This is a genomic window from Arthrobacter sp. Leaf141 (assembly GCF_001424565.1).
Taxonomy (GTDB): Bacteria; Actinomycetota; Actinomycetes; order Actinomycetales; family Micrococcaceae; genus Arthrobacter.
Window position 1 is genome coordinate 352 of the sequence record NZ_LMOL01000006.1, and the last position, 42885, is coordinate 43236.

Consider the following 42885-nt stretch of genomic DNA (forward strand, 5'->3'; position numbering starts at 1 on the left):
CAGTCTCTTCCGGATCACGATCAGGCAGCTGGTTAGTCAACCCGCTGAGGATATGGGAGGTATCTTCTCCTGCAGCCACGTCCAACCTCTCTTTGCGCGCATGAACGGCGCACTCAGGCCAGGCAGGGTGACTGCCCGGCGTACATACGCCGTGTGCGACGTATTCGGTTACAACAGCCCGGTCATGTGTGCCGGGCAGGGTCCTAGAGCTCCTATCCCTGCTGCGGAGTTACACGGTTGTTGTCCGGCAGGCATAGATGTCACCAGCCACTCTAGCCCTGACCGTAACCCGATGCGTAGCCGCGCCCTGGGCACCCCGGTTGTATTTCGCCGTCATACTGGTTGTGTGACTAAAAGCCGCTGCGAAGCGGGGTGAAGGTCCCCGATGTGACGCAGAATATGTGCCGCGACGGGGCCGGCAGCTTGAAGAGCAGGCACAAAGGGTGTTGGCTTGGAGTAATGGAAATCACTATGCAGACTGCATACATGAGGCATTGGAGGTACACGTGAGCGAGGCCGACGCCGCCACTTCGGTAAATGTGGCGGAAAAATTGGGTTTCAAGACTGGGGATCTGATTCAGGAGTTCGGTTACGACGACGACGTCGATTTCGACTTACGTGACGATATCGAGGACCTCACGGGGTCTGAGCTGCTGGATGAAGACGATCACGAAGTTGCTGACGCCGTCATCTTTTGGTGGCGTGCTGGCGATGGCGATCTTGTCGACAGCCTGATGGACTCGTTGACCACGCTGAGCGAAACCGGAGTTGTCTGGGTCCTGACGCCAAAGTCGGGCCGGGACGGGTACGCCTCACCGGCAGATATCCAGGAAGCCGCCCCCACTGCAGGTCTGCACGTCACCACGTCAGCCGGCGTTTCCAAGGACTGGAGCGCCACCCGGCTGGTGAGCAGGAAAAACAAGTGAGCATTGCGCTGGCCCCCACCGCTGAAGTTCCTGCGGTGGGCAGCACAGCGCCGCCCTTTGAGCTGGTCAATCAGTTCGGCGAGCCCGTCCTGTTGCAGGATTACCGGGGCCGGACTGTGGTGCTGGTGTTTTATCCTTTCGCGTTCTCGGGCATCTGCACCGCGGAGCTTGGTGACCTCCGGGACAATGCAGCCGCCTTCGAGGCGGCCGGGGCCGCCGTGCTGGCGGTGTCCGCGGACAGCAAGTTCAGCCTGCGCGCTTACGCCGAGCAGGAGGGTTTCGGCTTTGACCTGCTCTCGGATTTCTGGCCGCACGGCGCAGTCGCCAGCGCTTACGGCGTTTTCGACCCTGCCAGCGGCATGGCCCGCCGGGGAACGTTTATCATCGACCCCGGCGGAACCATCCGGTACTCGGTGCTGAATCCCAGGGGCGTGGCGCGGGACGTGGGCGCCTACCTCGCGGCCCTGGCCACGCTGGCCGGGTCCTGACATGGCAGAACCACGGCCCCGGATCGGACTGACCGGGTTTGCCAGCAGGCCGCCCGTCCCCAATGCCGGCCCGTCGGCGTCGGATCTTCCGGGCCTTGAGACTGCCTCCGGTCTACTGGCGGGACTGCGTCTTGCCGTTCTCACCGGCGCCGGCCTCAGCACTGACTCGGGCATCCCGGATTATCGGGGCCCGGACTCGGCACCACGCAAGCCCATGACGTATCAGGAATTCACCAAGGATGCGGCAAACCGCCGGCGCTACTGGGCCCGGAACCATATCGGCTGGTCGCACCTGCGCCATGCCGACCCCAACGAGGGGCACTTCGCCCTTGCCAGGATGGAGCAGCGGGGACTCCTCACCGGCCTTATCACCCAGAACGTGGACCGGCTGCATGAAGATGCCGGCAGCACCAACGTCGTGGACCTGCATGGCCGGTACGACCGCGTGGTCTGCCTCGACTGCCACCGGAACTACTCCCGCCAGCTCCTGGCCGGGATGCTGACGGAGCTGAACCCGGACTTCCTGGCCCAGGCACTCGCCGCCGATGTGGTGGAAATCGCGCCTGACGCCGACGCAACAGTCGAGGACGACGCGCTCATCAGCACCTTTGTGGTGGCCGTATGCCCTGCTTGCGGGGGAGTGCTGAAACCCGACTTTGTGTACTTCGGCGAAAACGTGCCGAAAGACAGGGTGGAGCGTTCCTACGCCATGGTGGACGACGCCGAAGCCCTGGTGGTGGCGGGCTCGTCGTTAACTGTCATGAGCGGCCTGCGCTTCGTCCGGCACGCTGCCAAGGACGGCAAGCCCGTCGTCATCATCAACAGGGGCGCCACGCGCGGCGACGACAAAGCCACCCTCAAGCTCGAGTCGGGAGTCAGCGAATCGCTGACCTGGCTGGAGAGCGAACTTCCCACCCCCTGACCCCGCGGAACGCGGAACCCCTTCCGATTCGCGTTGCTGCCGGGGGTGGGGTAGAGTCTATGTTCGTTGGTCAGGGCGGCGCCGCCGCCCGGAGCATCGTTTGGGTCTTTAGCTCAGCTGGTAGAGCGCCACGTTTACACCGTGGATGTCATCGGTTCGATCCCGGTAGGACCCACCAAAGAAAACCCCGTAGTTGCAGCCTGATTGGCTGTAAATGCGGGGTTTTCCCGTTTTCCCGGTGTGCGGCCGGGGACGCCCCTAGGCTGTGTTCGCCGCCGGGGGACGTACCAGGAACCGTTCGATGGTCTGGAAGATGACGTAGTCGGGTCGTACGTCGCGGATGTAGTCAAGGTCCAGCGCGTTCTCCCACTTCATGTGGTATTCCCTGAACAGCCGCGAGAACCACCAGCCCAGGCGGGTGGGGCTTTCCACTCCGCCGAAGAAGGAATTGCCAAAAACGACCACTTTCTTATCCGATACCGGGGCACTGTTCTGCCAGATGTTATGGGACCCCACAAAGTGGCCCGGTGAATACGAATAGACGTTGGTGATCTCCTGCTCGCCCAAAGCGTCGGGCGCAGGACGGTATTGCTTGTCCCACAGCGGGACGTCGAAGAACTTGGCTGACAGGTCCCCGTCCCGGTACGTGGTTTCGGTCAGGCCGACCCCGTCAAGCCAGCGGGGGTCGCAGCCCGGGAGCCGCTCCAGCATTGCCCGTGTCATGGCCAGGGAACCGGCGGGGGAGCAATGCGTATCGTTCCGCTGCCAGGCCCCTATTTCGTTGTCCCAACCATCAAACATGCCGAGGAAATTCAGGTAGCCCGGCTTTCCTGCCATGAGTTCATCCACCCGGTTGTACAGCGGTGTGGGCCCGCTGATGGGGAGGGGCGCCAGGTGGCGGAGGGCGGTCAGTTTCTCGGGAATCATGACCTGCAGGAAAGGGATTCCCAGTTCCGCCAGGGCTTTTGCGTTGGAGTCAAGGGCCGCTTCCCACCGCTGGGCCTTCTCCTCCATGGCTGCCTTCGCCGCATCGGTGGCGGGTTCGCGGTACTGGTCGCGGAGGGCGTTGCTTCCGCCCGTCAGGAAGAGGTGCCCGTCGCGGCCCAGCTGGGCTGTGTCGTTGCCGGAGCGCATGCCCACCGGGAAGCCCAGGTAGGACAGGTCGCCGGACTTGCCCGCAGCGGCGCTTTCCCGGGCATACTTGGCCAGGCCGGACTCCTTGACCTGCAAGGCGTCCAGGATCACTTCACGGGTCCCGCTGGAATTGGCCGAAGCGGTGGTGACGAAGTCGGCCATCATCTGATGATAAGCGCGACCACCCAGCTGGACCGGGCTGCGGACGCCGTCAACGACGGCCGCCACATGGTGCGACTTCGCCAGCAGGTGATGGCTTTCGGCCGGCTCATCCAGGCTCAGCGTGAACACCCGGTTCGGCACACCCAGGGAGGCCACAACATCGGCTCTTTCGTGGCCAAACACTGCGGCGCCGGAGACCTCTCCGTTGCGGTCAAAATGCAGGGCGGGTGGTTGCCCGCTGGGGTCCACCTGGATCCACCCGGTCAGCGTGAGCTTATCCGGGGAGATGGAATCGACGTAGCCTTGGAGCATTTTCCCTCTTTACTTTCCCTGCAGCGGACCGGTCGATTCTTCCACACCGGCCGTGCCCGGCGCCTGCCGGGCCATGATGTCGGTGCCCTGCCCTAAGTTGCAGGAATGGAACACGTGATAGTGCACACGGGCAAGGATGGACGGCCCACGGCGGTGCTCAGCGGCGGCAGGGAATGGACGGTGGGTGCCGAACCTGTCAGATGGTTTGAGCGGGTGAACTGGTGGGAGCTCAACCGCAGGATGCCCAAGGGCGGCAGCCGGATCGATGTGGAGGTCCTGCAGGTCCAGGTCAGGCTGGGCCGCAATGCAGGTTCGGCGTTGACCACCATGCTGCTGCAGCGGGACGGACTCGGCGGTGGGTGGCGGCTGCGGGAGTCGGTGGCGGACGCCGCCTGAGCGGCCGAAAGCGGGGTCCTGGTGACGGGCCGCACCCGGGTCCGGGCATTGGAAACCCTCCACCGCGACTATTGGGGGATGCCGCGGTGGAGGGCCTGTGATGAATATACCGTGAACTTCAGGAAACACGAAGTTGACACGGTGTCCGACACGCAGGTGTCCCGTGGAAGCGTCTGGTCAGCCGGCAACCCACGGCCACGGCAAACCGTCCAGCCATTATGATGGTTACTGTTCAGCGGAATGAACAGTAGGACACGGTAGCTTCCGACGCCCCATCAAAGGAGAATCATGGCCGATTCCCGCACCGCCCGCCCGTCAGACGGACTTGGGAGCTCTTCCCCGGCGCCGGCAGTAACCCGGGCGGCGGCCGTCCTGGATGCCCTGGCCGCCTCAGCCACGGGGCGGTTGACCCTGAGTGACCTGGCCCGCGAGCTCGGGATCCCCAAGTCGTCCACGTCCAACCTGTTGCTGGCGCTTGAGGAGGCCCGGTTGATCAGCAGGCAGGGGGCGGAGTTCACTTTGGGGCGCAAGCTGGTGGAACTCGGCGCCGCTTACCTGAGCCGGCTGGATGAAGTCCAGGAGTTCTACCGCTATTGCGAGCAGGCCGCCACGCTGTCAGGTGAGACCGTGCGGATCGCCATGCTGGACGGTACAAACGTGATCTACCTGGCCCGTTATGAAGGCCACCCTGCCGTGCGGCTGACGTCTAACATCGGCGACCGGATGCCGGTGTCGCTGTGCGCCGTGGGGAAGGCCCTGATTGCCCGGCTCCACGACCATGACATCGATGACCTCTTCGCCGACGATGCAGACCTTCCCGTCCTCACGCCGAAATCCCTCCGGACCGGCGCCGAGCTGAAGGCCCAGTTGCTGGAAATCCGGGAACAGGGCTACGCCTTTGAAGATGAGGAATCCACCACGGGCGTGGTGTGCCTGGCCGTCGCCGTTCCCACGCGCGGCGCCCACGGGCCGAGCCTTGGCCTGTCTGTGACTGCTCTTAAGGCCACCTATACGCCCGAACAGGGCGCCCGGATGGTGAAGGAGCTCCGCGAGCTGGCCCACTCGCTGGGCAATCCCATGGGATAGCGGTGTATTTTCCTACACCCCTTGCTCATTGTTCAGCTTGATGTACTCTGTTCAATATAGTGATCAGCACAACAGGTGTGATCACTGACCCACCAGGCCAACGGAGGCCTGGAGTGTTGTGAGGGAGTTCTTGTGACAACTCGTACTAATGCACCACAGGCCGGCAGGGACGACGCCGTCGTTGACCCTGACCAGCTGCGCCGGGCAACATTGGCCAGCTCCGTGGGCTCCGCCCTGGAGTACTACGACTTCTACATCTACGGGCTGGCGTCGGCGCTGATCTTCGGCCCGTTGTTCTTCTCCCCGCTGGGGGAGAGCGGAGCCGTCATCGCCTCCTTCGCGACGTATGGTGTGGGCTTCGCGGCCCGGCCCTTCGGCGGCGTGGTCTTCGGCTATATCGGAGACAGGTTCGGCAGGAAGATGGTCCTGATTCTGACCATCGGCCTGATGGGTATGGCCAGCTTCGCCATCGGCCTGCTGCCGACGTTCGAACAGGCAGGGATGCTGGGCGCGGTCCTCCTTGTGGTGCTGCGTATCGTCCAGGGCCTTGGCGCCGGCGCCGAGCAGGCGGGCGCCACCACCTTGATCTCCGAAGTCGCGCCGCGCCGCCGTCGTGGATTCTTCGCTTCCCTGCCCTTCGTGGGTATCCAGATGGGTACGCTGCTGGGCGCCGGCACCTTTGCGCTGATGGCCCTTGCCGACAAGGAAGTGCTGCAGGGATGGTTGTGGCGGGTGCCGTTCCTGGCCAGTTTCCTCCTCATTGTTGTGGCTGTTTTCATCCGGCTCCGGCTGAAGGAAACCCCGGTGTTCCAGGAACTGGAGAAGCACAAAGCCGTGGTGAAAAACCCGGTGGGGCAGATCTGGAAGCATTCCAAAAAGAACGTCCTGGTGGGCATCGGGCTGCGCATGGGCGAGAACGGCAACTCCTCCATCTATTCGGCGCTTTTGGTCTCTTTCATCAGCATGCCGGCCGGCGTTTTCGCCGGCGACAAGTTCATCGGCCCTACCGGCCTGCTGATCGCCGCAGGCTTTGCGGCCGTTATGGTGGTGGTCTTCGGCGGTTTGTCGGACAAGTACGGCCGGGTCCCGGTCTACCGTTATGGCGCACTGTTCCAGGCCGTCATCGCACTGCCTGCCTTCTACCTCGTCACCCTGGGCAGTGTCACCCTGGTCTGGGTGGTTATGGTGGTGGGCATCGCCCTGGGTGTGCAGTCCATGCTGGGCCCGCAATGCGCCCTGCTGCCCGAACTGTTCGGCTCCCAGCATCGCTTCACCGGCGTGGCCTTGAGCCGCGAACTCTCCGCTGTCCTGGCCGGCGGCTTCGCTCCAATGATCGGTGTGGCACTGCTTGCGGCCACCAACCACTCCTGGCTGGTGCCCGCCATCTACTCCCTGGTGCTGGCATCGATCTCCTTCGCCACCACGTTTTTCACACCGGAAACCAATGGCCGCGACCTCGTCCTGGTGGAAGACGCACACTAGGACTGCAACGAAGAACGCCCGGCCCGCATCACTGCGGGCCGGGCGTTTTGTATATCGGGGGGAGTGCCGGTCAGTAGAAATGCACGGGATCAACCAGGTGCGGCAGCTCGCCGCCGGCCAGGAAGATGCCGAGGTTGGCGGAGAAGCGCTCCGCGATCAGCCGGTTTTCGGCGGCACTCAGCGCGGAAGTATGCGGGGAGACCATCACCCGGGGATGGTCCCACAGCGGGCTTTCCTGCGGCAGGGGCTCCACAGCGAAGACGTCCAGGCAGGCGTAGGAGACCTGGCCGTTGTCCAGGGCCTCGAGCAGGGCATCCTCATCCACCACCGTGCCGCGGCCCACGTTGATGAAGACCGTTCCCGGCTTCATCGCAGCGAAAATCTCCCGGCTGAAGAGGCGCTCCGTGTACGGCGTGCCCGGCAGGGTGTTGACCACGGCGTCCGCGGTGGCGAGAAGCCCGGCCAGCCCGTCGTTGCCTGCTACCTCGTCGATTCCTTCCAGCGGCTCAACGGTCCTCTTGGTCCCGCTGACCTTCATCCCCAAGGCGCGGGCCACACGTGCGGTTTCCAGGCCGATTTCGCCGAGCCCGGTGATGACCAGCCGCGAGCCGCTGACCAGCCTGGTGGGTGTCCGCAGTTCCGGCCACATCCGGTTCGACTGGTCCACCGCCAGCTCTGCGGAGCGCTTGAAGCCGTTCAGGATGCCCAGTGCGGCGAACTCCGCCAGCGGCAGGGCGTGGACGCCGGCGGAGGTGGTTACCTTGAACTTCTGCAGGCTTTCCAGGTCAAGGCCGGATGCCTTGACCGCTCCGCCGGCCCCTGCGGCCATGGCCTGGACCCATTGCAGGTGCGGGTTCTGCCGGGCCACTTGGGCCAGCCCGGCAGGGCTTTCGTTCGGCAGGCCGTAAAGGACCTGCGCCTGGTTGATCATGGCCCAGTAGCGCTCCTCCTGTTCGGGAGTGCGCCGGAAGTCCGGGTCGCCTGCGTGATCGGCCGGGAAGCGTTCCGGCGGCAGGAGGTCCGGCTGGTACAGGACGGTGACGGATGGGTGGGCGGCGCGGATGCTTTCAACCAGCTCAGCCTCGAGCGGTACGGCAATGGCCACAGTAGGCGAAGTTGTCATACTGTTCATCATACTGAATGGAGGCTAGGATATTGAACAGTTTCGCACGATTTTGGCACAACGATGTGAGGTCACCAGCATGCAGGACAACAACGTAGGCTTCGTGGGGCTGGGCCTGATGGGCCTGCCCATGGCGTCAAGCCTGGTACGCGGGGGCTGGCAGGTGACGGGATGGAACAGATCCCCGGGCCCGGTAGCGGAGCTCTGCAACCTGGGCGCCGCCGGGGCCGGGTCGGTCGCCGGCCTACGGGATCTGCCGGTGATCATTTTTATGCTTCCGGACCTTTCCCACATCGAGGACGCCGCGGCCGGCCTGCTGGCCGCCTGGCAGGCAAAGCCGCCGGAACCAGGCACCGTGCTGGTGGTCATGAGCAGCGTTTCGCCACAGCGGGTCAGGGACTTCGGCCGCCGGGTGGAAACGGCCAGCGCCGGCAACGCCGCGGTAGTGGACGCGCCGGTCAGCGGCGGCACGGCCGGCGCCACGGACGGGACCCTGGCCATCATGGCCGGCGGCACTGTTGACGACGTCGCCCGCATCACGCCCGTCCTCGCCGGCATGGGTACCACCGTCCGGCACCTCGGCGGACTCGGCTCGGGATCCTTGGCCAAGGCCTGCAACCAGCTCATCGTGGGAACCACGACGGCGGCGCTCGCCGAAGCTGCCGAACTCGCCGAGCGCTCCGGCATCGACGCCGGCGCACTTTTTGAGGTCCTGGCCGGTGGCCTGGCGGGAAGCCGGGTCCTGGACATCATGGGACCACGCCTGGTGGCCAAGGACTACCGGGTCACCGGACCCGCGAAGTTCATGCACAAGGACCTCACCTTTGTAGTGGAGTCTGCCCGGGTGGCCGGTGCGGCGGTCCCCCTGGCGGCGGCCGCCGTCGACCTCTATGCGGAACTCAAAACCCAGGGACTGGGTGACCAGGACCTGACGGTGGTCCGGCAGGCCATCTCACACCTCAGCGATCAGGCAGCCGCGCACGCGGCGGAAGGAAGCGTCACAGCATGAACGGACTTTTTGACCTCACAGGCCGGGTGGCGCTCGTCACCGGCTCCAGCCGCGGGATCGGAAACGCCCTGGCGCGCGCCCTGGCCGGCGCCGGGGCCACGGTTGTCCTCAACGGGCTGGACCCGGACCGGCTTAAATCAGCCGAGACTGCCATGGCCGGCGATTTTGCCCCGGGCCGGATCCACAGCGTGGCCTTTGACGTCACCAGCGACACCGCTGCGGCGTCCGGCGTCGCCTGGATCGAGGAAAACGTGGGCCCGCTGGACATTCTGGTCAACAACGCCGGCATCCAGCACCGCGTCCCCATGCTGGAGCTCGACGTCGCCGACTGGGAAAAAGTCATCGCCACCGACCTCACCAGCGCGTTCCTGGTGGGCAGGGAGGCCGCCCGGCACATGATCCCGCGCGGACGGGGGAAGATCATCAACATCTGCTCCGTCCAGACGGACCTGGCCCGCCCCACAATCGCCCCCTATATCGCGGCCAAAGGCGGCCTGCGCAACCTGACCCGTGCCATGACCGCCGAATGGGCAGCCTCCGGGCTCCAGATCAATGGCATAGCACCCGGCTACATCCATACCGAGATGACCCAGAACCTGGTGGATGATCCGGAGTTCAACTCCTGGATCCTCGGCAGGACGCCCGCGCACCGCTGGGGCACCGTCCAGGACCTGGCCGGACCGGCCGTATGGCTTGCCTCCGCCGGCTCGGACTTTGTGAACGGGCAAACCATTTTCATCGACGGCGGAATGACGGTGGTGGTCTGATGGAAACGCTGAACCTGCCCACTTCGGGACCGGCCATGGTGGCCTACGCCGCCGGGGACCTGCGCATCGAGGACGTGCCGCTGGTCCCGCCTGCAGCGGACCAGGCGGTGGTACAGATCCGCTACGGCGGTATCTGCGGCTCCGACCTGCACTACTGGCAGCACGGCGCGGCGGGGGAGTCGATCCTTAAAGCTCCGATGGTCCTGGGCCACGAGATCGTTGGGGTGGTGGCCCAGGCGGCCGCCGACGGTTCGGGTCCCGGCGTTGGGACGCCGGTGGCTGTCCATCCCGCCACCCCGGGCCCGGGCGCCGCCCGCTACCCGGCGGACCGGCCCAACCTGTCACCGGGCTGCACCTACCTTGGCAGCGCTGCACAGTACCCGCACACAGACGGCGCCTTCAGGCGCTACGCCACGCTTCCCTCCCGGATGCTCCGGGAGCTGCCGGCCGGCCTGGACCTGCGGACAGCGGCGCTGATCGAACCGGCCAGCGTGGCCTGGCATGCGGTGGCACGTGCCGGGGAGGTAGTGGGGAAGACCGCACTGGTGATCGGCTGCGGCCCCATCGGTGCGCTCGCCGTTGCCGTCCTCCGCCGGGCCGGGGCCGCCACGATCGTTGCCGTTGACGTGCATCCCAGGCCTTTGGAGATTGCCGCCGCCGTCGGTGCGGACAGGGTCCTGCAGGCAGGGGACACCGGAGCCATCACCGCTGTGGAAGCTGACGTGGTGATCGAATCCTCCGGCAGCCACCATGGGCTGGCTTCGGCCATCAAGGGTGCAGCCCGCGGCGGACGGGTGGTGATGGTGGGGCTTCTGCCCTCCGGTCCGCAGCCGGTGCACATCTCGCTGGCCATCACGCGGGAACTGGAACTGGTGGGCTCCTTCCGGTTCAACGACGAGATCACCGACGTCATCGGCGCCCTCGCCGATGGCAGCTTGCGGATAGGCCCGGTAATTACCCACGAATTCCCGCTGGAGCGGGGGCTCGAGGCCTTTGAGGTGGCCCGGAACTCCGCAGTGTCAGGGAAGGTCCTGCTGGATTTCGGACCGTAGCGGTCCCGGCGGGCCGTCAGCGATTGACGGGAATGAAGACCCTGGGCTGCTCGGTCCAGGTGTCCGCCATCCTTGTCATGGTCCGGCGCATGATCCGCTCCGAGCCCTCCCGGGCCGCCGCGCCATCGCCCCTCGCGATCGCCTCCGCGACATCCACATGCCACTGCAGCGCCGCCTCGTGCGGGTGGTCCGGCATCAGTCCGTGGACGGTCCTGCCCGTCAGCGTCTCGGCCACCTGGCCCATAAGGTTGGCGAACATCTCGTTGCCGGACCCGGAGAGCAGCAGCGAATGGAACGCAATGTCCAGCTCCAGGAACCGGGGCACGTCGCCGTTGTGGCCGGCGTCGCGCATGGCACGTGCCACCTGCACCAGTTCCAGCCGAAGCGGTGCCGGCGCGTTCGCGGCTGCCAGTTCGGCCGCGGCAGGCTCCACGGCCGACCGCAGTTCCGCCAGGGACCTCAACTGGGCGCCGCGGGCGTCGCTGGCCAGGCGCCAGCGGATCACCTGGGCATCAAAAGGGTTCCAGCGGCCCGCGGGAAGCACCCGGATGCCCACCCGCTTGGTGGTTTCCACCAAGCCGAGCGACTGCAGCACCCGGACCGCCTCCCGGATCACGGACCGGGAAACCTTGAGCTCCACCTCGAGCTGCTCAGCGAGCATCACGTGTCCGGCAGGCAGCTCACCGGAGATGATGCGGGTGCCAAGATTCTCGATGGCACGGTGGTGCAGGCTGCTGGTCATGGCCTCCAGCCTAGTGCGGTCTGCTCCGGCGGCAGGCTCCGGCCGGGACCGCCTGCGACACAATGGGTTCCATAACGTGGGCGTTACTTCCCTGTTACCGGATGAATATATATGCTTTATTACGACCCTTGGATCTGCGAACGCACTTCTGCATCCGGAAACCGGCCTTCGCATCCGTCGCACAGTACAAATTGGAGTTTTAGATGTCTGCACACATCGGTGTCACCGGCCTCGCGGTGATGGGCGCCAACCTCGCCCGCAACCTGGCCCGCAACGGCTTCACGGTGGCCCTGCACAACAGGTCCGTCGAAAAGACGGACGCGCTTCTGGCCAAGCACGGCACGGACGGCGAGTTCATCCGGACCGAAACCCTGCAGGAACTCGTCGATTCGCTGGAAAAGCCCCGCCGGGTCCTGATCATGGTGAAGGCCGGCAAGCCGGTTGACTCTGTCATCGAGCAGCTCGAACCGCTCCTGGAAGCAGGCGACATCATCATCGACGCCGGCAACTCGCACTACGAAGACACCCGCCGCCGCGAGGCTGCACTGGCCAAGAAGGACCTGCACTTTGTAGGCGTTGGCGTCTCCGGCGGCGAAGAAGGCGCCCTCAACGGCCCCTCCATCATGCCGGGCGGTTCCAAAGAGTCCTACAAGGCCCTGGGCCCGCTGCTGGAAAAAATCTCCGCCAAGGTCGATGGCGAGCCCTGCTGCGCCTGGGTCGGCACCGACGGCGCCGGCCACTTCGTCAAGATGGTCCACAACGGCATCGAGTACGCCGACATGCAGGTCATCGGCGAAGCCTTCGACCTGCTCCGCTCCGGTGCGGGCATCGAACCTGCCGAGCAGGCCAAAATCTTCACCGAGTGGAACAAGGGCGAACTGTCCTCCTTCCTGATCGAGATCTCCGCCGAGGTCCTGGGCCACGTGGACGCCAAGACCGGCAAGCCGTTCGTTGACGTTGTGGTGGACGCCGCAGGCCAGAAGGGCACCGGCCGTTGGACCGTCATCTCGGCCCTGGAACTCGGCTCGCCGGTCTCCGGCATCGCCGAGTCCGTGTTCGCCCGCGCACTGTCCTCGCAGGCCGGCCAGCGCAAGCTGGGCCAGGAACTGCTGGCAGGCCACGAGGCCAACGTCGAAATCCCGGAAACCTTTGTGGAGGATGTCCGCCAGGCGCTTTACGCCTCCAAGCTGGTTTCCTACGCCCAGGGCCTGGACATGCTGACCTCCGCCGCGAAGGAGTACAGCTGGGACCTCAAGCTGGACGAGATCGCTTCCCTGTGGCGGGCCGGCTGCATCATCCGCGCCGAGCTGCTCAAGGACATCACCAAGGCCTACGCCGCCGAGGACAAGCCCGCCAACCTGCTGTTCGCCCCCGCGTTCACCGAAGCGATCGCCGGTGCCCTGCCGGCATGGCGCCGCGTGGTGGCCACCGCGGTGCAGCTGGGCATTCCGGTCCCCGTGTTCTCCTCCTCGCTGGCCTACTACGACGGCCTGCGCCGCAAGCGTGTTGCAGCAGCCCTCATCCAGGGCCAGCGTGACCTCTTTGGCGCCCACACCTACGGCCGCGTCGACTCCGAAGGCACGTTCCACACCCTCTGGGGCGAGGACAAGTCCGAAATCGAAGCCGTGGACACACACTGACGTCCCCGCGCTGAAACACCAAGGGCCGGCAGTTCCGAAACGGAACTGCCGGCCCTTGGCCGTTAAAGTCCTGACCGGGTTGGGTCAGATCCGGTATTCGATGTCGTATTCGGCCGGGTCAACGGCAGGCTTGGTTTCAAGCTGCGCATCGCGGTGCCGCCACCGGCCGGGGATGCCGGTCACAATGGACTCAGGCGGAGCGTCCTTGACCACCACGGCATTGGCACCCACGGCACTGTCCCGGCCGATGGTGATGGGGCCCAGGATCTTGGCGCCGGCGCCGATGGTGACGCGGTCCCCAATGGTGGGGTGCCGCTTGATGCGTGCCAGCGAACGGCCGCCCAGCGTCACGCCGTGGTAAATCATCACGTCCTCGCCGATCTCGGCGGTTTCCCCGATGACCACGCCCATGCCGTGGTCAATGAAGAACCTGCGGCCCACTGTGGCACCCGGATGGATTTCAATGCCGGTCCAGGACCGTCCCAGCTGGGACAGCAGCCGCGCGGGGAACCGCAGGGAAGGGTTCTGCCACATGCGGTGGGTCAGCCGGTGGATCCAGATGGCATGCAGGCCGGAATAAGCGAAAAAGTTCTCGAAAGAACCCCGGGCCGCCGGGTCGTGGGACCGGGCGGCCTCGAGGTCTTCCTTCAGTCTTGCAAAAAAGCGCACAAAGTACTTTCTACAGGAAACGCTGTGGTGTTCGGCCTGATCAGCCGCGGATGTCGTCATAGAGGACGGTGGAGATGTAACGCTCGCCGAAATCGCACACGATCGCGACAATCAGCTTGCCGGCATTCTCCGGGCGCTTTGCCAGTTCCAGGGCACCCCACACAATGGCGCCGGAGGAGATGCCGCCCAGGATGCCCTCTTTGATGCCCAGCTCGCGGGCAACGCGGACGGAGTCCTCCAGCGTGGCGTCCAGTACCTCGTCATAGATGTTGGTGTCCAGGATTTCGGGGACGAAGTTGGCGCCGAGGCCCTGGATCTTGTGCGGGCCCGGGGCGCCGCCGTTGAGGATCGCGGAGTCCTTCGGCTCGACGGCGACGATCTGGATGCCGGGCTTGCGTTCCTTGAGGACCTGGCCCACGCCGGTTACGGTTCCACCGGTTCCCACGCCGGCAACAAAGATGTCCACCTTGCCGTCGGTGTCGGACCAGATTTCCTCGGCCGTGGTGGTGCGGTGGACTTCGGGGTTGGCCTCATTGGCGAACTGCTGGGCCCAGATGGAGTTCGGCGTGTTGGCAACGATCTCCTGGGCCTTCTCGACGGCGCCGCGCATGCCTTCGGAGCCCGGGGTCAGGACGATTTCCGCACCGTAGGCGCGCAGCATCACGCGGCGCTCGGTGGACATGGTTTCCGGCATCGTGAGGATGACCTTGTAGCCGCGGGCAGCGCCCACCATGGCCAGGGCAATGCCGGTGTTGCCCGACGTGCCTTCAACGATGGTGCCGCCGGGCTTCAGGGCACCTGACTTTTCGGCGGCGTTGACAATTGCCACACCGATGCGGTCCTTGACGCTGTTGGCAGGGTTGTAGAACTCCAGCTTGACGGCGACGGTGGCGTCGAGGCCCTCGCTGAGCCGGTTCAGCCTTACCAGCGGGGTTCCGCCAACCAGCTGCGTTACATCGTCATAGATCCGTGCCATGTGCAGATACGCCTATCTCTGAGTGTGAATACTGAGGTCAGCCTAACGAGGCCGCGTAATGCTGGCTAAGCGTTAAGCCATGCAGAGTAATATTTCCTGGCCTTCGCGAGCTTGGGGTTGATGATCACCTGGCAGTACCCCTGCTCGGGGTGTTTGCCGTAGTAGTCCTGGTGGTAATCCTCGGCCACGTGGAACCGGGGGAGCCGGCTGACCTCCGTGACGATCGGATGGGACCACAGGGCCTGGTTACGGTCAATGGCCTCTTCGAAGAGGATCTTTTCCTCCGTGGTCTCGTAGAACATTGACGAGCGGTACTGGGTGCCCACGTCGTAGCCCTGGCGGTTCAGGGTGGTGGGGTCGTGCAGCGCGAAGAACATGTCCAGGATGACTTCCGCCGGGATGATGTCCTCGTCGAAGGTCACCGCCACCACCTCCGCATGCCCCGTGGTGCCGTTGCACACGGAGTAGTAGTCCGGCCGGGGATCATGCCCGCCGGTATAGCCGGACACCACCGAGCTCACGCCCTTGGTTTTCTGGTAAACGGCGTCGAGGCACCAGAAACAGCCTCCGCCCAGAACAAAAGTTTTCATGTCCTCTTCAATGGTTGAGCGTGCCGGATGATTCCCGGCACAGCAAGGCGCGGCTGCCCGGGCACGCTCCCCGGGACCCGCGATGGGGTAAAACTAAGACTATGGAACCTGTGGACACCGACGTTACCGGCCCCGATAATCACGACGGCGGCACACCGCCCGGAGCCTCGGGTCCAGGGCCAGGGGCCGTCACCACACTGGCAGACCTGCTGCTCGCTGTCGAAGAGCTCTGGCCGGAGTCCCTCGCAGAGAACTGGGACGAGGTGGGCCTGGTGGCGGGGCGTCCGGGCGCACCTGTGTCCAAGGTCATGTTTGCCGTGGACCCCACCCTTGAGGTCATCGAGGAAGCCGTTTCCTGGGGCGCGGAACTCCTCATCACCCATCACCCGCTGCTGCTCAAGGGCGTCACGTCCGTGGCTGCCACCTCTGCCAAAGGCAGGGCCGTGCACCGCCTGATCGAATCAGGCACTGCACTGCTGACCGTGCACACCAACGGGGATTCCGCCGTCGGCGGTGTTTCCGATGTACTGGCCGATGCGCTGGGGCTTCAGGATGCGGTCCCGCTGACGGCAGCCGCCCACGGACTGCCGGAAGAAGGCATCGGCCGGGTAGGGGACCTTGCGGAGGCCGTCAGCCTGGGCGACTTCGCTGCCCGGGTGTTCGGTATCCTTCCGGCGGTGGCCGGCGGCGTCCGGGTGTCCGGCGACAAGGACGGCCTGGTACGCCGGGTCGCTGTCTGCGGCGGCGCGGGGGATTCGCTGTTTGACGAGGTCCGGGCCAGCCATGCGGACGTCTACGTCACCGCGGACCTGCGGCACCATCCTGCCTCGGAGGCCCGCGAGGCGGCTGTGAACGGCAGGCCTTACCTGGTGGACGTCTCGCATTTTGCCAGTGAATGGCTGTGGCTTCCGGCTGCTGCCACCGCGCTGGGCAACGTCCTCTCGGACCAGGGCCACGAGGTGCAGCTCAGGGTCAGTGGCACCAACAGTGACCCCTGGGACTTCATCCTGACTCCCGGCTAGGCCGGGCCCGCACACAACCCAGCACGCGCAGCGAGGCAGGGAAGCAGGGCAGGCGCTAGAGTCGTGGGAGCGCCAAATCGGTGCCCGGCCATGGGCCGGAAGGTTTTAGCGGAGGTAAAAGTGGCGAAGGCAGCACCGGCGGAACAGTTGAAGTTGCTTGAGCTGCAGGGTTTTGACGCCAAACTGACGTCGCTGGCCAACCGCCGCCGGACGCTTGAGACCGATCCCCGCATCAAGGACCTCGAAGCTGCACTGGCCGTTGCAAACGGCACCCTGGGCTCGGCGAAGGTTGCCGTCCACGATGCTGAAGCCGAGCTGAAGCGGGCTGAGGCCGACGTCGAACAGGTTGCCGGCCGCATCCAGCGGGACGAAGCGAAACTGAACAGCGGCACCGGCCTGTCCAAGGACCTGGTGGCCCTGCAGAAGGACATCGTCTCGCTCAACAAGCGGCGCTCGGACCTCGAGGACGTGGAACTGGAGGTCCTGGAACGGCTGGATACCCTGCGGGCAACGCAGGCCGGGCAGCAGGTTATCGTTGACGACATCCAGGGCTCCTTCGGCGGCATCCGCGCCGAGCTCGACGCGGCGCTGGCCGAAGTGGCTGCCGAAGCCACGGAGGTAAAAGCCAAGCGGGACGACTTCGCTGCGCTGCTGGAACCCGCACTCCTGGCGGTGTATGAAAAGACGCTGGCGAAGCGGGGCGTGGGCGCAGCCCGGCTGTTCCACGGCACCTCGGAGGCGTCCGGCATGAAGCTCAGCCCGGGCGACCTGGCCGAGATCAAGGCCGCCGCTGCCGATGACATTGTGTTCTGCCCGGACTCCGGGGCCATCCTGGTCCGCTCCGACGAGTGGAATACCGCGGCCCCCGCCAGCTGACCCCAACTAACTAGCAGTAGTTGTCGTTTTGGGGCGTCAAAACGACATCTACTGCGACCTAGTTGGGGAGGATGATGTTCAGCGCGTGCGGCTTGCGCACCGTGCCGGGAACCAACTCCGCGTCCCACCTTTCGCGGGCCGCTTTCAGCAGGGCCGCCGGCGTGGCGGGGGCGTTGCCGCGCCGCGCCAGCAGGTGCCGTGCCAGTTCCCCACGTGTGTGCTTGGCAAAATGGCTCACCACCTTGCGGACGCCGGCCACCTCGGTGAACACGTTGACGGCAACAGTACGGTCCGACGGCGGCGCCCACGCCGCTGCGTAGGTGCTGGACCGGCAGTCCACCAGCAGGTGGTCCGCCAGCTCCGGTGCGAGGGCGGCGCTCAGCTGCGGTTTCCAGAACGAGGCCAGCCGGCCGACGTCGGGCAGTGCAGTTCCCATGGACAAGCGGTAGGCGGGGACGCTGTCACCGAACCGGATCGCCCCCCACAACGCCGAAATCACCAGCACCGACTGGTCCGCCTTGCGCCGCTGCGCCGGGGTCAGGCTGCGGTAGCCGAGCGCGTCAAACAGAACCCCGGAATAAATCTGGTGGGCAGGGGCCGCCGGTTCCGCGTGCAACCGGGTGTTCCGGTCGACGTCGTCCTGCAGGGACGCCCCCACGCCAAGCAGGGCCAGGGCATCCTGGTGGGCGCTGACCGTTCCCAATGCCTCCAGGACGGTGGCCCGGTGGGTGTTCAGGGCCGGAAAACTGAGTGTGGACCAGTCGACTGCGGGGCCGCGGACGGCGGGGGTCTTGCCTTCGGAGGGGGGAAGCAGAATCAGCACCGTCCGATCCTACCGGCGCTCCAACGCGCGGCGGCGCCAGGTTCCGGCACCCGCACCGTTAGACTTGATGCGGATGGGACAGCCAGGCGGCCGCGCGTCACGCAAGTGGCTCGAGGAACGTCCGGGCTCCGCAGGGCAGGGTGGTGGGTAACGCCCACTCGGGGTAACCCGCAGGCCAGTGCCACAGAGAAAAGACCGCCTGCCTCAGCCGTCCTTGGACGGGGGAGTGCAGGTAAGGGTGAAACGGTGGTGTAAGAGACCACCAGCTTCCCGGGTGACCGGGAAGGCTAGGTAAACCCCACCCGGAGCAAGGCCAGACAGGACACGTTTGAGGGCTGCCCGCCCGAGTGTCCGGGTAGGCTGCTGGAGGGCGTCGGCAACGGCGTCCGTAGATGGATGGCCGTCGCTCCCTTACCGGTAACGGTTCGGGGGAACAGAACCCGGCGTATCGGCTGTCCCATCCACACCAGCCATAGACCCAGCAGGACCCGGGAACTCGGCCGGGACAGGTTGAACGTGGGCGCCCGGGACAGCATTTAGGATCTTCATATGGCCTCCTCGAACCCCTACTTGTCCTTTATGCGCCAGCGCTTCGTTAATCAGCAGAACCCCGTCGACCCTGTTCCATGGGAATTGGACGACAAAGACACCGCTTATAAGCACGTTAGTGCCGCGGGATATCGTGTGCCGAAGTACCTGACGGTCGGTAGCGCTGCCGAGGCCCTTGCCGCCGGTGAGAGCTTAGGCGATCGGTTCGTAGTCAAGCAGCCGAACCGCCATTCGACTAAGGGTGTGTACGTCCTCGAAACCATCGGCGGCGGAAAATATCTGGAATTGCTTAGCCTGCGAATTCTGACGGTGGACGACTTAAAAACGGACGGGCCTGAGCCTGACTATTGGTTGGCTGAGGAATGTATAGACTCAGGCATCGCCGGGAAGCCTTTACCAATGGACTACAAAATCTATTGCTTCCGGGGCAAAATAACCCACATCAGCCAGATCGACCGGAACGTATCGCCGCCGCGGCTCGCATTTTTCGATGGTGCGTTTCTTCCTCTCGAATTCGGAAAAGATTACACCCTTGACGAAAGCCGATGGGCTAGGGAAAGCCATCTGGTTCCACGCCACGCGGGCGCGATGCTGAAGATGGCAGCGGACTTGTCCGCCGGCCTCGACACACGGTTTGTTAAGGTCGACTGCTACGACGGTCCCGATGGGCCAGTCTTTGGTGAGTTTACTTTTGCATCCGGGGCAGACGACATAGGTATGGTGCGCTACAGCGATGAGATTCTGGCGAAGCTTGGCCGTGCTATCGACGGTGAAGAGGTGGGTGCCTTGTCCGGATTCGACATCGACATGCCAGGATTCCGGGCTGCCCTGGGCGGCGAGTCAACGCTGACAGCTCACCCGGCCCTCTATTCGAGAATGTCCGCCGGGGCCCTTCAAGCTGACAAGCGGTACTCACCGACCTTGGCAGCCAACCTCGCAGCCGGACGGACGCGCGCGGTCTTCGCACTCGGTGCCTATGTGATCGGCTGCCTTAACAACGACGAAAGTCGTGCTTTCGCAGTCCAAGACCTTGTCCGGCAAGGCTCGCAGCTCATCGTGGGCGGTGGGCGGTTGGCCGAATTCAGGGCCAGAGCACTCGCCTTCCACGATCACAGGGCCAGCGGTAACCCCTGGCACACGGCGCGCGCAGCCGAAGTCCGTCTGGCAGCCGGCACCCAGGAAGCGCTCGAAGTGCTGAAGGCTTTGGCTGCGGACGGCTACGCCCATGCCGAGCGGGTCGTGGCAAAATACGAAGCGAGCTTCAGCAAATAACCCAGTCAAGCTGCATTGGGACACCGGCAGTCAGGCAGTCGCACTTGACTGCCGGGCGTATGCGTGAACAGGCTTCCAGAACGTATCTAATCTGAGCACTTTGGCCGCCTGCAACTGTACGCTCCACATAGAGGCAACGCGGGCTCGACGGGCTCGAGTTGACCTGGTCCGATGCGTTGGGCATCCTGAAGCGTGCTTCCAATCTCTGACCTTCCGTCCGCTTCCGAACGTAAGGTTCCTTCCCCCGGCGGGCAGGCGGCTGCCCTGCTGGGGTTTCTTGGCCTGTCGATGGCAGCCTGGATCGTTGCATCAGTGCCCATCATCCTGAACTCCACCGGCTGGTTCGCCGCATCCGTCAAAGCCCCGTGGATGCCGCCGGGCTGGATGTTCAGGTCCATGTGGATCCTCCTGTACGCCGCCGTGGCGTTGGCGGCGTGGCTGGTATGGCGCCGGCAGGCACTTCGCGGCAGCACCCGGTGGTGGTACGCCGCACAGCTGCTGTTCAACGCCGCGTGGCCGCTGACGTTTTTTGGCCTGTATCCGTTGATCGGCACAGCGGCCCTCTGGGGTGCCCTGGTGGTCATTGCCGGCCTGGGTGTGTCCGTGGGATTCCTTGTGGTGCGCTTCGGCCCGGTCAGTGCCACCGCGGGGCTGCTAATGCTGCCTTATCTCTCGTGGGTCATCTATTCGTTCAGCCTGAACCTCTTTTCCGCCCTCCATAACTGAACGGCAGGTGTGAGTGATTTCACGGCGCCGGCGACTCAAACAGGCATCACGCCAAATTAGAATGGAACCGAACGCAGGGGTTCTTCCGCCGGAGCTCCGTTCTTAACCGGCGGTTTTTCTTTGCCAGCAATCCCGGCGCCCAGGGCCGAACCCTGCCGGCGCCACTGCCACTGGACATCATCAGGTGGCCTACAACCGCGCACGACGACGTACGCGGCTGAACCGAGGAAGGTATTTCTGTGAGCCAGACGTCAGATTCTTGTCTTGATACGTGGATGGGCCGGGAGGCCCTCGCCGAGGCCATGATCCCGGTGATTGGCCGGCTGTACCGCGACAACAACGTGGTCACCAGCATCCATGGCCGGAGCCTGATCAATAAGTCCACCATGAACATCCTCAAGGCGCACCGCTTCGCCCGCAGAATGAGCAAGGACGAATTGCTCCTGGAAGAGACAGCGCCGCTGCTCAATACCCTTGCCGGCCTGGAACTCGGCGCCGCAGCGATCGACATCGCGCGCCTGAACCAGAAGTTCAAGGAAGAAGGCGACGGCACCTCGCTCGAGGAATTCCTCCGCGCTGAACTTGCCGACGTTGTGGGCAAGCGCGGCGGCGATGACCGCACCAGCACCGATGTTGTGCTTTACGGCTTCGGCCGGATCGGCCGGCTCCTGGCCCGCCTCCTGATCGAAAAGGCCGGCGGCGGCCACGGCCTTCGCCTGCGCGCCATCGTGGTGCGCCGCGGCTCGGACAACGACCTCGCCAAGCGGGCCAGCCTGCTTCGCCGCGACTCGGTCCACGGCTCCTTCGAGGGCACCATCCGCATCGATGAGGTCGCCAACACCATCACGGCCAACGGCGTCCAGGTCCAGGTCATCTACTCGGACAACCCCGCCACCATCGACTACACCACCTACGGCATCCACAACGCCCTGGTTGTGGACAACACCGGCCGCTGGCGCGATGCCGAGGGCCTCTCGCAGCACCTGCAGAGCACCGGCGTGGCACGGGTCCTCCTGACCGCGCCGGGCAAGGGCGACCTGAAGAACATCGTCCACGGCATCAACCACACCACCATCGAGGACAGCGACCGGATCGTCACCGCCGCATCCTGCACCACCAACGCCATCACTCCGGTGCTGAAGGCCATCAACGACAAGTTCGGCGTCATCCACGGCCACGTGGAAACGGTGCACTCGTTCACCAACGACCAGAACCTGATCGACAACTTCCACAAGGGCGACCGGCGCGGCCGCTCGGCAGCGCTGAACATGGTCATCACCGAAACCGGCGCCGCCAAAGCCGTTGCCAAGGCACTGCCTGAACTCCTGGGCAAGCTCACCGGCAGTTCCATCCGCGTCCCCACGCCTGACGTGTCCCTGGCCATCCTGAACCTCACCCTGGAGAACGGGACCACCAAGGACGAGGTCAACAACTACCTCCGGGAAATGTCGCTGCACTCGGGCCTGCGCAAGCAGATCGACTACATCGACTCGCCCGAAGTTGTTTCCACCGACTTCGTGGGCTCCCGCCGCGCCGGCATCGTGGACGGCCTGGCCACCGTCTCCACCGACAAAAACCTGGTGCTATATGTCTGGTACGACAACGAATTCGGCTACAGCTGCCAGGTGGTCCGCGTGATGGAGGAGATGGCAGGGGTCAACCCGCCGTCCTTCCCCGCGAAGGAAAGCGCCGCTGCGCTGGCGGCCATCGCCGTCTGATCCGTCAAACGGTCAGCGGATTCCCGGCTGGTTCTCTGGAATCAGCCGGGAATCAGTACCACACTGGGGGAATGGAAAAAGAAAAGGCAATCCGGCACGAAACCACCCTCGAACACGCTCTCGACGTGGCACAGGACAACCACAAGGAAGCCATCCGGCTTTTGGAAGGGGCCCGTGCGGGCCACAAAACGGGCGACGTCGGTGCAGACCGGGTGCGCCAGCTTGAGGACCTGCTGGCCGTGGCCGAGGAGGACCTCCGCAGGGTGGTCCGGGAACAGTAACCGTCCCACCGAAGGGTCGAGTGGCCCTCCACACTGTGGATAACGGGGCAGCCCTGCTGCGGGTGCCCTAGGCTTTCCTGATGCTTGTCCCCACACCTACCGTCGTTGAGCCGTGAGCGTCAGCTGGGCCGCGTACCGGCGTGCCCGGCGCAGGTCACGGGCCGCGTGGGCCCTGCTCGCCGTTGCAGCCCTGGCCTTGCTTTCCGGACTGTTCTGGTTCTTCACTGCCGGGCAGTTTGCCGCAGCCGGCCCATCGTTGCCGGGTCCCACAGTTGCCCCGGTCTTCGAGCCGGGCTGGATGAAGCCGGTGGCTCCCGTCCACGCCGTGCCGGCCGGCGCAGCCGGCAACGTCCTCAACGGGCTGCCGGTAAAGGGCCGCGCAGGCAAGGGCGGATACAAGCGGGAAGCCTTTGGCGCGGCGTGGCTGGACATGGACCACAACGGGTGCGACACGCGCAACGACATCCTCCGCCGCGACCTGGCTGATGTCCGGTTCAGCGAGGGGTCACGCTGCAACGTCGCGGCCGGCCGGTTCACGGACCCGTACACGGCACGCGGCATAAATTTCAACCGGGGCCCTGACAGTAGCCAGGCCGTGCAGGTTGACCATGTGGTGGCCCTGGCGGATGCCTGGCAAAAGGGTGCCCAGCAGCTCAGCCCCGCACAGCGCACCGCCCTGGCCAACGATCCGCTGAACCTCATCGCTGTGGACGGCGCAGCGAACCAGGAAAAAGGCGCGGGCGACGCGGCCACCTGGCTGCCGCCGAACAAGTCAATCCGCTGTCATTACGTGGCCCGCCAGATTTCGGTGAAAGCCGCCTACGGCCTCTGGGTGACTGCTGCCGAAAAGGACGCCATGAACCGGGTGCTGGGCTCCTGCCCCGGACAGCAGGCCATCAGGGTCCCCTGATCCTGGCCGTTGCCCTGTGGGGTCAGTGCCCGAACGGGTCCGGGTCGACGCCGGGGAGCCACGTCAGCCCTGGAACGCCCCAGCCGTGCTTTTTCGCCTGCTTCATTGCCTTGCGGCCATAACGGTCCAGCAGGCGGTTGACGTACAGCTTGCCGTCGAGATGGTCGAATTCATGCTGGATGACCCGGGCAAACCAGCCGGTTGCCTCAAACTCGACCGGCTGGCCATATCCGTCGAAGGCTTCCACGCGCGCCCAGTCGGCGCGCTTGAGCGGATACTGCTCACCCGGGAAGGACAGGCAGCCCTCTTCCTCCTCATCCGGATCGGGGACTGCACCGGAGATCTTGGAGAGCGTCAGGACGGGATTGACCAGGGCTGCGGTGGCGGGAGCGCCGTCGTCGTTGGCGTATTTGTAGACGAAAAGCCGTTTACCCACACCCACCTGGGGTGCCGCCAGCCCCACGCCATTGGCGGCGTCGTTCGTTTCGAACATGTCGGCAATAAGGGTGCGGAGCGCGTCGTCGAACTCCTCCACTTCGGCTGCCCGGCGATGGAGTACGGGCTCTCCCCAGATGGTGATTGGCAGAACAGTCATCTTCAGCGGTCCTTCGACGTGCGGCCCCGGCCGGTTCGCCCGGGCAGGAAACAAACAAAGGAGGCCGCACCGGGTATCCGGTACGGCCTCCTTCTTGGAAGGTCCACGACCATCCTGTGCGGGTGAGCTACGGGGGTTGAACCCGCGACCTCCTGGACCACAACCAGGCGCTCTGCCAACTGAGCTAAGCCCACCATGTGCCCCGCAGGTTTACCGGCTGACCGGCTCCCTCGAAAGGCAACTCAAATAGCTTACCTGCTGTTCGGGGGTGCTTTCACCACTTTTGCTGTTTTTGGCAAAAAAACCGCAAAACGTGGCGGAAATTACGCCTCGTTGTGCTCCCCGGCGGTGAGCCGGCGGGCAATCGACTTGGCCGTGGCACTGTCAGGCCCCGGGGCGGGCACAAAAACGGCCTCCCGGTAGTAGCGGAGTTCGTCGATGGAGTCGATGATGTCACCGAGCGCCCGGTGGCCGCCTTTTTTGGCGGGGGACTGGAAGTACGCCCGGGCAAACCAGCGGCGGGACAGTTCCTTGATGGTGCTGACGTCAATGACCCGGTAGTGCAGGTGCTCCACAACGGCGGGCATGTCGCGGGACAGGAACACCCGGTCGGTTCCCACGGAGTTGCCGCCCAGCGGCGCTTTGCGGGGGTCCGGCACCCACTCGGAGATGTAGGCCATAACGGCGGCCTCGGCCTCGGCCATGGTCTTGCCCGCCGGGAGTTCCTTCAGGAGGCCCGACGTCGTATGCATGTCCCGGACAAAATCATTCATCTGGGCCAGGGCTGCGTCATCGGGTTTGATGACCACATCCACCCCGTCGCCAAGGATGTTCAGTTCTGAATCGGTGACCAGCGCGGCGACTTCGATCAGGGCATCGTTTTCGATATCCAGACCTGTCATTTCGCAGTCGATCCAGACGATTCGTTCGTTAGAAATAGGCACCGGACCAGCCTACCGTTTCACCTTCAACCCGGACGCCGGTGCTAGGATTTCGGGTACGCGGCCTGCACTGCTGCCGCAGTAACGCGCCCGGGACTGCCCGGCGCCGCGCCGGTCAGCCCAAGCGCGGACGCAACAGCGGACAGCAAAAGATTGGACGATCCTGAAGATGACGGCGCCTATGCCCGCGACGGGGGAGAAGGCGGCCGCCCCTGCCGGAGCGGCCGGCCCGGAGGTGGACAATCCCAGCTCCCCGATCCTTGCCGGCTTCGTCGGTTCGCTGTTTATGTTCATCGGCTCCCTGGGCGTCGGCTGGCTGGCCCCCGTCTCTGAGCTGCGCCGCGTCCCGCTGTTCATCTGGATGCGGGCCGAGGCCGTCGGCGTCGCGCTTTCCATTGTGCTGCTGGCCGTGGGCGGCATGCTGCTGGTCCGGGCCTGGCTGAGGCTGGGGCAGCGTGTGCGCGTCTGGGGTCCGCGGGCCCGCCGGGCGACGCTGACCGCGATCGGGGCCTGGAGCCTGCCCATGATGTTCAGCGTGCCGCTGTTCAGCCGGGACGTCTACGCCTATATCGGCCAGGGGCGGCTGATGGTGGAGGGCTTCAACCCCTACCGGAACGGGATCTCAGCCCTCTCCAACTATTTCCAGCTCGGGGCGGACAAGATGTGGACGGAGGCGCCCGTTCCCTACGGTCAACTGTTCCTCTGGATCGAACAGTTCGTGGTGTGGTCCACCAATGTCCATCCCGAAGCCAGCGTGATGCTGTTCCGGCTGGTGGCCCTGGCCGGCGTGGTGCTCTGCGTCATTTATGTCCCCAAGCTGGCCGAACTGCATGGTGTGAACCCCCACCGGGCGCTCTGGCTGACGGCCGCGAACCCGCTGTTCCTCACCAACTTCATCGCCAGCGTCCACAATGATTCACTGATGATCGGCCTGGCCCTGGCAGGCCTGTACTACGCGGCCACCCGGCGGGTGGTCCGCGGCATCGTCCTGGTGACCCTCTCCATCGCGGTCAAACCCATCACCATTGTGTTCCTGCCGTTCGTTGGCCTGCTCTGGGCCGGCCGGGACGCCGGCTGGCTGCGGAAGATCGGTTTCTGGGCGCTGACGGCCGGGCTCAGCCTGGCACTGCTGGTCCTCATGAGCCTTGTTAACGGCTTTGGCTTCGGCTGGATCAACGGGTTGTCCGCTCCCGGCAGCATCTCCATCTGGTATGCGCCGGTGGGGCTGATCGGCATGGTGGTGGGCTCCCTCGGCAGCGCTTTCGGGCTGGACGGCGCCCTGCTCTCGGCGGTGGTGGCCAACGCCGGCAAACTCCTGGCCGTAGGCATCGCTGGGTGGCTGATTCTCAAAGGGGACTACGACCGGTTGATGCGCCGGCTCACGCTGGCGTTCGCTGCCGTGGTGCTGCTCTCGCCGATCATCCAGTCCTGGTATGTGGTCTGGCTGATCCCGCTATTTGCCGTCACCGGGATCCGGAACGACTGGCAGGTCAAGGCCCTCTACTTTGTGGTGTCCTTCTTCATCATCTACGCCAACTCCGACCAGCTGGAAGTTTTCCCCTACCTGCAGACAGGCGATGTTGGCTTCGCCCTGCTCCTTGCGCGGGTGGCTGCCGCGGTCACCGGGGTCCTGTTTGCCCTGTACCTGGTCTTTTGGGACCCACGGACGCGCTCACTGTTCCGCAAGGCCGGCGATCCCGTGGTGGAACGCCCAGTCATCTGAGCCGCCAGGCATCAGGCCGGGCCGCCGGAAGGTCCTGGCAGCCGCCGCAACGCTTCACGGCGCGAGAGCTGGCTGAGGGAAGCTGAGTTCTCCGCCACGAAGCCCCGGACCCAGCCCGGCGCCGTCTTGCCGTATTCGCGCAGGGACCACCCGATGGCCTTGCGGATGAACAATTCCCCATCCGCCAGGTTCGGCACAATAACCTGGGCCAACAGCCGGGTGTCCGTGGCAGTCTTTGCCTTCAGCTGCGACAGAATGGCCGATCGCCGGATCCAGAAATCGGGGTCCGTGCTCCAGGCCAGAATCACCGCAGTCATCTCATCCCGATGGGCCTGCAGCAGTCCGCAGATCCTCCCGGCCACACCATCCACAAAGTCCCACCACGCGCCGGTGCGGATGATCTCCTCATAAACGGGAAGCATGTGCAGATCCCGGGCCACCATCCGGTTGCCCGCCAGGTCGATGGCAGCGTAGCGTTCCTCCCGCACGGTGGAGGTGCGCCACAGCTCCAGCACCGTGGCCCGAAGCTGATCCGCAGATTCAAAGGGCAGCCCTGCCGCGACGTCCCCTGCGATCCGGCGGACATCGGGAACGCGGACGCCCAGCGACGGGAGCTCCGACTTCATATAGGCCTGGGCGCCGGCAGCCCGCCCCGGGTCGGCATGGTCCGCCAGGGCCGATCGGATCGCCGAGATCAGTTCCCGATTGACGGGGTCCGGAATGTCCATGAGGCTACTGTAGCCAGCACCCGCCCCTTTTGCGGGCGGTGCCCGCCGGCAGGATCTGGGCTACGCTGTTTAGCGCTAACAATATTGTCGAACCGGAGGACGCATGACCGAAACCAGCATCGCCATGGGGCCCTACTCTGCGGTGGTCACTTCACGCGGGGGCGCCCTCCGGGAGCTGCAGCACAACGGCCGGGACCTGGTGGTGGGCTTCGGGGCCGGGGGCAGGATTCCCGACTACCGGGGCGTCATCTGCGCCCCGTGGCCCAACCGCCTGGCGGACGGCGCCTACGAGTACGCCGGCACGGCGTTCCAGGCTGTGATCAACGAACCGGAGCGCGGCGCAGCCCTGCATGGGCTTGCGACGGACCAGGTGTGGGACGTGCGCGAGACGACCAACTCCTCCGTCACCCTGGGCTGCACCGTCGAGGCGGGTCCGCACTACCCTGCGGACCTGGACCTGGAAGTCAGCTACACGCTGGCGGCCGACGGCCTGCACTGCTCCGTCCGGGCCGCCAACACCGGCGGGACGGCCGGGCCGTACGGCGTGTGCCCGCACCCCTACCTGGTGGCAGGGCCGGCGCCGCTGGACGAATGGACCCTGGAACTGCCAGCCTCCGAGTACCTTGCGGTGACGCCGGACAGGCTGCTGCCGGTGGGAATGAAGCAGGTGGCGGGCGGCAGCTTCGATTTCCGCGCAGAGCGCCGGCTCGGTCCGGTAAAAATCGACCACGCATTCACGGGCATCACCAGCGATGACTCGAAAACGGCGCGCGTCAGGGTGCACGATCCCTCCGGAACCGGGGTGGAGCTCGAATGGGGTGCAGAGTGGGCCTGGGTGCAGATCCACACCGCCGACAAACCCACCAAGCCGGACCGGCTGGGCCTCGCCGTGGAACCCATGACCTGCCCGCCGGATGCCTTCAACTCAGGGACTGACCTGATCCACCTCCAGCCGGGTGACACCCACACCGCGGCCTGGGCCATCAGGGCCCTCGGCTAAGGCCGGACAGGCCTCCGGTCACGGCTTCAGGACAGGGCCCAGCCCGCGCGCTGCAGCCACGCGGCGCACAAGGCAGGCCACTGGTCCGGGCCCGCTTCGCCGCCGGCCAGCCCCAGCCCGTGCCGGCCGTTCGGGAAAACATGCAGTTCTGCCGGGACGCCGGCGGCCATCAGGGCGCCTGCATAACCCAGGCTGTGGCTGACGGGCACGGCGGCGTCGTCGGCGGTGTGCCAGACAAACGCCGGCGGCGTGTCCGCGCCCACCTGTTGCTCTGCGGAGACTTCGGCCAGGAGGTCCGACGGCGGCGCGTCGCCCAGGAGGTTATCCACCGAGCCCTGGTGTACTTCAGCGGTGTAGGACACCACGGGATAGCACAGGACAGTCCGGTCCGGCACGCTGGCATCCACGTCCAGCCGGGAACTGCCCGTGGCCACACCCGTGGACAGGGTGGCAGCGAGGTGCCCGCCGGCTGAGAAGCCCAGCACGCCAACCCGGCCTGGTTCCAGGTCCAGCCCGTGGGCGCCGCTGCGGATGTACAGCATGGCTTCCTTGGCGTCCGTCAGGGGCGCGGGATGCCTGTCCGGCGCCACCCGGTAGCGCAGCACAAACGCGTGGATTCCCAGGGACGCCAGCCACTCGGCGACCGGCTCGGCTTCGTGATCCGCCTGGCGGGCATAGCCGCCGCCCGGGAGCACCAGCACGGCCGGCCTGGGTCCTTCAGCCCCGGCGGGCACCACGCTCAGGCCCGCAACAGGCCCGCCGCTCATGCCCCGGCCTCGGTACTGCGCCGCAGGGTCACGGCTCCCGTGATGGGTGGGCCGGCCTCATCCGGGTGTTCGGCCGCGCCGCGGGCGGTGGCCCGGGTGGCCAGGCGGCCGATGTCTTCGAGCGGCAACCGCACCGTTGAAAGCGCCGGGCGGAAGTCACGAAGCGTCTCGATGTCATCAAACCCGGCGATGGTGGCATCGCGGGGGATCCGCAGGCCTTCGGCGCGCAGCGCGGCCGTGGCGCCGATGGCCATCACGTCGTTGACGGCGAAGATGCAGAGCGGCCGCCGGGCGGGGCCGGCCGCCTTGAGCCGTTGGGCCAGCGCCAGCCCGGCCTCGTAACCACCGGAGCGGTTGAAGGCGCTCCGCACCAGTTCCGCAGCCGGCCGGCCGGCCCGCTCCAGGCCTGCCTGGAAGCCGCGGATCCTGTCATCGGAGGTGAACAGTCCCTCAGGTCCGCCAATCACCACAAAATCGCAATCGCGGCCCTCGGCCAGGCTGGCCGCCAGCGATTGGGCAAGCTCCTCGTTGGGGACGGCCACCACGTGGTATCCCTCGCTGGCCGACGCGCCAACAACGGGATGGCCCACTACAGCCACCTGGCCGCCGTTGCGGCAGTACCTGTCCAGCTCCGCGGCCAGTTCGGCGTTGTCCTGCAGATCCTCGTTGCGGGCGGAGCGGGAGCCCGCGATGACGATCGAGTCGGCGCGCCGGGCCGCAAACGCCGCCACGGCTTCCTTCTCCTCGGCCGGTGCCCCGCCTGTTGTGGCGAGCAGGACCATGCGGCGCTGTTCCCGGGCCGCGTCCTGGACGCCCCGGGCAATTGCCGCGAAGTAAGGATCGGCGATGTCATGGACAATCAGCCCGATCAGGCCCGAACTGGACTTCGCCAGGCCCTGGGCCTGCGCGTTGGGAATGTAACCCAGGGAGTCCGCTGCCTGGCGGACCCGCTGGGCGATATCGGGCCCGGGGGTGCGGGCCGAGCCGTTCAGGACACGGGACGCCGTGGCAGGCGATACCCCGGCAAGCCGGGCCACTTCGGTCAGGGTACTAGCAGCCACAACATCTCCTGGTCAACGTAAAAAGTGGGCCAAATAACAGTTCCCCCAGTATGGCAGGGGAAGTTCTTTGCGGAAAGCGCTTGCCAACCCTGTCCTTTCCGGTGCATCATTGAAGCAGTGGGAATGCGCTTTCCCAATCAGCTTGAGTAACACTGCTCACTCACCGTGGAGGACACATGGGCTTCGAAACAAAAACCATCCGCATCGCCATGAACGGCATCACCGGCCGGATGGGTTACCGCCAGCACCTGCTGCGCTCCATCCTTCCCATCCGCGACGCCGGCGGCTTCACCCTCGAAGACGGCACCCGCGTCCAGGTGGAACCCATCCTGGTGGGCCGCAACGAAGCAAAAATCCGTGAACTCGCCGAGCTGCACAAGGTCTCCGAATGGACCACCGACCTGGACTCGGTCATCAACGACCCCACCGTCGACGTTATCTTCGACGCGTCCATGACCAGCCTGCGCGCCGCCACCCTTAAGAAGGCGATGCTGGCCGGCAAGCACATCTTCACGGAGAAGCCCACCGCCGAAACCCTCGAGGAAGCCATCGAGCTGGCCCGCATCGGCAAGGACGCCGGCGTCACCGCAGGCGTTGTCCACGACAAGCTGTACCTCCCCGGGCTGGTCAAGCTCCGCCGCCTGGTGGATGAAGGCTTCTTCGGCCGCATCCTCTCCATCCGCGGCGAATTCGGCTACTGGGTCTTCGAAGGCGACGTGCAGGCTGCGCAGCGCCCGTCCTGGAACTACCGCAAGGAAGACGGCGGCGGAATGACCACGGACATGTTCTGCCACTGGAACTATGTCCTCGAAGGCATCATCGGCAAGGTCAAGAGCGTCAGCGCCAAGACCGCCACCCACATCCCTGCCCGCTGGGACGAGGCCGGCAAGGAATACAAGGCCACGGCCGACGACGCCTCCTACGGCATCTTCGAGCTCGAGACCCCTGCCGGCGACGCCGTCGTGGGCCAGATCAACTCCTCCTGGGCCGTCCGCGTCTACCGCGACGAACTGGTGGAATTCCAGATCGACGGCACCCATGGCTCCGCCGTCGCCGGCCTGAACAAGTGTGTTGCACAGCAGCGCGCCCACACTCCCAAGCCGGTCTGGAACCCGGACCTGCCCGTTACGGAATCCTTCCGCGACCAGTGGCAGGAAGTTCCCGCCAACGCCGAACTCGACAACGGCTTCAAGCTGCAGTGGGAAGAGTTCCTGCGCGACGTCGTCGCCGGCCGCGAACACCGCTTTGGCCTGCTTTCCGCAGCCCGTGGCGTGCAGCTGGCAGAACTCGGCCTGCAGTCCAACGACGAACGCCGCACCATCGACATCCCGGAGATCACCCTCTGATGACGTCCCTTATCCTTCCCTCCAACGACGGCGGCACCCGGGAATACCGGCTGCGGGGCAACACCAGCTGGGCCCGGCCCACGGCCCCCCTGACAGCCCGCCGCGCTTACGCCGCGGCACACGTCATCCCCGAAGTTTCCGCTGACAACACACCCGGCGCCCCGGCCCGGCTGGACTGGGACGCCACCCTGGCCTACCGGCACGAGCTCTGGTCCTACGGCCTGGGCGTCGCCGATGCCATGGACACTGCCCAGCGGGGCATGGGCCTGGACTGGGCCGCTACCCAGCAGCTCATCAAGCGCACCGGCGTCGAAGCCGCCTCGGTCGTGGCCGGCAACAACGCCGCGACTGCAGGGAAGTCCGTTCGCGACCTCGTCTCCTGCGGTGCGGGTACGGACCAGCTGGACGTGGCCACCCTGCCCACCGGCGAGGCCGGCCTGAAAGCAGTCCTCGAGGCGTACCGCGAGCAGATCGCCGTTGTCTCGGAGGCCGGACCCAAGATCATCCTGATGGCCTCGCGGGCCCTGGCCCAGGTGGCCACAGGTCCCGAGGACTACTTGAAGGTCTACAGCACCCTGCTGCAGGAAGTTGACCAGCCCGTCATCCTGCACTGGCTGGGCACCATGTTTGATCCCGCGCTGGCCGGGTATTGGGGTTCGGATGACGTGGCAGCTGCCACCGAAACCTTCCTGGGACTCATCAAGGACAACGCCGCCAAGGTGGACGGCGTTAAGGTCTCCCTCCTCGACGCCAGCCACGAGGTGGCCCTGCGGGCCGCCCTGCCTGAAGGCGTCCGGCTCTACACCGGCGATGACTTCAACTATCCGGAACTGATCGACGGCGACGGAACCCACCATTCGGACGCCTTGCTGGGCATCTTCGCGGCCATCTACCCGGCCGCCTCGGTTGCGCTGCAGCACTACGAAGCGGGCAACCCCGCCAAGGCGCGGGAAATCCTGGACTCCACCCGTGAGCTGGGCAAGCACATCTTCAGCGCCCCCACGTTCTACTACAAGACCGGGATCGCGTTTATGTCCTGGCTCAACGGCAAGCAGCCTGGCTTCCAGATGGTGGGCGGCCTGCACTCGGGCCGCTCGGTAGCGCACCTGTCACGGACGTTTGAACTGGCCGACCAGGCCGGACTCCTGAAGGATCCGGCCCTGGCCGCCTTCCGGATGTCCGACTACCTGCGGATCAACGGGGTGGGGGTATGAGCGACTTCTCCCGCCTCGCCATCAACAGTGCCACCACCAAGAAGTGGACGCTGGCACAGGTAGTTGAAGGCTGCGTCAACGCCGGCATCCCCTCGATCGGCCCTTGGCGGGACCGGGTGGAGGAGGCCGGCCTGGACAAGGCCGCGCGCCTGATCAAGGACGCGGGCCTGCGGGTCTCCTCCCTGTGCCGCGGCGGTTTCCTGACAGCGCCCGACGCCGAGGGGCAGGCAGCTGCCCTCGCCGACAACCGCGCCGCCATCCTTGAAGCAGTGGCCCTGGACACCAGGGAGCTGTTCCTGGTGGTGGGTGGCCTGGGTCCGGGAGAGAAGGACGTTGTGGCCGCCCGCGGGCGCGTCGCCGACCGCCTCGCAGACCTGGTGCCCTTCGCCGCCGAAAACGGCGTCCGGCTGGTCCTTGAACCGCTGCACCCGATGTACGCCGCGGACCGTGCCCTGATTTCCACCCTGGGCCAGGCCCTGGACCTCGCAGCGCCCTTTGCCGCCGCCGAGGTGGGGGTCGCCGTCGACACCTTCCATGTCTGGTGGGATCCGGAACTGAAGGCCCAGATTGCGCGCGCCGGCCGGGAAAACCGGATCGCCTCCTACCAGGTGTGCGACTTCAACATGCCCATCGCCGCAGACCCGCTGCTCTCGCGTGGATACATGGGCGACGGTGTGGTGGACTTCGCCACGATCGGCACCTGGGTGCGCGACGCCGGCTACACCGGCGACATCGAGGTGGAAATCTTCAACCAGGAGATCTGGGACACCGACGGCAACACCGTCCTGTCCACGGTCAAGGAGCGCTACGCGGAGCTGGTCCTCCCGTACGCCTGACCTGGTGCAAGGATCGCGGGCCCGCGTTGCGTCACGGCGCGGGTCCGCGTTACCAACCGGAAACAGCCGACGGGGCGGCGGCGGGTTACTATTTTCCTGCCCCGCCGGCTGGCGGCCGGGGCCTTTTATGGGGGAGTCCACGTACGTGCGCCTGAAAAACCTGATTATTGCGTCCCTGGCGGGTACCGTCATCGTCCTGGGCTCAACGGCCGTTCCGGCCTCGGCCGCCGCGCCGAAGTCGTACAAAAACTGTACGGAGCTGAATAAGGTTTATCCGCACGGTGTGGGCCGCTCCGGCGCCCGGGACAAGACCAGCGGCAAGCCGGTCACCACGTTCCGCGTCAACAGCACCGTTTACAGCTACAACGACGGCGCGGCGCGGTACAAGGGCGAATACGACCTTGACCGCGACAACGACGGCATCGCCTGCGAGAAGCGCTAAGGCAAGGCGCTGGCTTCCGGCCCGTTCCGCTTCGGCGGGGCGGGCCGGACTGCGTTGTCAGGATGGGGGGTTGGTGTCCGCAGCGAGGATCTGTTCGCGCAGGATGTCCGCGTGGCCGCAGTGCCGGGCCAGTTCGCGGATCATGTGCAGGTACACCCAGCGGAGGGGGAGTGGTCCGCGGCGGTTGCCGGGCAGCAGGTCCGTGAGGTCCAGGGCTGCGGTGGCCTCGGCGGACGCGGCGCAGGCTTGCCGGTGCAGTTCCCGGACGGAGGCGATGGAGTCCTCCGGGGCAAGGATGAACGATTCGTCAGGCGAGTCCGGGATGCCGATCTCCATTCTGGGGCGCGCCGTGATGGCCTCATCGAACCAGACCCGCTCAACAAACGTCACGTGCTTGACCAGCCCCAGCAGTGTGGTCCGGGAGGCGACCAGCCGGCGCCGGGCCTGTTCTTCCGTCAGCCCGTCGAGGCACGCGTTGAGGGCCAGCCGGTGCTCATTGAGGAAAGCCTCGAATTGGAGGCGTTCCGGGGAATTGATGCTGGTCTCAGGGGTGGCAGGCTGCTGATCGCGGGCGGGCATGATCCGAAGTATGCCAGACCGGGCCGCGGGCATTGCCGCCGTTGTCCCGATCCGACGACAGCCTACGCGGGGAAGTGCAGGGCCGCGTAGCTGCGGTAGCGGGCCAGGACCTCAGGGGCAGGGCTGGCGGGCTGCGGCTCCTCGGCGTCGAGTTCCCAGGTGGGGAACTGTCCGGTGAGGACGGCGGCGGCCTGCCGGGCGGCGCCGTCGGCAACGTATTCGCCGGGACGGGGCACCAGGGTGGGCAATCCGATCAGGGCGGATGCGGCCTCCCGGACGGCTGTGGATTGCGCCCCGCCGCCCACCAGGATGATCCGGGCAGCCTGCACGCCCTGGGCTTGAAGTGCTGCGAGGCCATCGGCCAGGGACGCCACCACGCCTTCGACGGCGGCGCGCGCCAGGTTGGCCGGTGAGTAGTTGGCGCGGGTGATGCCGTGGAGGGAGCCGGTGGCGTCCGGCAGGTTGGGGGTGCGCTCGCCATCGAAGTAGGGAACCAGGGTCAGCCCGCCGGCGCCGGAGCCGGCCGACAGGGCAAGGCCGTTGAGTTCCCCGAGGCTGACGTCCAGCAGCGCGGCGGTGGCGTCGAAGATGCGGGTGGCGTTGAGGGTGCAGGCCAGGGGCAGGTAGTTCCCGGTGGCGTCGGCAAAGCCGGCCACCAGGCCGGTGGCGTCGGCAGCCGGCGTGGCGGAGACGGCGAAGACGGTTCCGGACGTGCCCAGGGAGAGCACCACGTCGCCCACAGTGGCGCCAACACCCAGCGCGGCCGCGGCGTTGTCTCCAGCGCCCGGGCCGATCAGGGCACCGGCCGGAGTTGTTGCTGCGGCCTCGAGCGGGCCCACAACCTTGGGCAGGATCGGGACGTGGCCCAGGGACGCTCTAATGACGTCGGGCAGGTATGAGTCAGTGGCAGTGGAGTAGTAGCCGGTCCCGGACGCATCGGACCGGTCGGTGGTGAGTGCTCCCAGGTTGGCTTCGCCGTGCTCCACGGGGCCGTGGCCGGCAAGCCGCCAGCTCAGCCAGTCGTGCGGCAGGCACACGGCGGCCACTTTTGCGGCGTTCTCCGGTTCGTTGGCCGCCAGCCAGTGGAGCTTGGTCAGCGTCAGGGAGGCGACCGGGACGGTGCCCGTTGCCCCGGCCCAGTAGCTGGCACCCGAGGCGGGATCGCCGTCGCCCGCGTTTTTGATGAGTTCCGCGGCGGCAGGGGCACTGCGGGTGTCATTCCAGAGCAGGGCCGGGCGGATGACGTTCCCGCCCCTGTCCAGGACCACCATGCCGTGTTGCTGGCCGCCCACCGAAAGCGCCGCCACATCGTCGAGCCCGCCGGCCTGGCCGATGGCTTCCTGAAGTGCGTCCCACCAGCGGTCCGGATGCACCTCGGAGCCGTCAGGATGGGTGGCCCGGCCCTGGCGGACCAGCGCGCCGGTGCCCGCGTCGCGGATCACTACCTTGCAGGACTGGGTGGAACTGTCGATGCCGGCAACGAGGGCCATGGGATTCCTTAGGTGCGTACGCCGCCGTCTGGCTTTCCATGTTGTTGGAAAGCCCGACGGCGGCGCATTGTTGGGTGCCAGGTGGCGCGGAGTGCGCGGCGGGTCAGCGGGCGTTGAGCAGGTGCTCGATGGCCAGCTGGTTGAGGCGGACAAACGCGAACGAGCGCTCGGCGGCCTGGTCGGCGTCGAAGGACTCGAATGCCGTGGTGTCTGCCAGCAGGTCCGCCGTGGTTTCGCCGACGGCGAGGGTGGACTCGCCGAGTTCAAAGACACCGGACGTCGCCAGGGCTTCCTGGACCTGCGGGTCCGCGCGGAACGCCAGGGCGCGTTCCTTGAGCAGCAGGTAGGTGGCCATGTTTGCCTTTGCGGACTCCCAGACACCGTCGTAGCCGTCGGTGCGGGAGGGTTTGTAGTCGAAGTGGCGGGGGCCGTCGTATGTGGCGCCGCCGTTGGGAAAGCCGTTCTCCAGCAGGTCAACGGTGAAGAAGGCGCTGGTCAGGTCGCCGTGGCCAAACACCAGGTCCTGGTCGTACTTGATGCCGCGCTGGCCGTTGAGGTCGATGTGGAAGAGCTTGCCCGCCCACAGCGCCTGCGCGATGCCGTGCGTGAAGTTCAGGCCGGCCATCTGTTCGTGGCCGGTCTCCGGGTTCAGGCCCACAATGTCGCCGTGCTCCAGCTGGGCGATGAACGCCAGGCCGTGGCCCACGGTGGGCAGGAAGATGTCGCCGCGTGGTTCGTTGGGCTTCGGTTCCAGGGCGATGCGGAGGTTGTAGCCCTTGTCCTTGATGTAGGCGGCGGCCGTGTCCACGCCTTCCTTCATTCGGTCCAGGGCTGCTGAGAGGTCCTTGGAACCGTCGTATTCGCTGCCCTCGCGGCCGCCCCACATCACGAAGGTCTCGGCGCCGAACTCTGCTGCGGAGTCGATGTTGCGCAGTACCTTGCTGAGCGCGAACCGGCGGATGGAGCGGTCGTTGGAGGTGAAACCGCCGTCCTTGAAGACGGGGTGGCTGAACAGGTTGGTAGTGACCATGGGCACCTTCAGGCCCGTCTCGGCCAGGGCTGCCTTGAAGTTCTTGAGGATCAGGTCCTTCTCCGATGCTGTGGCGTCGAAGGGAACCAGGTCGTTGTCGTGGAACGTGATGCCGTAGGCGCCCAGGTCGCTGAGGCGGTGCACCGCCTCCACGGGGTCCAGTGCATCGCGGGTGGCCACACCGAAGGGATCGGCGCCGGTCCAGCCGACGGTCCAGAGGCCGAAAGTGAACTTGTCATCGGGAGTGGGGGAGAGAGCCATGATGCATCCTTGCAGTCGGGCCGCGGTGCGCGACGATTAGTTCATTGCCTGAACTATATGAGCCGACGTAGGGTTGGGTCAACAGTTCCGGCAGATTGCCGGCCAGGAATTTTTCCGAGAGGGGGACCCGATGGCGATGCCTGCGCAGGCCGCCGCCCTTGCCGTGCCAGGCAACATGGGCGACGTCCGCAGGAGCAACCTGGCCCTGGTGATGGGCAGGATTGCCCGGCAGCCTGCCGGCGTCCACCTCACCCGCGCCCACGTGGCCGCTACCACCGGGTTGACCAAGGCGTCGGTTTCCAGTCTCGTGGTTGCGCTCCTGGACGCCGGCCTGGTCCGCGAAACCGGACTGAACCCGCAGGGCGAACGCGGCCGGCCCGGCGTCGGACTTGAACTTAATCCCGCCCGGGCCGTCATGGGGATGGAAATCAACGTGGACTACATCGCGGCCGGGGTGACGGACCTGTCCGGAACCTTGCTGCTGCGCGAGGTAAGGGAGCGGGATAACAGGGACAGCGAGCCGGGTCCCGTGGTGGCTGCCCTGGCCGCGCTCGCGGCAAGCCTCCGTGTTGAAGCAACCGGGCGGGGCATCCAGATCGTGGGCGGCGGGCTGGCGGTGCCTGGGCTTGTGGATCCGGCACGGTCCATGGTGCTGGCCGCCCCCAACCTGGGCTGGGAAGGCGTGCCGCTGGACCTTGCTGCGCTGCTGCCGGGGTCGCCGCTGGGCGTGGCGCTGTTCAACGAAGCCAATGCCGCTGCCCTGGCGGAGATTGCGCGCCGACCTGCCGGCGATGCTGACTTCCTGTTTGTTTCGGGCGAGGTGGGCGTGGGTGGCGGACTGGTGATCGGCGCCGAGTTGTTCACCGGGCCGGCGGGCCATGCCGGCGAGGTGGGCCACGTGGTGGTGGACCCCGGCGGCACCCGGTGCTCCTGCGGGGGAACCGGCTGCCTGGAGACGGTGGCGGGCCAGGACGCCATCTTTGCTGCGGCCGGAATGGCTGGCCTGCCGGTAACACGGTCAGCCGCGCTCGCAGCCCTGTTGTCAGCTCTTGACTCGGGCGACCCTGGCGCCCGGGCCGCCGTGGACCGGGCAGGCCGGGCCCTCGGTGTGGCGCTCGCATCCACCGCGCGGGTGGTGAACGTTGGTTCCGTGGTGCTGGGTGGGCATTTCGCGGTCCTCGACCAGTGGCTGCGCGCACCGCTCCTGGCCAGCCTGGAAAAGTACGCGCCGGGCAAGTTCACCCCCGGCCAGCTCACCGTTACCGCCGTGGGGGATCCGGGCGCGCTGCTCGGCGCGGCCGGGAGCGTGGTGCGCTCGCTGGTTGAGGCTCCGCATCTGCTGCAGGCCTAGCAGGGGTTGGATCGCGCAACAATCCGGGCACAAACCTGCAGCGTGGCCTCTTTTTCCTGTGAAGGCGACACATACTTGCCCGATGGGGTGCATATTGCAGCGGTGCTTGCCCAGCCGCAACAAATCAGTGGTTCTGGCGGCCATCGGCGTGGTCCTGATGGGTGGATCCGCCGGTTGCAGCAACACCTGGGGCAAGCCGCCCCCATGCATGCCGCCTGAGTATACGGTGACACCTTCCATGGCCTCGGCGGGGGAGACCGTCGTTGTGGCGGCCCTGGACGCCGGCTGCGATCCGCGCTATGGCGATAATGCCCGCGTGGCTGTCAGTGTCACCGACGCGGCCGGCGTTGAGGTCCTGAAGGACACGGCACCCATGGCGGATGCGGGCAGTTTTACCTATCGTTTTGAGGTTCCTGCCGGAGTCGCGGCTGGTGAGGCGCTTGTGTCCGCTTATCCGCATAATGTGGATTGGTGCGACGACACCGGGGTAAACAACCGTGCGGCAGCCGGTGTCCCGACCCTCGGACGTGTGTCCTGCGCCGAGCGCTTGGTGCCGTTTACCGTTCGGTAGGCAGAGCGAATCGCGCTCGTGGCGTTATTATCCAGTCAGTGTGGTTTTCCACGCCGGGTTTATTGGGGGTAGGCGGCGGCGCCGGAGGGGACTGTCTTTGAGCCAGTTACACCAACAGGGGTATGGGGCTTTGGGCCCGCATCCCGTGCAAGTCCACGAGCGGGACGGCGGCAGGAAGTCCTTCGTCGCTACCTGGCTTTTTGCCCTGTTCCTGGGCGGCTTTGGCGTTGACCGTTTTTATCTCGGCAGAACCGGAACTGGCATTGCGAAGTTGCTGACGTTGGGCGGACTGGGAATCTGGACGCTGGTGGACATCGTGCTGGTGCTGGCCAACAAACAAACCGACGCCACCGGTAAAACTCTGATGGGCTATCAGAACAACAAGGTGCTGGCGTTCATTTTGACGGGTGTTCTCTGCGCCCTGAACGCTGTGGCCCTGGCGGCTGTCACAGTTGCTGTGGCGCTGGGCGGCCTCAATCTTGCCGGATCCCACCCAACAGGGGTCAAAGATACCGAAACTGCGCCCAGGGGAAGCCTTGCAGTGCCCACCCAGGGCCCGCTGGGACGCTTCACTGCGGTGGCCACCCAGACAGTCACCGGAACCGGCGATGACAGCGTCCAGACGCTGGACCTGGATGGTTTACCGGCTCTGGTGTCGTTCCAATGCAATGACTGCACGGGCGCCACCGTTGTAAGAACCAACGGCCTGGACGGAGTGCTGGTGGATACGCAGGGTCCGTATTTTGGCGAGCACCTGGTGGATATATTCGCAGGCTCAACAACCGATGAGTTCGAGGTCACCGCCACGGGTTCGTGGGCCCTGACGGTAAGGGATTTGTCGGAAGTTTCCGCCGTTGACGGGCCCGTCGAAGGCCACGGCGACACCGTCCTGTATTTCGGGACAGAGTCCAACGAGGCCACAGTCACCCACCACGGCGATGGCCGCTTCCTGGTCGAAGGCTTTGGAGCTGATGATATGTCCGAACTTCCGGTGGACACCGAAGGCAGGTTCTCCGAAACGGTCAGGCTGACCACTCCTGGTTACGTCCGCATCATCTCGGACGGCGACTGGTCCGTAGCCCCCGGCTCGGCGGCGGCGGACAGCCTCGCGTAAGCCGGCGAGCAGGTCCTCGACACCAAGTGCTCGAACAGAAGCGCAGTGCGCCATTCGCAGCAACCGCCCCGGGTTCGAAGCGGCCCGGACCTGCGCTTGTGCAGGCCCGGCCGCTTCGTGTGTGCCCCAGGAGGGAATCGAACCCCCGACCGGCGGATTACAAGGTTGGCGGTTCGGCAGAAGTTTTGGCTTTCCCCTTACGCCGTGAGCACTTCGCTGACCTCCCCCTGGAGATCGCTGCATGAGCGCCGCAGCGACGTGGCCCGCCGTAGGTTCGATGCTGACCACCGTGGCGGAGCTCGACGCTCTCCCGCCCTTCTCAGTGGTCCTTGGAGATCCTGACGGCCTCAACGAGGCTCCGAACTACCAGTGCGTATCTATGCAGAAGCGCCCAGGAATTCCTGGTTACGAGGACTACTGGTACCCGGCCTGGGATGGCGATATTTTCAACGCGCTGGCATCCGAAGAGGCGGTGATCCGGTTCCACCTCGGTCCGTTCTTAGTCCTCTGGACGCCGCCCATCGTTGCGGCCGGCGAGGCCGCAGCATGACCCGCGAGCAACGTCTCGCGGAGCTGCTCTGCCTGTACGCAGAACTACGTCAGCGAGCTGCCCCCAAAACCTAAAAAGAAAGCCGGCCGGATGCGTCAACATCCGGGCCGGCAAGGCAATCAGTCCCCGGCTACGGACCCTGATCGCGCCACCAGTCTAACCACTGCCAACGCACCCCGTCCATAGCCGTGCCTGCTTGCCGCTCATACAAGGCGGTACGGCTACCCCGCCTGGTGCTTTCGCGCGCCCACCAACACGCTAAGCCTTGTTCCGTGGGCTGCTTACTGGGTCAGAGCCAGTTCCTTTTCGAGCGCACGGGCAGGGTCCATAAAGCGAGCCTGAAGGCCGCACATGCGAAGGAGTGCCAAGACCGACCGTGAACCCAGTTCACCAGATCCGTGCGCATATGCCGCCACTGCCCAGGAGTAATGCCCTGGGCCTTGCTCAGCTGCCTAACCAGCAGCCAACCGACGACAACCGACCGACTGACGCGGTGTCTCACCAGCTTGCCTTGAATGACCACAGATTCTTTTTCTGTTGGTCTGACAAGGCAGGCCCCTGCCCTCCTCGCCCCTCCCTCCCTCTGCGGTGATGGGAAAAACAAAAAGAAAGGGGCCTGCGCAGCAGGCCCCTGAACAGGCAAAACTTCCAGAATATCGCCCTGAAATCAAGGGCAAATCAGTGTAGAAACTACACCGGAAAGACACGATAAAGCAGGGGGCACCAAATGGAGACTAACGACACGCTGAACTACTGGACCGCTTGCATGAAAGCAGCAGACCTCACCGAAAAGACAATCCGCGAGCGCCTGATTTTCATCAGGCAGTTGGACCGAGACATCGACAGCCTGGAGACGGTGACCAGGAAGCAACTCATTATGTGGCTGGCGCAGCAGCGCTGGTCAAATTCCACCAGGGTGCACCGTCGATCCGGTTTGCATACGTTCTTCGCCTGGATGCAGGATGAGGGGCTGCGCTTGGACAACCCGGCCTACCGGCTGCCCCGGGTGGCTACCAGGAAGCGCGAGCCCAATCCCTTCACCGTCGAAGAGATCAACACCCTGTTGCAGAGCGGGATCTACCGGAAGACTCGGGTGATGGTCGCGCTGCATTACTACCTCGGCTTGCGAGTCTCTGAGATCGCGGCCGTGAATGGCGCTGACATCGATTGGCAGGCCCGGACCCTGTCTACCATCGGGAAGGGCCGCAAACCGGCCACGCTGCCCGTCCCCGCGGCCGTCTGGCCGCTGTTCCTGCAAATGCCCAGGACTGGCTATTGGTTTCCCAACCGGACGGCCAACCGTCTGCACGCCGCGGGCGAGGGACACATCATGGGGAACTCTGTCTCCGGCCTCATCGGGGAAGCAATCAAGCGCCTTGGTCTCAATCACCGTCCCCACGACCTGCGGGCTTCCTTGGCCACTGAAATGCACGAGGCCGGCGTCAGTGACTTCGTGGTCCAGCGGTCGATGCGGCACTCCAACATGGACACCACCACGCTCTACCTCAAGCTCCGACCAGAGGGCATCAGGCACGGCTTCGATGCCCTACCACCGATCAGCATCCCCGACCGGTCCGGCCGCAGACGGATGCAGGAACCACCAATGGCCGCTTAACGCTGACAGTGCGGGCCC

The 42885-nt window shown here is 65.6% G+C and carries 43 protein-coding genes, 2 tRNA genes and 1 other RNA gene; 30 read left to right on the forward strand and 16 right to left on the reverse strand.

Annotated features, from left to right (window positions below; genetic code table 11):
* Nucleotides 1-506: 506 nt before the first annotated feature.
* The 4 genes from ASF72_RS06935 (at nt 507) to ASF72_RS06950 (ending at nt 2514) form a co-directional block, all read left to right on the forward strand.
* The gene (locus ASF72_RS06935) at nt 507-926 is read left to right on the forward strand and encodes a DUF3052 domain-containing protein (RefSeq protein WP_050684777.1); all 420 of its coding nucleotides are present in this window, start codon (nt 507-509) and stop codon (nt 924-926) included.
* Nucleotides 923-1414 carry a peroxiredoxin gene (locus ASF72_RS06940; protein ID WP_050684776.1) on the forward strand — a complete coding sequence of 164 codons (492 nt, stop codon included), beginning with the start codon at nt 923-925 and terminating at the stop codon, nt 1412-1414. The genes ASF72_RS06935 and ASF72_RS06940 overlap by 4 nt, the downstream gene beginning before the upstream one ends.
* Nucleotide 1415: 1 nt before the next feature.
* Nucleotides 1416-2336: an NAD-dependent protein deacetylase gene (locus ASF72_RS06945; RefSeq protein WP_056597509.1), complete on the forward strand. Its 921-nt coding sequence runs from the start codon at nt 1416-1418 to the stop codon at nt 2334-2336.
* 102 nt (nt 2337-2438) lie between these two features.
* Nucleotides 2439-2514: transfer RNA gene (locus ASF72_RS06950), tRNA-Val, on the forward strand.
* An 80-nt stretch (nt 2515-2594) separates the two neighbouring features.
* On the opposite strand, the gene ASF72_RS06955 is transcribed toward ASF72_RS06950, so the two are convergent.
* Entirely contained in the window at nt 2595-3944 is a 1350-nt protein-coding gene (locus ASF72_RS06955) for a hypothetical protein (protein WP_056597512.1), read from the reverse strand.
* Between the two features lie 105 nt (nt 3945-4049).
* Between ASF72_RS06955 and ASF72_RS06960 the strand changes: the two genes are divergently transcribed.
* The 3 genes from ASF72_RS06960 (at nt 4050) to ASF72_RS06970 (ending at nt 6908) form a co-directional block, all read left to right on the forward strand.
* Complete coding sequence (locus ASF72_RS06960; protein WP_050684773.1) at nt 4050-4340, forward strand: hypothetical protein; 291 nt, start codon at nt 4050-4052, stop codon at nt 4338-4340.
* Nucleotides 4341-4628: 288 nt separating this feature from the next.
* Nucleotides 4629-5426: an IclR family transcriptional regulator gene (locus ASF72_RS06965; RefSeq protein WP_056597514.1), complete on the forward strand. Its 798-nt coding sequence runs from the start codon at nt 4629-4631 to the stop codon at nt 5424-5426.
* A gap of 132 nt (nt 5427-5558) precedes the next feature.
* Nucleotides 5559-6908: an MFS transporter gene (locus ASF72_RS06970; protein WP_200933629.1), complete on the forward strand. Its 1350-nt coding sequence runs from the start codon at nt 5559-5561 to the stop codon at nt 6906-6908.
* Nucleotides 6909-6978: 70 nt separating this feature from the next.
* On the opposite strand, the gene ASF72_RS06975 is transcribed toward ASF72_RS06970, so the two are convergent.
* Complete coding sequence (locus tag ASF72_RS06975) at nt 6979-8043, reverse strand: D-2-hydroxyacid dehydrogenase (protein WP_050684770.1); 1065 nt, start codon at nt 8041-8043, stop codon at nt 6979-6981.
* Nucleotides 8044-8110: 67 nt separating this feature from the next.
* Here ASF72_RS06975 and ASF72_RS06980 point away from each other — a divergent pair, with 67 nt between their 5' ends.
* From ASF72_RS06980 to ASF72_RS06990, 3 genes are read left to right on the forward strand one after another with little or no spacing between them, the layout of a single operon-like run.
* Nucleotides 8111-9040 (forward strand): NAD(P)-dependent oxidoreductase, encoded by a 930-nt coding sequence (locus ASF72_RS06980; RefSeq protein ID WP_056597518.1) that lies wholly within the window; start codon nt 8111-8113, stop codon nt 9038-9040.
* On the forward strand, nt 9037-9807 hold the full coding sequence (locus ASF72_RS06985; protein WP_050684768.1) for an SDR family oxidoreductase: 771 nt from the start codon (nt 9037-9039) through the stop codon (nt 9805-9807). Before ASF72_RS06980 ends, ASF72_RS06985 begins: the two co-directional genes overlap by 4 nt.
* Nucleotides 9807-10859 (forward strand): L-idonate 5-dehydrogenase, encoded by a 1053-nt coding sequence (locus tag ASF72_RS06990; protein WP_056597520.1) that lies wholly within the window; start codon nt 9807-9809, stop codon nt 10857-10859. Before ASF72_RS06985 ends, ASF72_RS06990 begins: the two co-directional genes overlap by 1 nt.
* Before the next feature lie 16 nt (nt 10860-10875).
* On the opposite strand, the gene ASF72_RS06995 is transcribed toward ASF72_RS06990, so the two are convergent.
* Entirely contained in the window at nt 10876-11601 is a 726-nt protein-coding gene (locus ASF72_RS06995; RefSeq protein ID WP_050684766.1) for a FadR/GntR family transcriptional regulator, read from the reverse strand.
* A gap of 203 nt (nt 11602-11804) precedes the next feature.
* Here ASF72_RS06995 and gndA point away from each other — a divergent pair, with 203 nt between their 5' ends.
* Nucleotides 11805-13241 carry an NADP-dependent phosphogluconate dehydrogenase gene (gene gndA, locus ASF72_RS07000; protein WP_056597522.1) on the forward strand — a complete coding sequence of 479 codons (1437 nt, stop codon included), beginning with the start codon at nt 11805-11807 and terminating at the stop codon, nt 13239-13241.
* Between the two features lie 84 nt (nt 13242-13325).
* On the opposite strand, the gene epsC is transcribed toward gndA, so the two are convergent.
* The 3 genes from epsC to msrA all read right to left on the reverse strand — a co-directional run bounded on the left by epsC (nt 13326) and on the right by msrA (nt 15476).
* On the reverse strand, nt 13326-13910 hold the full coding sequence (gene epsC / locus ASF72_RS07005) for a serine O-acetyltransferase EpsC (protein ID WP_050684764.1): 585 nt from the start codon (nt 13908-13910) through the stop codon (nt 13326-13328).
* 40 nt (nt 13911-13950) lie between these two features.
* The gene (cysK, locus tag ASF72_RS07010; RefSeq protein ID WP_056597523.1) at nt 13951-14886 is read right to left on the reverse strand and encodes a cysteine synthase A; all 936 of its coding nucleotides are present in this window, start codon (nt 14884-14886) and stop codon (nt 13951-13953) included.
* A 65-nt stretch (nt 14887-14951) separates the two neighbouring features.
* Nucleotides 14952-15476, reverse strand: coding sequence for a peptide-methionine (S)-S-oxide reductase MsrA (gene msrA / locus ASF72_RS07015; RefSeq protein ID WP_050684762.1), 525 nt, complete (start codon nt 15474-15476; stop codon nt 14952-14954).
* 101 nt (nt 15477-15577) lie between these two features.
* Here msrA and ASF72_RS07020 point away from each other — a divergent pair, with 101 nt between their 5' ends.
* Nucleotides 15578-16498, forward strand: coding sequence for a Nif3-like dinuclear metal center hexameric protein (locus tag ASF72_RS07020; RefSeq protein ID WP_157370925.1), 921 nt, complete (start codon nt 15578-15580; stop codon nt 16496-16498).
* Nucleotides 16499-16618: 120 nt separating this feature from the next.
* The gene (locus tag ASF72_RS07025; protein ID WP_056597660.1) at nt 16619-17374 is read left to right on the forward strand and encodes a zinc ribbon domain-containing protein; all 756 of its coding nucleotides are present in this window, start codon (nt 16619-16621) and stop codon (nt 17372-17374) included.
* A 58-nt stretch (nt 17375-17432) separates the two neighbouring features.
* Here ASF72_RS07025 and ASF72_RS07030 read toward each other — a convergent pair whose 3' ends face one another.
* A complete protein-coding gene (locus ASF72_RS07030; protein WP_056597662.1) occupies nt 17433-18197 on the reverse strand; it encodes a YaaA family protein in 765 nt (254 codons plus the stop codon).
* Between the two features lie 74 nt (nt 18198-18271).
* Here ASF72_RS07030 and rnpB point away from each other — a divergent pair.
* The 6 genes from rnpB (at nt 18272) to ASF72_RS07055 (ending at nt 23653) form a co-directional block, all read left to right on the forward strand.
* Nucleotides 18272-18661: RNase P RNA component class A (rnpB, locus tag ASF72_RS07710), an RNA gene on the forward strand.
* Between the two features lie 85 nt (nt 18662-18746).
* Nucleotides 18747-20018 carry an ATP-grasp fold amidoligase family protein gene (locus tag ASF72_RS07035; protein ID WP_056597664.1) on the forward strand — a complete coding sequence of 424 codons (1272 nt, stop codon included), beginning with the start codon at nt 18747-18749 and terminating at the stop codon, nt 20016-20018.
* Between the two features lie 192 nt (nt 20019-20210).
* Complete coding sequence (locus ASF72_RS07040; protein ID WP_056597666.1) at nt 20211-20744, forward strand: TspO/MBR family protein; 534 nt, start codon at nt 20211-20213, stop codon at nt 20742-20744.
* Between the two features lie 239 nt (nt 20745-20983).
* The gene (locus ASF72_RS07045; RefSeq protein ID WP_082484103.1) at nt 20984-22462 is read left to right on the forward strand and encodes a glyceraldehyde-3-phosphate dehydrogenase; all 1479 of its coding nucleotides are present in this window, start codon (nt 20984-20986) and stop codon (nt 22460-22462) included.
* A 71-nt stretch (nt 22463-22533) separates the two neighbouring features.
* On the forward strand, nt 22534-22743 hold the full coding sequence (locus ASF72_RS07050) for a hypothetical protein (protein ID WP_050684756.1): 210 nt from the start codon (nt 22534-22536) through the stop codon (nt 22741-22743).
* 112 nt (nt 22744-22855) lie between these two features.
* Nucleotides 22856-23653 carry an HNH endonuclease family protein gene (locus ASF72_RS07055; RefSeq protein WP_056597671.1) on the forward strand — a complete coding sequence of 266 codons (798 nt, stop codon included), beginning with the start codon at nt 22856-22858 and terminating at the stop codon, nt 23651-23653.
* Nucleotides 23654-23675: 22 nt separating this feature from the next.
* Here ASF72_RS07055 and def read toward each other — a convergent pair whose 3' ends face one another.
* The 3 genes from def to orn all read right to left on the reverse strand — a co-directional run bounded on the left by def (nt 23676) and on the right by orn (nt 25192).
* Nucleotides 23676-24248: a peptide deformylase gene (gene def / locus ASF72_RS07060; protein ID WP_056597673.1), complete on the reverse strand. Its 573-nt coding sequence runs from the start codon at nt 24246-24248 to the stop codon at nt 23676-23678.
* 121 nt (nt 24249-24369) lie between these two features.
* Nucleotides 24370-24442: transfer RNA gene (locus ASF72_RS07065), tRNA-His, on the reverse strand.
* A gap of 129 nt (nt 24443-24571) precedes the next feature.
* Nucleotides 24572-25192 (reverse strand): oligoribonuclease, encoded by a 621-nt coding sequence (orn, locus tag ASF72_RS07070; RefSeq protein WP_082178210.1) that lies wholly within the window; start codon nt 25190-25192, stop codon nt 24572-24574.
* 166 nt (nt 25193-25358) lie between these two features.
* Here orn and mptB point away from each other — a divergent pair, with 166 nt between their 5' ends.
* On the forward strand, nt 25359-26912 hold the full coding sequence (gene mptB / locus ASF72_RS07075) for a polyprenol phosphomannose-dependent alpha 1,6 mannosyltransferase MptB (RefSeq protein WP_056597676.1): 1554 nt from the start codon (nt 25359-25361) through the stop codon (nt 26910-26912).
* 11 nt (nt 26913-26923) lie between these two features.
* Here mptB and ASF72_RS07080 read toward each other — a convergent pair whose 3' ends face one another.
* Nucleotides 26924-27640 (reverse strand): DNA alkylation repair protein, encoded by a 717-nt coding sequence (locus tag ASF72_RS07080; RefSeq protein WP_056597679.1) that lies wholly within the window; start codon nt 27638-27640, stop codon nt 26924-26926.
* Between the two features lie 103 nt (nt 27641-27743).
* On the opposite strand from ASF72_RS07080, the gene ASF72_RS07085 reads away from it, so the two are divergent.
* Entirely contained in the window at nt 27744-28640 is an 897-nt protein-coding gene (locus ASF72_RS07085; protein ID WP_056597681.1) for an aldose 1-epimerase family protein, read from the forward strand.
* Nucleotides 28641-28666: 26 nt separating this feature from the next.
* On the opposite strand, the gene ASF72_RS07090 is transcribed toward ASF72_RS07085, so the two are convergent.
* On the reverse strand, nt 28667-29407 hold the full coding sequence (locus tag ASF72_RS07090) for an alpha/beta hydrolase (protein WP_056597683.1): 741 nt from the start codon (nt 29405-29407) through the stop codon (nt 28667-28669).
* On the reverse strand, nt 29404-30468 hold the full coding sequence (locus tag ASF72_RS07095) for a LacI family DNA-binding transcriptional regulator (protein ID WP_056597685.1): 1065 nt from the start codon (nt 30466-30468) through the stop codon (nt 29404-29406). The genes ASF72_RS07090 and ASF72_RS07095 overlap by 4 nt, the downstream gene beginning before the upstream one ends.
* A 176-nt stretch (nt 30469-30644) precedes the next feature.
* Here ASF72_RS07095 and ASF72_RS07100 point away from each other — a divergent pair, with 176 nt between their 5' ends.
* From ASF72_RS07100 to ASF72_RS07115, 4 genes are all read left to right on the forward strand, one after another.
* Nucleotides 30645-31814, forward strand: a complete 1170-nt coding sequence (locus ASF72_RS07100; protein WP_050684747.1) for a Gfo/Idh/MocA family protein — start codon at nt 30645-30647, stop codon at nt 31812-31814.
* The gene (locus ASF72_RS07105) at nt 31814-33028 is read left to right on the forward strand and encodes a dihydrodipicolinate synthase family protein (RefSeq protein ID WP_056597687.1); all 1215 of its coding nucleotides are present in this window, start codon (nt 31814-31816) and stop codon (nt 33026-33028) included. The genes ASF72_RS07100 and ASF72_RS07105 overlap by 1 nt, the downstream gene beginning before the upstream one ends.
* Nucleotides 33025-33864, forward strand: a complete 840-nt coding sequence (locus ASF72_RS07110) for a sugar phosphate isomerase/epimerase family protein (protein ID WP_056597689.1) — start codon at nt 33025-33027, stop codon at nt 33862-33864. Before ASF72_RS07105 ends, ASF72_RS07110 begins: the two co-directional genes overlap by 4 nt.
* A 127-nt stretch (nt 33865-33991) precedes the next feature.
* Nucleotides 33992-34306 (forward strand): excalibur calcium-binding domain-containing protein, encoded by a 315-nt coding sequence (locus ASF72_RS07115; protein WP_164468844.1) that lies wholly within the window; start codon nt 33992-33994, stop codon nt 34304-34306.
* 57 nt (nt 34307-34363) lie between these two features.
* Here ASF72_RS07115 and ASF72_RS07120 read toward each other — a convergent pair whose 3' ends face one another.
* The 3 genes from ASF72_RS07120 to xylA form a co-directional block, all read right to left on the reverse strand.
* Nucleotides 34364-34885 carry a DinB family protein gene (locus ASF72_RS07120; RefSeq protein WP_056597692.1) on the reverse strand — a complete coding sequence of 174 codons (522 nt, stop codon included), beginning with the start codon at nt 34883-34885 and terminating at the stop codon, nt 34364-34366.
* Between the two features lie 62 nt (nt 34886-34947).
* A complete protein-coding gene (locus tag ASF72_RS07125) occupies nt 34948-36375 on the reverse strand; it encodes a xylulokinase (RefSeq protein WP_056597694.1) in 1428 nt (475 codons plus the stop codon).
* Between the two features lie 103 nt (nt 36376-36478).
* A complete protein-coding gene (gene xylA, locus ASF72_RS07130; protein WP_056597696.1) occupies nt 36479-37666 on the reverse strand; it encodes a xylose isomerase in 1188 nt (395 codons plus the stop codon).
* 130 nt (nt 37667-37796) lie between these two features.
* Here xylA and ASF72_RS07135 point away from each other — a divergent pair, with 130 nt between their 5' ends.
* The 5 genes from ASF72_RS07135 to ASF72_RS07155 all read left to right on the forward strand — a co-directional run bounded on the left by ASF72_RS07135 (nt 37797) and on the right by ASF72_RS07155 (nt 42867).
* A complete protein-coding gene (locus ASF72_RS07135; protein WP_056597698.1) occupies nt 37797-39017 on the forward strand; it encodes an ROK family protein in 1221 nt (406 codons plus the stop codon).
* A 106-nt stretch (nt 39018-39123) separates the two neighbouring features.
* Nucleotides 39124-39588 (forward strand): hypothetical protein, encoded by a 465-nt coding sequence (locus ASF72_RS07140; RefSeq protein ID WP_231686017.1) that lies wholly within the window; start codon nt 39124-39126, stop codon nt 39586-39588.
* Nucleotides 39589-39733: 145 nt separating this feature from the next.
* Nucleotides 39734-40702, forward strand: coding sequence for a TM2 domain-containing protein (locus ASF72_RS07145; RefSeq protein ID WP_200933630.1), 969 nt, complete (start codon nt 39734-39736; stop codon nt 40700-40702).
* A gap of 241 nt (nt 40703-40943) precedes the next feature.
* On the forward strand, nt 40944-41252 hold the full coding sequence (locus ASF72_RS07150) for a hypothetical protein (protein ID WP_056597703.1): 309 nt from the start codon (nt 40944-40946) through the stop codon (nt 41250-41252).
* Nucleotides 41253-41979: 727 nt separating this feature from the next.
* On the forward strand, nt 41980-42867 hold the full coding sequence (locus tag ASF72_RS07155; protein ID WP_056597705.1) for a tyrosine-type recombinase/integrase: 888 nt from the start codon (nt 41980-41982) through the stop codon (nt 42865-42867).
* Nucleotides 42868-42885: the final 18 nt, after the last annotated feature.

Coding starts and splice junctions, on each gene's coding strand:
- ASF72_RS07155 (WP_056597705.1), top strand. CDS start 41,980: ATGGAGACTAACGACACGCTGAACTACTGGACCGCTTGCATGAAAGCA.
- ASF72_RS06960 (WP_050684773.1), top strand. CDS start 4,050: ATGGAACACGTGATAGTGCACACGGGCAAGGATGGACGGCCCACGGCG.
- ASF72_RS06955 (WP_056597512.1), bottom strand. CDS start 3,944: ATGCTCCAAGGCTACGTCGATTCCATCTCCCCGGATAAGCTCACGCTG.
- ASF72_RS07135 (WP_056597698.1), top strand. CDS start 37,797: ATGGCGATGCCTGCGCAGGCCGCCGCCCTTGCCGTGCCAGGCAACATG.
- gndA (WP_056597522.1), top strand. CDS start 11,805: ATGTCTGCACACATCGGTGTCACCGGCCTCGCGGTGATGGGCGCCAAC.
- ASF72_RS07050 (WP_050684756.1), top strand. CDS start 22,534: ATGGAAAAAGAAAAGGCAATCCGGCACGAAACCACCCTCGAACACGCT.
- ASF72_RS07115 (WP_164468844.1), top strand. CDS start 33,992: ATGGGGGAGTCCACGTACGTGCGCCTGAAAAACCTGATTATTGCGTCC.
- ASF72_RS07120 (WP_056597692.1), bottom strand. CDS start 34,885: ATGCCCGCCCGCGATCAGCAGCCTGCCACCCCTGAGACCAGCATCAAT.
- mptB (WP_056597676.1), top strand. CDS start 25,359: ATGACGGCGCCTATGCCCGCGACGGGGGAGAAGGCGGCCGCCCCTGCC.
- ASF72_RS07110 (WP_056597689.1), top strand. CDS start 33,025: ATGAGCGACTTCTCCCGCCTCGCCATCAACAGTGCCACCACCAAGAAG.
- ASF72_RS07150 (WP_056597703.1), top strand. CDS start 40,944: ATGAGCGCCGCAGCGACGTGGCCCGCCGTAGGTTCGATGCTGACCACC.
- def (WP_056597673.1), bottom strand. CDS start 24,248: ATGACTGTTCTGCCAATCACCATCTGGGGAGAGCCCGTACTCCATCGC.
- ASF72_RS07105 (WP_056597687.1), top strand. CDS start 31,814: ATGACGTCCCTTATCCTTCCCTCCAACGACGGCGGCACCCGGGAATAC.
- ASF72_RS06990 (WP_056597520.1), top strand. CDS start 9,807: ATGGAAACGCTGAACCTGCCCACTTCGGGACCGGCCATGGTGGCCTAC.
- ASF72_RS07125 (WP_056597694.1), bottom strand. CDS start 36,375: ATGGCCCTCGTTGCCGGCATCGACAGTTCCACCCAGTCCTGCAAGGTA.
- ASF72_RS06985 (WP_050684768.1), top strand. CDS start 9,037: ATGAACGGACTTTTTGACCTCACAGGCCGGGTGGCGCTCGTCACCGGC.
- msrA (WP_050684762.1), bottom strand. CDS start 15,476: ATGAAAACTTTTGTTCTGGGCGGAGGCTGTTTCTGGTGCCTCGACGCC.
- cysK (WP_056597523.1), bottom strand. CDS start 14,886: ATGGCACGGATCTATGACGATGTAACGCAGCTGGTTGGCGGAACCCCG.
- ASF72_RS06975 (WP_050684770.1), bottom strand. CDS start 8,043: ATGATGAACAGTATGACAACTTCGCCTACTGTGGCCATTGCCGTACCG.
- ASF72_RS07100 (WP_050684747.1), top strand. CDS start 30,645: ATGGGCTTCGAAACAAAAACCATCCGCATCGCCATGAACGGCATCACC.
- ASF72_RS07080 (WP_056597679.1), bottom strand. CDS start 27,640: ATGGACATTCCGGACCCCGTCAATCGGGAACTGATCTCGGCGATCCGA.
- ASF72_RS06945 (WP_056597509.1), top strand. CDS start 1,416: ATGGCAGAACCACGGCCCCGGATCGGACTGACCGGGTTTGCCAGCAGG.
- ASF72_RS07090 (WP_056597683.1), bottom strand. CDS start 29,407: ATGAGCGGCGGGCCTGTTGCGGGCCTGAGCGTGGTGCCCGCCGGGGCT.
- ASF72_RS06995 (WP_050684766.1), bottom strand. CDS start 11,601: ATGACCAGCAGCCTGCACCACCGTGCCATCGAGAATCTTGGCACCCGC.
- ASF72_RS07020 (WP_157370925.1), top strand. CDS start 15,578: ATGGAACCTGTGGACACCGACGTTACCGGCCCCGATAATCACGACGGC.
- ASF72_RS07035 (WP_056597664.1), top strand. CDS start 18,747: ATGGCCTCCTCGAACCCCTACTTGTCCTTTATGCGCCAGCGCTTCGTT.
- xylA (WP_056597696.1), bottom strand. CDS start 37,666: ATGGCTCTCTCCCCCACTCCCGATGACAAGTTCACTTTCGGCCTCTGG.
- ASF72_RS06980 (WP_056597518.1), top strand. CDS start 8,111: ATGCAGGACAACAACGTAGGCTTCGTGGGGCTGGGCCTGATGGGCCTG.
- ASF72_RS07085 (WP_056597681.1), top strand. CDS start 27,744: ATGACCGAAACCAGCATCGCCATGGGGCCCTACTCTGCGGTGGTCACT.
- ASF72_RS06965 (WP_056597514.1), top strand. CDS start 4,629: ATGGCCGATTCCCGCACCGCCCGCCCGTCAGACGGACTTGGGAGCTCT.